Consider the following 57671-nt stretch of genomic DNA (forward strand, 5'->3'; position numbering starts at 1 on the left):
TACTATAAGACCACTTTTTTCAATGCCATCAAATATACTTTTTGTTATGTTGTTTGTATCAGGATGCCTTTTACAACTTTTATAGTATACCTTAAGTACTGCAATCAAAGATTCTGATAAGATAATTCCAGGATTTTGACATCTTGCTTCATAGGCTATTTTTTCTTCGTACAATGCATATCTATCGTGATATTTGCCAGAATTGTATGGGAGAATAGCTCTTCCATTTATATTAAATAATTTGAAATTTGATTTAGATATAGGTGAACCATCAATTATTACTTTAGCATATGTTTTATCCATTGTATTCTCCTCGATTGATTATTATATAATATTATAACATATAGAAATTACTAAGAAAATTTAATATGAATTTTTTGAAAATATACTTCTCATATATTGGGTTGTATTTTATAAGGACTAATACTAGAATAGTATATATTAAAAAGTTCATTATAAAATAATTGTTGAAATGGAGAATGTAAAAGTATGGGAAAAGATATAAAAATACTTGCAATTGAAAGTAGCTGTGATGAAACTTCTGCAGCAGTTGTTGTAAATGGAAGAGAAGTCCTTTCAAATATAATATCTTCTCAAATAGATGTACATACTAAATTTGGAGGAGTTGTTCCGGAAATAGCTTCAAGAAAACATATAGAAGCTATAGGTATTGTAGTTGATAAGGCTTTAAATGAAGCAAATGTTGATTTAAATGATATAGATGCAATAGGAGTTACATATGGACCAGGACTTGTAGGAGCACTTCTTGTAGGACTTCAATACGCAAAAGGCCTTGCATATGCTATAGATAAGCCTTTAATTGGAGTAAATCACATAGAGGGACACATAAGTGCAAATTTTATACAGTATAAAAATTTGAATCCACCATTTGTGTGTCTTGTAGTTTCTGGAGGACATACTTATCTTGTATATATGAAAGATCATGGAAGTTTTGAAGTAATGGGAAGTACAAGAGATGATGCTGCAGGTGAGGCTTATGATAAAGTTGCCAGGGCAATAGGTCTTGGATATCCAGGAGGGCCTAAGATAGATAAAATTGCAAGAGAAGGCAATGAGAATGCCATTAAATTTCCAAGGGCAAATTTTCATGACAATAAATCCCTTGATTTTTCCTTTAGTGGACTTAAGTCTTCCGTATTGAATTATTTAAATCAGAAGAAGATGAAAGATGAATCTATAAATAGGGCGGATGTAGCAGCCTCATTTCAGAAAGCTGTAATAAGTTTTTTAATTGATAATTCTTTGAAGGCATGTAAACTAAAAAATGTAGATAAAATAGCTGTAGCTGGTGGGGTAGCTGCAAATACATATTTAAGGGAAAATTTAATTTCTGAATGTAGTAAGAATGGAATAGATGTATTGTTTCCAGATTTTGTACTATGCACTGATAATGCAGCTATGATTGGAAGTGCTGCATATTTTGAATATAAAAAAGGAATATTTTCAGGAATGGATTTAAATGCTATACCAAATTTAAAACTTGGTGAAAGATAGTCTAATTAAAAAATTCATTTCATGTGATTTGTCATATGGATTGGATATGGATAAATTTATGAAAATAGGATGCATTAATAAATTTACAATATATATAATGATGATACTTTGTATAATAATTGCAAGTATAAAAAATTATATATTCAATTGAAATAATTTTAATGCTTATATATAATAATATTATGTCTAAAAAATTATGTCTAAAAATTGCTTGTAATTGTTTGATAAATTAATAATATTTATCGTTTTTTACATAAGGGGGTTGTTTTAATTTGATAAAAAAATTTAAGAGGGTTCTTGTGGCAAACAGAGGAGAAATTGCAATCAGAGTGTTTAGAGCTTGTAATGAGCTTGGCATAAGAACTGTAGCTATTTATTCCGATGAAGATAAAAGGTCACTATTTAGAACAAAGGCTGATGAGGCTTATTTAATAGGAAAAAATAAAGGACCAGTAGATGCATATTTAAATATTGATGAAATAATAAATATAGCTCTAAAAAAGGGAGTAGATGCAATACATCCTGGATATGGTTTCCTTTCAGAAAATCATGAATTTGCAAAGAAGTGTGAAGATGTAGGTATAGAATTTATAGGTCCTACAGCTGATATGATGCAAAAACTTGGGGATAAAATAACTTCTAAAATATTTGCAGAAAAAGCAGGAGTAAATACTATTCCTGGAGTAAAAAAACCTATAAAATCTGAAAGTGAAGCAATAAAGTATGCAAGATATTGTGGGTATCCAGTTATGATAAAGGCAGCTGATGGTGGCGGCGGAAGAGGAATGCGAATAATAGAAAAGGAAGAAGATCTTTTAGAAGCATATAGAAATGCAAGAAGTGAGTCTTTAAAAGCTTTTGGATCAGATGAAATGTTTATTGAAAAGTATATAGATAGTCCAAAACATATAGAAGTTCAGATACTTGGAGATAAATATGGAAATATAGTTCACCTACATGAAAGAGATTGTTCTATACAAAGAAGACACCAGAAAGTTATAGAGTTTACACCTGCTTTTGCACTTCCACAAAGTCTTAGAGATGATATATGTAATGATGCACTTAAAATAGCTAGATTAGTAAATTATAGAAGTGCAGGAACTTTAGAATTTTTAGTAGATAAACAAGGTAATCACTATTTTATAGAAATGAATCCTAGAATTCAAGTTGAACATACTATAACTGAGATGGTTACAGGAATAGATATAGTCCAGAGCCAGATACTTATAGCTGAAGGTTACAGTCTTGATTCAAAAGAAATAGGAATTAAATCTCAAGAGGAAATACAACCAAGAGGATATGCAATACAATGTAGAATTACAACAGAGGATCCAGCAAATAATTTCGCACCTGATACAGGAAGAATAGATAAATATATGACAGGTTCTGGTTTTGGTATAAGGCTTGATGGTGGAAATGGATTTACAGGAGCTATAATAAGTCCTTATTATGACAGTCTACTTGTAAAGACAATTTCATGGTCGAGAAGTTTTGAAGATGCTGTTAGAAAAGCTATAAGGTCAGTTAAAGAAACTGTTGTAGCAGGAGTAAAGACAAATGTAGATTTTCTTATAAATGTGTTGAATCATGAAGATTTTATAAAGGGAAAATGTGATACTAATTTTATAGCTAATAATCCTCAATTAGTTGATATATCACCTAAACAAGATATTGAATTGAAGATATTGAATTTTATAGGAGAAAAAGTTGTAAATGAAACTCATGGTGAAAAGGTTGATTTTGATGTTCCTGTAGTTCCTAAGGTGGAATTTGATGGTGAATTAAGAGGTACCAAGCAAATATTAGATGAAGAGGGACCAGAGGGATTAATAAAGTGGATTAAGTCGCAAAACAAGCTATTACTTACAGATACCACTATGAGAGATGCACATCAATCCCTTATGGCAACTAGAATGAGAACAAAAGATATGATAAAGATAGCCAGAGATGAATCTATAATAGCAAAAGATTTGTTTTCCATGGAAATGTGGGGCGGTGCAACTTTTGATGTAGCCTATAGATTTTTAAAAGAATCTCCTTGGAAAAGGCTTGAAGAACTTAGAAAGAGAGTTCCTAATATATTGTTCCAAATGCTTATAAGAGGTGCAAATGCAGTTGGATACAAAAATTATCCTGATAATGTAATAAGATCTTTCATAAAGGAATCCGCTCAGTCGGGAATTGATGTATTTAGAATATTTGATTCTTTAAATTGGCTTAAAGGAATGGAAGTTGCAATAGATGAGGTGTTAAACCAAGGTAAAATAGCTGAGGCATGTATGTGCTATACAGGTGATATACTTGACACAAATAGAGATAAGTACACTTTAGATTACTATGTTAAATTGGCAAAGGATATTGAAAAATCAGGAGCTCATATACTTGGAATAAAAGATATGTCAGCACTTTTGAAACCTTATGCAGCAGCAAAACTTATAAAAGCACTTAAAAACGAGATATCAATACCAATTCATCTTCATACTCATGATACAACTGGGAATGGAGTTGCTACAGTACTTATGGCAGCACATGCAGGAGTTGATATAGCAGATGTTGCATTTAGTAGTATGTCTGGACTTACAAGCCAACCATCACTTAATACTATAGTGGCATCACTTAAAAATACAGCAAGGGATACAGGTCTTGACCAAGATGGTCTTCAAAAAATTTCTGATTACTGGAGTGCTGTAAGACCTGTATATAGCAAGTTTGAATCTGGGCTTAAAACTGGTACTGCTGAAATATACAAATATGAAATACCTGGTGGACAGTATTCAAATTTGAAGCCACAAGTTGAGAGTTTTGGGATTGGGCATAGATTTGAAGATGTAAAAGATATGTATAGAAGAGTTAATATCATGTTAGGAGATATAGTAAAGGTAACACCTTCTTCTAAGATGGTTGGAGATATGGCTATATTTATGATTAAAAATGGACTTGATGAGAAGAATATATATGAAAAAGGGAAAAATTTGACTTTTCCAGATTCTGTAGTTGCGTATTTTAAGGGTATGATGGGGCAACCTATGGGAGGATTTCCTAAAAGATTACAAGAACTTGTATTAAAAGGTGAAAAGCCTCTTGACAAGAGACCAGGAGAATTTCTTCCAGATGTTGATTTCGATAAAATAAGAAAATATCTTATGGAAAAATATAAGAGAGATTTTTCAAATAAAGAAGTCATTAGTTATGCACTTTATCCTGATGTATATGAAGACTACTTAAAATATTTGAAAGAACATGGAGATTTCAGTTGTATGGGAAGTGATATATTTTTCCATGGACTGCGTGAAGGTGAAACCTGTGAAATTGATATAGCTGAAGGAAAGACGCTTATAATTCAACTTCTTGAAATAGGAAAAGTTGATTCACAAGGGTATAGGTATGTAGTATTTGAAGTGGACGGAAACAGAAGAGATGTAAGGATAAAAGATAGAGCAAGTTTAGAAAATGTACATTCTTATGATGATGATATTATTATGGCAGATAGTGAAAGTGAAAATGAAATAGGAGCTAGTATTCCTGGAAATATAGTTAAGATATTAGTAAATCCAGGAGATGAAATTAAGAAAGGCGAAAGTCTTTTAGTAATAGAAGCTATGAAAATGGAGACGAATATAACAGCTTCAAAAGATGGAATTATAGATGAAATATTTGTGAAAGAAAAACAACAGGTAAAACCAGGACAGCTTTTAATAAAGCTTAAATAATTATATTGTAGGATTTGGTATAATTTTAAAATATTGTATCAAATCCTATTTTTACTATAAAATTATAATAATTTTACTACAATAAATTTTTTAGTTGTGTTAGAATATTTATAATTTGAAATTTTGCAGGAGGTTTTCATAAAGTGGAAAATATAGGATTAGTCTTAGAAGGTGGAGGAATGAGAGGACTTTATACAACAGGAGTTCTGGATTTTTTTATGCATAAAAATCTATACTTTCCATATGTTATAGGAGTTTCTATGGGAGCTTGTAATGCGGCATCATATATTTCCAGACAAAAAGGAAGAACTAAAAGAGTAAATATAAATTATATTGATGATCCAAGATATTTGAGCATTAAAAACTGGATTAAAAAAAAGGGGATATTTGGTTCAGATTTTGTCTTTGATGAAATTCCAAATAAGATTGAGTTGTTTGATACGGAAACATTTAATAAAGCAAAGGAAAGATTTATAATAGTAACTACAGATTGTGATAGTGGAAAGCCTGTTTATTTTGAAAAAAGTGAGTGTCAAGATGAAATACTTGACGTAATTAAGGCATCTAGTAGTTTACCTTTTGTGTCACCTATTGTAAAGTATAAAGGAATTAATTTACTTGATGGGGGAATATCAGATCCAATACCAGTGAAAAAATCTATAGAAGATGGGAATAATAAAAATGTAATTGTACTTACTAGAAATAAAGGATATTTAAAAAAACCTTTAAAGATGAAATTCTTAGTAAAGAAAGTATATAGTTCTCATAAAGGTTTGATTGATTCAATGATAAATCGTTATAGAAAGTATAATGATACCATAAAATATATTGAAAAACTTGAAAGAGAGGGAAAGGCGTTTGTAATACGTCCTTTAGAAACTATGAAAGTTAAGAGGATAGAAAAAGATAAGAAAAAACTTAATGAACTTTATGAACAGGGCTATAGAGATGCGAAAAATTGTTATGAAAATCTTAAAAAATGGATTGAATCCAACTAAAAATATGAAGGGAGAATTTAAATGGATATAGGAGAAGTTTACAATGGTTTTAAATTTATTGAAAGTAAGAATATAGATGAATTAAAATCTGAAGCAATGATTTTTAAGCATGAAAAAAGTGGTGCAAGATTGTTTTTCTTGAAAAATGATGATGATAACAAAGTATTTGCTATAAGCTTCAGGACACCTCCTGAAAATAGCAAGGGTATACCACATATACTTGAACATTCTGTGCTATGCGGATCTAGGAAGTTTCCAGTAAAGGAACCATTTGTTGAACTTGTTAAAGGATCACTTAATACTTTCTTAAATGCATTTACATTTCCAGATAAAACTATGTATCCTGTTGCAAGTGTGAATGATAAAGATTTTGAAAATCTTATGGATGTATATTTAGATGCAGTATTTTATCCTAATATATATAAATATCCTGAAATCATGATGCAAGAAGGATGGCATTATGAAATGGAAAGAAAAGATAGTGAAATAAACTATAAAGGTGTTGTATACAATGAAATGAAAGGTGCATTTTCATCTCCAGAGTCTATATTATTTAGAAAAATTTCAGAATCGCTTTATCCTAGTACACAATATGCAGTAGAGTCTGGTGGAGATCCAGATGTTATTCCAACTCTTACAAATGATGAATTCTTAAATTTCCACAAGAAATACTATCATCCTTCAAATAGTTATATTTATCTGTATGGAAATATGGATATACAGGAAAAACTTAAATTTTTAGATGAAAAATATTTGAAAGAATTTGATGCTATAAATATAGATTCTACACTTAGAGAAGAGGCTCCATTTAAAAAACCAACTGAGATGAATATAAATTATCCTATATCAAATTCAGAAGATGATAAAGATAAAACATTCTTGAGTTTAAATTATGCTGTTTCAAAAGCTTCCGATTCAGAACTATATTTGGCCTTTGATATACTTGAGTATTTGCTTCTTGAAACTCCATCTTCTCCACTTAAGAAAGCACTTATAGATTCAAATATAGGAAAAGATGTTTTTGGATCTTTTGAAGGAAGTATGTTGCAACCTATGTTTAGCATAGTTGTTAAAAATTCAAACGAAAATGAAAAAGATAAGTTTAAGAAAGTAGTTAAAGATACACTGCAAAGTCTTGTTGATAACGGAATAGATAAAAAGCTTATAGAAGCTTGTATAAATATAAAGGAATTTGGACTTAGAGAAGCTGATTATGCAGGATATCCAAAAGGGCTCATTTACGGGATGAAGGTTATGGATGCTTGGCTTTATGATGCGAAACCATGGATTCATTTAAATTATGAAGAAAATCTTAAAAAGATAAAAACTGCTTTAAATGAAAATTATTTTGAAAGACTTATAAGTAAATATATATTGAATAATAACCATAGCTCACTTATTGTAGTAAAACCTGAAAAAGCACTTCAGGAGAAAAAAGATGAAATTACAAGAAATAAACTTTCTCATTTTAAAAATGAACTTTCAGATAAAGAGTTAGATAAAATAGTAAATGACACAATAAGTTTAAAACAAAGACAGCAGGCTGAGGATAAAAAGGAAGATTTAGAGAAAATACCTCTTCTTTCAATATCTGATATAAATAAAAAGTCAAAAAAATTGGATTTAGTTGAAAACAATGAGTATGGTGTAAAAACTTTATTGCATCCTGTATTCACAAATGGAGTTATTTATTTAGATTTATATTTCGACTCAAGTACTGTAAAAGAAGAGCTAATACCATATGTATCCCTTCTTTCAAATGTTTTAGGAAAGGTAAGTACTGATAATTATAATTACGAAGATTTGTCAAAGAATATAAACATATATACAGGAGGAATAAACTTTAGCGGTGAATCTATTTCTAAAAATGAAGATGCAGATGTGTTTTATCCTAAGTTTATAGTTAAGTCAAAAGTATTAAAAGAAAATGCAAAAAAACTTTCAAAATTAATAAACGAAATAGTAAATCACAGTAAATTCGATGAGTATAAGAGAATAAGGGAAATAATTCGTGAGATAAAATCTAGAATAGAAATGACTATGTTTGATATGGGTCATCTTGTAGTTGCAAATCGTGTTATGTCATATTTCTCGAATACAGGTAGATATGATGATATGTTAAATGGAGTTGAATTCTATAATTTCATATGTAAACTTGAAGAGAATTTTGAAAGTTGTAAAGAAGAGATAAGTAATTCTTTGAAGGAGGCTGCTTCTCTTATATTCAATAAAAATAATCTAATTGTTGGAACTACCTGTGAAAAAGAAGATTATCCTGAATTTAAAGGAATAATAAAAGAGATATGTTCTGAGTTGAATGATGAAGTTTTAGATCATAAAAAATATGATTTTAAATTGGAAGCCAAAAATGAAGGACTTATGACTTCTGGAAAAGTTCAATATGTAGCAAAAGCATATAATTTTAAAAAGCTTGGATATTCATATACTGGAAGTTTACAGGTACTGAAATCAATAGCAAATTACGATTATCTCTGGAATGAAGTTAGAGTTCAAGGCGGAGCTTATGGATGTTTCTCTGCATTTTCTAGAAATGGCAATATGTTTTTTACTTCATATAGGGATCCAAACTTAGATAAAACTATAAATATATATAATAAGGCAGGAGAATTTTTAGCAAATTTTAAAGCTGATGAAAGACAAATGAATAAATATATAATAGGTACAATATCTAATGTAGATCGTCCTCTTTCTCCTTCAGCTGAAGGTCATAAAGCTTTTAGAAGTTATATTGCTAACATAAGTTATGAAGACATTCAAAGAGAGAGAGATGAAATTTTAGGTACTACAGTTGATGATATAAAGAAATTTGCTCCACTTATTTCAGATGTAATGAAAGAAAACTATATTTGTGTACTTGGAAATGAACAGAAGATATTAAATAATAAAAATATATTTAATAGCACTGTAAACTTATTTAAATAAAATTAAGACTCCAGTTGGAGTCTTAACTTTATAATTTGAATTAGGCTAAGCTACTTTCATTTTTCTCATCATAATCTCCTGATTTTAGATCTTTGATCCAATGTCTTATACTTTCATAGAGTATAACTACAAGTATAAGCATAAGTATGAAAGAAAGTACTACAAGTAAGGTTTTACCATTTGGTATATAGTTTGAGAATATATTAGTAATTGATGCCATAAGGGTAACTACTGATATAAATGCCATAGGAATTACTGTTATTGGTATATACTTTTTCTTTCCCATTCGTATAAGCACTGATGTACCTATTGCAAAAGATATAGCTGCCAAACTTTGATTTGCTACACCAAATAGCGGCCAAATTGTGGATATGTTACCTGTATATAATAAGTATCCCCAGGAAAATGACATTATAAAACTGAAAAATATTATATTGAACCAAGAATCTCTTCTTTCAAAAGGTTTGTAAAATTTGCTTAATAAGTCCTGAAATAGATATCTACCTATTCTTGTTCCTGAATCTATTGTTGTAAGTATAAATAAAGCTTCAAACATTATACAGAAATGATACCAGTAGGACATAAGTCCTTTCATACCGGGAAGCTTATAAAATACATAGGACATACCAACTGCAAGAGATACTGATCCACCAGGTCTTCCTGCTAATTGTTCACCTGCAAGTTGTGATAACATTGGAAGTTCTTTTGGAATCATTCCTAGTTTTGCAAAAGCAGCTGGTGCTGAGTTTATGGCAAAGTAATCAGCAGTTGGAAGACATGTTGCGGCAATTAATGCCATTAAAGCTATGAAGGACTCTATTATCATTGATCCGTATCCTATAGGAAGTATATCCTTTTCATTTGCTATAAGTTTAGGTGTAGTGCCTGTACTAATTAATGCATGAAAACCTGAAAGTGCACCACAGGCTATAGTTATAAATACAAATGGTATAACTTTACCAGGAACGATAGGGCCACCTCCACTTACAAATTTAGTTATTGCAGGCATTTGAAGTGTTGGTCTTACAAATATTATTCCGATTACTAGAAGTCCTATTACACCAAGTTTCATATATGTGCTTAAATAATCTCTTGGGAGTAGAAGAAGCCATACAGGTAGTACTGATGCACAAAATCCGTAAATAGCAAGAATAAGTGACATTTGCTTTGCATTAAATGTAAGATATGGAGCAATAGCTGAATTTTGAATGTAAGGTCCTGCAATAACACCGACCAATATGAGAGCCATTCCTATGATTGTAGCTTCTGCTATTTTTCCAGGTCTTAAAAATTTTAGATATATACCTACTAAAATGGCTACAGGAATTGTAAAACCTACAGTGAAAGTTCCCCAAGGGCTATTATAGAGTGAATTTACAATAGGAAGTCCAAGACCTGCCATAGTTATTATTAATATGAATATTACTGAGATAGATGCAATAAATCCCATTCTCTCACCAAGATTTTTTCTTGCTATCTCAGCTATGGATTCTCCATTTTGTCTTACAGAAGCAAATAAGATTACCATATCGTGGACACCACCTGCTAAAACACCACCGATTAAAATCCAAAGTGCTCCTGGTAAGTAACCAAATTGTGCTGCTAAAACAGGACCAATAAGAGGACCTGCACCGGCAATTGCTGCGAAGTGATGACCTAAAAGTACCCACTTGTTAGTTGGTACATAGTCATGACCATCTTCTAACTTCTTTGATGGAACTTCACGAGTTTCATCAAGTACTAGAACTTTTGCTGCAATAAAAGCTCCATAAAACCTATAACCTAATACTAATACAAGTGCACCTATTATAACTAGGACTATAGAATTCATATAAAAACCTCCTTATTTTAATAATTTAATAGTATTTAGAATTCCATATGAAAACAATTTTATTAAACCGATTTCATATATTATATATTAATACTTTGAATTTTATTTTAATATTAAAAATCCATGAAGTGATAAAATTTGGAGGTGAGTTGTAAAAAATAAGGGTTGATTAACAAAATATTATATATAATGGTAATTATATATAACTTGACAATAATTATGAATTGGATAAAAATGAACTTATAAATTTAATATATTTTAGTGTGTTCAGGGAGTGTTTTACATGATATATATTCATCTTTTGGAGAGTATGTCTCTTATAGCTGTGGCAGCATATGTATACAGTCAAGTTAATATTTTTAAAAAATTAATAAAAAATGAACTAGAAAATTCAGATAAATTAATGCTTATAGTGTTTTTTGGATTATTAGGTATTTTAAGCAATTATACAGGAGTTGATGTAAGACCGTATAATATAAATAATAATAATATAGGTTTTTATGATGCAATAGCAAATACAAGACCAATAGCTGCCGTAGTAGCTGGATATATAGGAGGATCTTTTCTTGGAATTGGAGTTGGAGCTATAAGTGGACTTCATAGATATTTTCTAGGAGGATTTACTGCACTCCCATGTGCTTTAGCTACAATTTTTGAGGGCATTATAGGTGCTCTTACAAGAAAGTATTCAAATGATTCAGATTTTAATGTAAAACACATATTTATTGGTACAGTTGTAGCTGAGATAATTCAAATGGGAATAATACTTTTAATTTCAAGACCTTTTAGTATTGCATATAAACTTGTGAACATTATAGCTCTTCCGATGATACTAATAAATTCATTTGGTGCAGCAATTTTTGTAAATATAATAAAAAATGAAAGGGAATCATATAATATAATTGGAGCTATACAGGCACAAAAAGTGCTTAATATTGCACAAAAGACAGTTAATTATATGCGAAAAGGACTTAACGTTGAAACTGCAAAGAAGGTATCAAAGATAATATATGAAATGTCAGATATAGAAGGTGTATTTATTGGAGATAAACATAGGATACTTGCTTATTCAGGAAAGGAATTAAATAAAGATGAAGTTGATAAAAAATTAAGTGATTACTATGACAATCCTGGATATAGGATTATAGAAATTTCACATAAAAGAAAAAAATTAGTTTTTATTTTTATACCTTTTAATATAAGCAATTCTGATTTTGAAGGAATGCTTGGATTTGGAATAAAGTCAAAAAAACAATTAAATATTTATTTTAAGCAATTTATTGAGGAATTATGTAGTTTGCTATCAAATCAGATAGAACTTTATAAATTAAATAAGATGGCAGAAGAATTATCTACAGCTAAATTTCAGGTACTTAGAGCACAAATAAAACCACATTTTCTATTTAATACTTTAAATACTATTGCATCTCTTTGTAGAACAAATCCTTTAAAGGCCAGAGGACTTATAGTGGACTTATCAAATTATTTTAGACAGACTTTAAAAAATCAAGAAGATTTTTTACCTCTTAAATATGAAATCGAATTTATAAAGTCATATATTTCTATAGAAAAAGCTAGGTTTGGGAATAGATTGAAATTAGTCATAGATATACCTAAATCTTTAATGAATATCAATATGCCTGTATTCATACTTCAACCTATTGTTGAAAATGCTGTAAATCATGGAATACTTCCAAAAGCAGAAGGAGGTACTATTTTTTTAAAAGTTGATTTGTATAGAAATTATGAAAAGAGTAGAGATGAGCTTATTTTTTCAGTAGAAGATAATGGTGTTGGAATGGATAAAAAAATATTAAAAAATTTAATTAATAATTGTACAAGCATGGGACTTAAAAATGTCAATGAGCGATTAAAATTATTGTATGGTGAAAATTATAAAATAAATATAGAAACATTACCGAATAAGGGCACGAAAGTAAGTTTTTCTATACCTATAGAGGAAGGAGGACTATATTCTAAATGAATAATGATGGATTACATTGTATTATTGTTGAAGATGAGTTTCCAGCAGCAGAAGAATTGAAGTATATAATATCACGATATGAAGATATTATAGTTGACGGAATTGCGTCAAATGGTGAAGAGGGAATTAAATTTGTAAAATATAAAAGACCTGATGCTGTATTTTTAGATATAAATATGCCAATTAAAAATGGTATAGAACTTGCCAAGGAAATTAAGGAATTTGATGAATATATAGATATAATATTTGTAACAGCCTATGAAGAATATGCAGTAGAAGCATTTAAATTATATGCACTTGATTATGTACTAAAACCTTTTAATGAGAAGAGAATTGAGATTAGTGTAAAAAGATTAATTGAAAAGTGGAAGCAAAAATCAAAAGAAAGTGTGTTAGTTCCAGAAATGTTAAATGAAATAATAAATAAGATTGATAAAGAAAAGAAATTAATTAAGAAGATTCCTTGCGAAAAAAATGGTAGAATAGTATTGATAGACATAAAAGATATATTTTTTTGTTTTACAAAAAATGAGAAAACATATGTGAAGACATTACATGAAACCTACTCTATAGGGTATTCCCTTTATCAAATAGAGGAGAAGACCAATTTTTTTAGAACACATAGAAGTTATCTTGTAAATATGGACAATATAAAAGAAATATACTCATGGTTTAATGGAACTTATAAATTAGTAATGAATGATAAGGAAAATTCTGAAATTCCAATAAGCCGAAATAATGTAAAAAAGCTAAAAAAGTATCTTAAAATATAAATGGAGGATGAGTTTATGTCAATTGCAAATGTAAGTTTACAAGTATTACCTGTTGTTAAGGAGGAAGATTTGTACGAAGTTGTAGATAAAGTCATAGAATATATAGATTCCTGTGGAGTCAAATATGAAGTTGGGCCAATGGAAACTACTATGGAAGGAGAATTAGACGAACTTTTAAAAATAGTTTCTCATGCACAGAAGATATGTGTTGATAATGGAGCAAAAAGAGTTGCATCTGTAGTGAAAATTGACTATAAGCCTACTGGTATCACAATGGATGAAAAGGTGCATAAGTATAGAAATTAAATTTAATAACATGAAAAAATATCTGCATTTGAGTAAAGTAAAATGCAGATATTTCTATTTTTATATATAATTTTCCCACTCTTCATAGAGTCTATCTAGTTTTGATTTTATTTTAAGTAAATCTTTATTTACTTTTTCGCTTTTTTCAGGATCAGAGTATACTTCTTTCATACAAAGTTTTTTTTCAAGTTCAGAAGATTTGGTTTCAAGGTCTGATATCTTTTCTTCCATGTTTTTAAGTTTTAGTTCTTTTTCTCTTTTTGCCTTTTGCATTTTTCGTTTCTTTTTCTTTTCATTGGCAATTTGAGTTTTAGTTTTTCCTTTAGTTTGTTTTTTATTTATATCATCAAATCTTAAAGGATTTTTCTTTTTTTCTATATAATAATTATAATTGCCTAAATATTCCTTAACACCAGTTTCTTCAAGTTCGTATATTTTATCAACTACCTTATTTAGAAAGTATCTATCATGAGATATTAAAAGTACTGTTCCATCATAATTTAAAAGTGCCTTTTCAAGAGCTTCTCGTGACATAATATCGAGATGATTTGTAGGTTCATCAAGAAGTAAAAAATTTGATTTAGATAATATTAGTTTTAACAGATTTATACGACATTTTTCGCCACCACTTAAAGAAGAAATTGTTCTGAAAACATCATCACCTGTAAACAAAAAAGCGGCTAGCGCATTTCTTATTTCTGTAGTTGTAAGATCAGGAAAATCGTCCCACACTTCATCTAGGACCGTTTTATTTAGATTTAGATTTGACTGTTCCTGATCATAATAACCAATAAATACATTCATTCCAAGAGAGCAAATTCCATCATAATCTTTTAATTCATTCATTATAATTCTAAAAAGTGTAGTTTTCCCTCTTCCATTTTTCCCTATTAGGGCTATATTTTCACCTCTTTTTATGTCAAAAGTTACATTTGAAAATAATTTTTGACCGTTAAAACTTTTACTTAGATTTTCTAAATGAAGCACATCATTTCCACTTTTTACTTGAGGCTTAAAGCTAACATTTTTTAACCTAGGAGGTTTGTCTGGTGCATTTATTCTTTTGATTTTATCTAACATTTTTTGACGACTTTCTGCAGCTTTTATGCTTTTTTCCCTATTAAAAGATCTATATTTTTCTATTATTGCCTCTTGCCTTTTTATTTCAGCTTGTTGAATATTATAAGCTTTAAGTTGTGCTTCATAATCTTTTTCTTTTAATTTAATAAATTTAGTGTAGTTTCCTTTATACAAGTTTATGTGACCGTTTATAAGTTCCATAGTTATAGAAGTTACGGAATCTAGAAAATATCTGTCATGAGATATAAGTATTACTGTTCCCTTATAGTTTTTAAGGTAATCTTCAAGCCATTCTATGGCCTCTAGATCGAGATGATTTGTAGGCTCATCTAGTAGTAGTATATCTGGTTTTGTCAAAAGCAGTTTACACAATGCAACCCTTGTCTTTTGCCCTCCGCTTAAAACTTCTATTTTTTTATCAAAATCATCTTCAAAAAAACCAAGTCCTTTGAGTACTCTATTTATTTCTGCTTTGTAAGTGTATCCACCTCTATTTATGTATAATTCAGAATATGTTGTGTAGTCATTTATAAGTTTATTTTGATAATCTTCATTATTTTTATCATAGGGTTTATCCATTAAATTTTCCAATTTAGCTAGTTTGTTTTCTAAATCAGTTAGATCCTTAAAAACTAAGAGCATTTCATCATATATTGTATTTGATGATTCCAAGGACAGATGTTGTGCAAGATATCCTAAAGTTTTAGATTTATCTATAAATAGATCTCCACTATCATAATCTAATTTACCTGTGAGTATTTTAAATAAGGTTGATTTCCCTGCACCATTTGGACCTATTAGTCCTACTTTTTCTCCTTCGTTTATGTTAAATGTTACATTATTCAATATAGTATCTATTCCGTAACTTTTATGAATGTTTTTACAACTTAAAATTATCATAGTAAAGCACCATCCTTAACCTCTATATTTTACTATTTATATTGAGAGTTTTGTAGTGTTTTTTAATAAATTCTTATATCTACAGTAATAATTATTATAAAAATAGATAAAACTTGTAAAATTAGTGTAGTAGACTATTGACATTATATACCCATAAATAATACTATTAAATAGAAAGATATATTAAAATGATATAATTTTTTTATATATTAATGTATTACATAACAATTAATAGTGATTTAATATAAGAATAAGGGGTGCTTTATGGATAAGAAAAAAAATATATCGATGGCAGTTATAAAAAGACTTCCTAAATATCATAGATACTTGGGTGATCTTATGAGAAATGACATCGACAGAATATCTTCAAAGGAATTAAGTGAAACTATAGGATTTACAGCTTCTCAAATAAGACAAGATTTGAATTGTTTTGGAGATTTTGGACAGCAGGGATACGGATACAATGTAAATGAATTGTATAATCAGATAAGAAATATACTCGGCCTTAGCAAAAAGTATAAGACCGTAATAATAGGTGCTGGTAATATAGGTCAAGCAGTAGCAAATTATACTAGTTTTAGAAAATTAGGATTTGAATTGCAATGTATTTTTGATATAAACCCTAAACTAATAGGTATTAAAATTAGAGATATAGAAATAAAAGATATTGATTATTTAAATGGATATCTTCAACAAAATCACATAGATATAGGTATAATATGTGTACCAAGCAATAATGCACAAAAGGTATGTGATGTTTTAGTGGGAAATGGAGTAAAAGGTATATGGAATTTTGCACCTGTTGACTTAATAGTCCCAGAAAATGTAAAAGTTGAAAATGTTCATCTAAGTGATAGTCTGTTGACACTTACCTGCCTATTAAATGATAATAATAGATAAATTAAAAATATTAATTTAATTTATTATTTTTGTTGAAATGTACTCTTATGTAGTATATAATAATATCTGAAGTTATTACTTCGCTTGTTATTATAATTAAACTTGTTATATTATTAACAATAATTTGTTAAAAAATATAACAAGTATAGGTTGTCAGGGAGGTTAAGTATGGATTTAAAAAATGTTATATTTGAAAAAGAAGGGAAAATAGCCCTAATCACAATTAATAGGCCTAAAGCCTTAAATGCACTTAACACGGAAACTTTGACTGAAATCGATTGTGTAATCGATAAAATTGCTACTGATGAAGATATATTTGCAGTAATACTTACAGGTTCAGGAAAAGCTTTTGTCGCTGGAGCAGATATATCTGAAATGAAAGATCTAAATGCTGATCAAGGAAGGAAATTTGGAATTTTAGGTAATAAGGTATTTAGAAAACTTGAAAATTTAGAGAAACCTGTAATTGCAGCTGTAAATGGCTTTGCATTAGGTGGAGGCTGTGAAATATCTATGGCTTGTGATATAAGAATAGCTTCATCAAAGGCTAAGTTTGGACAACCAGAATCTGGTCTTGGAATTACTCCAGGATTTGGTGGAACTCAAAGACTTACTAGATTAGTTGGACTTGGAATGGCAAAAGAACTTATATATACTGCAAAAATTATAAAAGCAGATGAAGCTCTTAGAATAGGATTGGTAAATAAAGTAGTAGAGCCAGAAAAACTTATGGATGAAGCAAAAGCAATGGCTAATCAGATAATTGCCAATGCTCCAATAGCCGTTAGATTGTGTAAGGCAGCTATAAATAGAGGAATACAGACAGATATAGATACTGGTATTGCATATGAATCAGAAGTATTTGGACAGTGTTTTGCTACAGAAGATCAAAAAGAAGGAATGAGCGCATTTCTTGAAAAAAGGGAGAAATCCTTTAAAAATAAATAAAGTAACAATGAAAAACTATTTTAGGAGGTAAAATAAATGGATTTTACATTAACAAGAGAACAAGAATTTGTAAAACAGATGGTAAGAGAATTTACAGAAAATGAAGTTAAGCCTCTAGCTGCTGAGATAGATGAAACAGAAAGATTTCCAAAAGAAACAGTAGAGAAAATGGCTAAATACGGTATGATGGGAATACCTTTCCCTAAAAAATATGGTGGAGCAGGTGGAGATACTTTATCTTATATATTAGCTGTAGAAGAATTGGCTAAGGCTTGTGCTACTACATCAGTTATACTTTCAGCTCATACCTCACTTTGTGCATCACTTATTGAACAATTTGGTACAGAAGAGCAGAAACAAAAATATTTAGTACCACTTGCAAAAGGTGAAAAACTAGGAGCTTTTGGTTTGACTGAACCTAATGCAGGTACTGATGCTTCAGGACAGCAGAGCCAAGCTGTACTTGAAGGAGATCATTATGTACTTAATGGACAGAAGATTTTCATAACAAATGGAGGAGTAGCAGACATATTTGTAGTATTTGCTATGACAGATAGAAGCAAGGGAACACACGGAATATCTGCATTTATACTTGAAAAGGGAATGCCAGGATTTTCAATAGGAAAAGTTGAAAATAAAATGGGAATAAGAGCTTCATCAACTACAGAACTTATATTTGAAGATTGTATAGTTCCAAAGGAAAATTTAGTAGGAAGAGAAGGAAAAGGCTTTGGAATAGCAATGAAGACTCTTGATGGAGGAAGAATTGGAATAGCAGCTCAGGCACTTGGTATAGCAGAAGGTGCTTTGAATGAAGCTATTGAATATATGAAAGAAAGAAAACAGTTTGGAAGATCTCTTAATAAATTCCAAGGACTTGCGTGGGCAGTTGCTGATTTAGATACTAAAATAGAAGCAGCAAGATTCCTTGTATATAAAGCAGCTTTAAAGAAAGATGCACATCTACCTTATACAGTTGATGCTGCAAGAGCTAAGTTAATGGCTGCAGAGGTTGCTATGGAAACTACAACTAAGGTAGTACAGCTATTTGGAGGATATGGATATACAAAGGATTATCCAGTAGAGAGAATGATGAGAGATGCTAAGATAACTGAAATATATGAAGGAACTTCACAAGTACAAAAGATGGTTATTTCAGGAAATTTATTTAGATAGGAGGAGCACATAATGAATATTGTTGTTTGTTTAAAACAAGTACCAGATACAAATGAAGTTAAAATAAATCCGGAAACAGGAACATTAATAAGACAAGGAGTTCCATCAATAATAAATCCAGATGATAAAAATGCACTTGAGGAATCAATTTCTATTAGAGAAAAAGTTGGTGGTAAGGTTACAGTAATAAGTATGGGACCTCCACAGGCAGAAGTAGCACTTAGAGAAGCATTAGCTATGGGTGCTGATGAGGCAATACTTATATCAGATAGAGCTTTTGCTGGAGCAGATACTTGTGCTACTGCATATGCTCTTGCAGGAGCACTTAAAAAATTAGACTATGATATAATTTTTGCAGGAAGACAGGCAATAGATGGAGATACTGCACAAGTTGGACCGGAAATAGCAGAGTTTTTAGGAATACCTCAAGTAACTTATGTAGAAGAAGTTGATGTTGATGGAAATACATTGACAGTTAAGAAAGCATGGGAAGATGGATATGAAACAGTAAAGGTCAATACGCCTGTATTGCTGACTGCTATAAAAGAGTTAAATGAACCAAGATATATGCATATGAGCAATATATTTGAAATCTTCAATAAAGAAGTAAAGATATGGAGTGCTGATGATTTAGAAGTTGATAAAGCAAGACTTGGACTTAAAGGATCACCAACAAAAGTTAAGAGATCAACTACAAAGGAATCTAGAGGAGCAGGAGAAATAGTAAATAAACCAGTAAAAGAAGCAGTAGCATATGCAATTTCAAAAATGAAAGAAAAACATGTTATTTAAATTTAGGAGGGATTTAGAATGAATATAGCAGATTACAAAGGCGTATGGGTATTTGCTGAACAAAGAGATGGGGAGCTTCAAAAAGTAGCCCTTGAATTGCTAGGAAAAGGAAGAGAATTAGCAGATAAATTAAATACTGAGCTTACAGCTGTATTGCTTGGTAGTGATATAGATGATATTGCAAAAGAGCTATCAGAATATGGAGCAGACAAAGTAATATATGTTGATAGTCCTCTTTTGAAACATTATACTACAGATGGATATACTAAAGTGTTAGCTGAACTTGCAAGTGAAAGAAAACCTGAAGTAGTTTTACTGGGTGCTACATTTATAGGAAGAGATTTAGGACCAAGACTTGCAGCAAGACTTGTTACAGGACTTACAGCAGATTGTACAGGCCTTGATGTAGATAAAGATACAAGAAATTTAATGATGACAAGACCTGCTTTTGGTGGAAACTTAATGGCAACTATAGTATGTGGAGACCACAGACCACAAATGTCAACAGTAAGAGCTGGAGTTTTTGAGAAGCCTGAAAAAGGTAAAGTAAAAGAAGGAACAATAGAGAAGATAGAATCAAATATTCAAAAATCAGATATAAAAGTTGATGTACAAGATGTAGTAAAACTTGCTAAAACTGCAGTAGATATTGGAGAAGCAAAAGTAATTGTTTCTGGTGGAAGAGGTCTTGGAAGCAAGGAAGGATTTAAAGTACTTAAAGAGTTAGCTGACGTGCTTGATGGAACTGTAGGTGGTTCCCGTGCAGCAGTTGACAATGGCTGGATAGATAAGGCATATCAGGTTGGACAAACTGGTAAAACAGTAAGACCAGCACTTTATATAGCATGTGGAATATCTGGAGCAATACAACACTTAGCAGGTATGCAGGATAGTGGATATATAGTAGCTATAAATAAAGATGAAGATGCTCCAATAATGAAAGTAGCAGATCTTGCTATAGTAGGAGATTACACTAAAGTTGTGCCTGAACTTATAGCTCAAATTAAAGCTTTGAATTAGTATTAAATATTATTTAATTAGCTATATTGTTTATGTATAATATGCATAAATATATATAAATTTACATTTTCGAATTAATATATAATATTATAGGGAGGGAATTAGATATGAAAAAGGTATGCGTCCTTGGAGCAGGTACCATGGGATCTGGAATAGCTCAAGCTTTTGCAGCCAAAGGTTGTCAGGTAGTAATAAGAGATATAAAAGATGAATTTGTTGACAGAGGAATTTCAGGAATAAAAAAGGGTTTTGAAAAAAGAATAGCAAAGGGAAAAATTTCACAAGAAGATGCAGACGCTATACTAGCTAGAATAAAAGGAACAGTTGACCTTAAAGAGGCAGCTGATTGCGATCTAGTAGTAGAAGCAGCAGTTGAGAATATGAAGATTAAGAAAGAAATATTTGCAGATTTAGATAAGATATGCAAACCAGATACAATTCTTGCATCTAATACTTCTTCACTATCAATAACTGAAATAGCAACTGCTACAAATAGACCTGATAAAGTTATAGGAATGCACTTTTTTAATCCAGCACCTGTTATGAAATTAGTTGAATTAATAAGAGGCATGGCTACTTCTCAAGAAACTTTTGATGCAGTAAAGGAAATTGCAATTTCAATAGGAAAAGATCCTGTAGAAGTTGCAGAAGCTCCTGGATTTGTTGTAAATAGGATATTAATACCAATGATAAATGAAGCAGTAGGAATTTATGCAGAAGGAATAGCTTCAGCAGAAGATATAGATAAGGCTATGAAACTTGGTGCTAATCATCCAATGGGCCCACTTGCTTTAGGAGATCTTATTGGATTAGATGTATGTCTTGCAATTATGGATGTATTATATAAAGAAACAGGAGATTCAAAATACAGGGCACATCCACTGCTTAGAAAGTATGTAAGAGCAGGTTGGCTTGGAAGAAAGACTAAAAAAGGATTCTTTGATTATTCAAAATAATAATATAAAAAAAGAACTTTGGAATGATTTAATAGTTATTCCAAAGTTCTTTTTAGTTTACAAAAATACATATTCTCGAAAAAGTGCAAAAAATTTAACAATATGATATAATTATAAAGTATTATGTGTATTAAAATATGATTTTTATAAAATGAAAATTTACAAATTTTTATACGTCTTATAAATGGGGTGAATATAATGTATAAAATTGTAGAAAAAAAGGCTCTCGCACCAAATATATTCTCAATGGATATAGAAGCACCAATGGTGGCAAAATCATGTCTACCTGGACAGTTTGTCATAGTTAGAATTGATGAAAAAGGGGAGAGAATACCTCTTACAATTTGCGATTATGATGCTGATAAGGGAACAGTAAAAATAGTTTTTCAGACATTAGGAAAATCAACTAAAGAAATGGCTCAATATGAAGTGGGAGAATATTTTGAAGATTTTGTTGGCCCTTTAGGACAGCCTTCTGATTTGACTAAAGAAACTGAAGAAGAACTCAAAAATAAGAACATTATATTTGTAGCTGGTGGAGTGGGAACAGCTCCAGTTTATCCACAGGTAAAATGGTTAAATGCTCATGGAGTAAAGGCAGATGTTATTGTAGGATGTAAATCTAAAGATTATTTATTATTTGAAGATGAATTAAAGTCTGTTGCTGGCAATTTATATATAGCCACTGATGACGGAAGTTATGGATATAAAGGTTTTGTTACAGATAAACTTAAAGATCTTGTTGAAAGAGAAGGAAAAAAATATGATCATGCTGTTGTAATAGGACCTATGATAATGATGAAGTTTATGTCTAAACTTACAAAAGAATATGGAATAAAGACTACAGTCAGCCTAAATCCTATAATGGTTGATGGAACTGGAATGTGCGGTGCATGCAGAGTTACAGTAGGTGGAGAAGTAAAATTTGCCTGCGTAGATGGTCCTGAATTTGATGGACATTTAGTAAATTTCGATGAAGCTATAAGAAGACAGACTATGTATAAGACTGAAGAGGGGAGAGAAATTTTAAAAGCAGAAGAAGGAGATACTTTTCATAGAAAAGGCTGTGAATGTGGAGGGGATGAGTAATGAATATAGATAGAATGAAGAGAACACCTATAAAAGAACAAGATCCAAAGGTAAGAGCTACTAATTTTGATGAAGTATGTCTTGGATATACTAAAGAAGAAGCTATGAAAGAAGCATCTAGGTGTCTAAATTGTAAGAAACCTATGTGCGTTACTCAGTGTCCAGTTTCTATAAATATACCTAAATTTATTCAACATGTAAAAAATGGTAATTTTGAAGAAGCAGCAAAAGTAATAGCTGAATCAAGTGCACTTCCAGCAGTGTGTGGAAGAGTTTGTCCACAGGAAACTCAATGTGAGGGAAAATGTGTTCTTGGCATAAAAGGAGAAGCAATTGCAATAGGAAAACTTGAAAGGTTTGTGGCTGACTGGTCAAGAGAAAATAATATAGATCTTTCAAAAAGAGAACCAAGTAATGGTAAAAAAGTTGCAGTAATAGGAAGTGGACCATCAGGACTTACATGTGCTGGAGATTTAGCTAAACTTGGATATGATGTTACTATATTTGAAGCACTTCATAAAGCAGGCGGAGTATTAGTATATGGAATACCTGAATTCAGACTTCCTAAAGATACTGTAGTAAAACATGAAGTTGAAAATGTTAAAAAGTTGGGAGTTAAAATAAATACTGATGTAATAGTTGGAAGAACTATAACTATAGATCAACTTATTGATGAACAGGGATTTGATGCTGTATTCATAGGCTCAGGTGCTGGACTTCCAAGATTCATGGGTATACCTGGTGAAAATTTAAATGGTGTATTTTCAGCAAATGAATTCTTAACAAGAAGTAATCTTATGAAAGCATTTAGAGATGACTATGATACACCAATAAAGATTGGAAAGAAAGTTGCAGTTGTAGGTGGAGGAAATGTTGCAATGGATGCTGCTAGAACTGCACTTAGATTAGGAGCTGAAGTGCACATTGTGTACAGAAGATCAGAAGAAGAGATTCCAGCAAGAGCAGAGGAAGTTCATCATGCAAAAGAAGAAGGAATAAAATTTGACTTGCTCACTAATCCAGTTGCTGTGCTTGGTGATGAAAATGGATGGGTTAAAGGAATAAGATGTGTAAAAATGGAACTTGGAGAGCCAGATGATTCTGGAAGAAGAAGACCTGTTGCCATAGAAGGTTCAGAGTTTGACATGGACGTTGATACAGTTATAATGGCTCTTGGGACTTCTCCAAATCCTCTTATAGCTTCTACTACAAAAGGTTTAGCTATAAATAAACGTAAGTGTATAATTGCAGAAGAGGAAACAGGTAAAACATCAAGAGAAGCAATATATGCAGGTGGTGATGCTGTAACTGGTGCAGCTACTGTAATACTTGCAATGGGTGCAGGTAAAAAAGCTGCAGTTGCTATAGATAAATATTTGAAGGAGTCAAAATAATTGTTTCTCATAAAAGTTGTGCACATTGTGCACAACTTTTATTATTATAAATAATAAAGTATACTATTATAGTAAAATAAAAAATTATTATCTGAAAGGAGAAAAGAAAAATGGACTTTAGCTATGTAGAGAATATAGATAATGGTGTAGTTGTAAAAGATGTTAAAAACTTTGAATTAGCTCACATATTTGACTGTGGACAGTGTTTTAGGTGGAATAAGCAGGATAACGGAAATTATATAGGAGTAGCTTTTGGAAAAGTTATTGAAGTTGAAAAAAATGGCAGTGATTTAATTATTTATAATACAGATGAGGAAGATTTTAAAAATATATGGTTGGATTATTTTGATTTATATAGAGATTATAGTGAAATAAAAAAGGTTCTAAGTAAGGATGCTATATTGAAAAAGTCAATAGAATTTGGATATGGCATTAGGCTTCTTAGACAAGATCCATTTGAACTTATAATATCATTTATAATATCTTCTAATAACAGAATACCAATGATAAAACGTGCTATAGAAAATATAAGTGCTATGTGGGGAAATAGAATAGAATATAAGGGTAAGACATATTACAGTTTTCCTGATGTAAAAAGTTTAAGCAATGCTTCTATGGAAGAATTACAACAATGTGGTACAGGATTTAGGAATAGATACATAAAAGATACTGTTGAAAAGATATATACAATGGGTATGAAGAAAAGTGAACATTACGATGAACATTATGATATAAATTGGATTAAAAATCAAGATGATGAAAAATGCCATAAAGAGCTTCAGAAATTTATGGGAATAGGTCCCAAGGTAGCAGATTGCATAATGTTGTTTTCAATGCAAAAGTATTCAGCTTTTCCAGTAGATGTTTGGGTAAAAAGAGCAATGTCACATTTTTATTTAGCACCAGATGTTTCATTGAAGAAGATAAGGGAATTTGGCATAAATAAATTTCATAAATTCTCAGGATTTGCTCAACAATATTTATTTTATTATGCAAGAGAAAATAATATAAAATTTTAAGTTATATCTCATGTCTTTTGTGACATGAGAATGGATATAAACATTGAACTCAGCTGTTTAAAGGTAAATGAGAATTTATGTTTTTTACCCAAAGATTCATATCCTCAAAACCTCCACATATATTACAATTATTTATTAATTTACCTTTAAACTTATAATTATGTTTGCTAAATATAAAATTAATACTTGGACATATTGCTCTTGATAGACTATACAAGGTCATATATCCCATATCTTTGAGATCTGACTCTAAAGAATAAATTATATTAGACATAATACCTTTGCCTCTATAACTTGGATAAGTTGCACAATCAGATATTTTTGCATTTAAGTTTTCTTTATCTAAATTTGCTGAACATATACTAATTATTTTATTATTATAAACTGCAACTTTGTACAAGACATTTTTATTCATGATGCGTTTTAAATATTTTTCGTCAAAAATAGGTGATGGATAAGTAGAAAATACATAAGAGAACAATTTTACAATATCTTTTATATCATTTTCATTTGCTTGTCTTATAGTATATTTTAAATTATAAGGCTTTGATACAAATGTATTTTGCATACTTAAGCTCTTTTTAAGAATTAAATTTTCTTTAGCAGAATTGGTAGATACTTGTCTACTATTACTTATAAAAAAGGACATATAAAATGCATCTTTGCCTTTAAAAAAACCATTTATTATACCTTCTAATTTAAATCCAGCTTTAAGAAAATTTTCATATGATTTAACATTGCAATTACAAATTATTTTATCTAAATGTCTTTTAGATGCAAAATGTACTAATCTTCTTATATTTTGAGGGGATATATTTTCTATACTAACTATTTTCATACGATTATTAGTATAGTCTATATATACTTTTGCTCTATCCATTCTAGTATAATAATTTTCTGATTTGCATCTTATGGTATTCATGAATTTAATGACTCCTTTTCACTTTAATATTAAAAATAATAAGCCACAGAGAAGTTTCTGTAGCTTATTAAACTATATCATTAAAGGTAAATAAAAAATAATTTATCATTATTTTTAATATACCTAAACTTCCCTTCTACGCTTACGAGATTAGCTGACGGATTCGGGTTGAAAGAAGATAACCCTACTTGTCATAACAACAAGATTCACCCCATAATTGGTTCTCCCGTTCAAATTGATTCAGCGATATTTAATTTTTAGTTTTATGAATCATTATTACTATGTATGTAACAATATCACTATAACATATGTATGTCAATGTTCTGAATTATAGTAGTTTCTGTTTTTTATATAGATTTAATTATATTATAATCAAGGCATTATGTATATAGGATATTTATAAATTTTTATCATATTTTATTTAGCACATTTAATGCATTTAAATATATAAACAATGTTAAAAATTTATTTTACATGTCAAAAAAACTGTTATATTTTATACAGCAATCTGTTATAATTAAATTTGCTTAGATATAAATTATATTAAACTTATATTAGTCACTTTTTATATAAAAAAGATTTTTATTTTATATAACAGAAAGAAGATATTTTAATGATAAATTTTGAAACACCTATAAAAAATTAAAACATATTGTATTTAAATAACTGGCTGAGATTGTAACAGATAATAAATTAACAAAAGGGAGTTTCATAAAATAAGTTATATTGGTATAAATGAACTGATATAGGACAACATAAATAAATAGGTAGTATATTTTAGTAATTTATATTGGATGCTTAAAAATGAACATAAATTTGCTATATAAAAGGATACTTTGCTTTTTAAAGAAATATAAAGTTTATATATTTTGGGGTATTATATTAATTCTTTTTATTATATTTTCCTATGAGTATTATTATAAATATACATATATTATAAGGAATCCAAGAAAAATAAAATCTATTATTATATCCTATGGTAGATATAGTATATTTGTATTTTTTATGCTTCAAATGTTTCAAGTTATTGTATTTTTCATACCTGGAGAATTGATTCAAGTTGCAGGAGGATATATATATGGTCCTTTCATTGGATCTATTTTATCAGTTATTGGAATAACTACTGGTAGTATAATTGCCTATGTGGTGTCCAAAATTTTTGGAAATCCTCTTGTAAATAAAATGCTTTCAAAGAAAAAGTTAAAGTTTTTTAGAAAGATTTTAAATTTAGGAAGCATAAATTTTGTAGTATTTTTATTGTACTTGATTCCTGGAATACCGAAAGATATTTTAGCGTACATATGTGGTATATCAAAAATAAGTTTAAAAGATTTTATAATTTATTCTACTCTTGGAAGATTACCAGGAATATTCATTTCATCATATTTCGGATCTAAAGTGTATTCTGAAGATAAATTTATACTCATATTTATATTTATTTTTATGGTATTATTGTTTGTAATTGGAGTTTTTAGAGGAGAAAAAATTGTATTGAAATTTATAAAAAATAAATTTCATAATTAATATTTTTATTTTAAATTTAATACATATTTTGAACTTTTTATTAAAACGCTGAAATTTATAGAAATTAAGAGAAATATTTATTTAATAAGAGTATATTAAATTATTTAGCTTTTAAATACTGTATACAATTAAAATTTGAATTTGAAAATACAAACGGTATTTATTATTATAATAACTGTATTAGCACTCAATATTAATGAGTGCTAACAACAAATGCTAAAAATTATTTTAAATAAATTAAAAATATTTTTAAGGAGGGGTTTTGATGAACATTAGACCACTTGGAGATAGAGTTGTTATAAAGAAGATCGAGGCTGAAGAAACTACAAAAAGTGGAATAGTTCTACCAGATGCTGCTAAAGAAAAACCACAAGAGGCTGAAGTTGTAGCAGTTGGAGTAGGTGGATTTGTAGATGGAAAAGAAGTTAAAATGGAAGTTAAAGTAGGAGATAGAGTATTATTCTCTAAATATGCAGGAAATGAAGTTAAAATTGATGGAGAGGAATACACAATTTTAAGACAAGACGATATTTTAGCTATAATTGAAAAATAAAATCAGTATTTATAAATACAATTTAAAAGTTGTGAGGAGGGTTTTTTATGGCAAAGAGCATTTTATTCGGAGAAGAAGCCAGAAAGGCTATGCAAGAAGGCGTAAATAAATTAGCAAATACAGTAAAAGTTACACTTGGACCAAAAGGAAGAAATGTAGTACTTGGTAAGAAATTTGGATCACCACTTATAACTAATGATGGTGTTACTATAGCAAAGGAAATAGAATTGGAAGATCCATATGAAAATATGGGAGCTCAACTTGTAAAGGAAGTTTCTACAAAGACAAATGATGTAGCAGGAGATGGAACTACAACAGCTACATTACTTGCTCAGGCAATAATAAGAGAAGGATTGAAAAATGTTGCAGCAGGAGCTAATCCAATACTTTTAAGACAGGGTATTAAAATTGCTGTAGATAGAGCAGTTGAAGAAATAAAGAAGATTTCTAAAAAAGTAAATGGAAAAGAAGATATTGCTAGAATTGCATCCATATCAGCTTCTGATGAAGAGATAGGTAAATTAATAGCAGATGCTATGGAAAAAGTAGGAAATGAAGGAGTTATAACTGTTGAAGAATCTAAATCAATGGGAACTGAATTGGATGTAGTTGAAGGTATGCAGTTTGACAGAGGATATTTAAGCCCATATATGGTTACAGATTCTGATAAAATGGAATCCGTATTAGAAGATCCATATATATTGTTAACTGATAAGAAGATATCTAACATACAAGAAATACTTCCACTTTTAGAGCAGATAGTAAAACAAGGAAAGAAGTTACTTATAATTGCTGATGACGTAGAAGGAGAAGCACTTGCAACTCTAGTTGTTAACAAATTAAGAGGAACATTTACTTGTGTTGCAGTAAAAGCCCCAGGATTTGGTGACAGAAGAAAAGAAATGCTTCAGGATATAGCAATACTTACAGGAGCTCATGTAATATCAGAAGAACTCGGAAGAAATATAAAAGATGTTAGTATAGATGATCTTGGAACTGCTGAAAGTGTTAAAATATCAAAAGAAAATACTACAATTGTAAATGGTAAAGGTGATAAATCAGCAATTGCTGATAGAGTAAATCAGATTAGAAAACAAGTAGATGAAACTACATCAGAATTTGATAAAGAAAAATTACAGGAAAGACTTGCAAAACTTGCAGGAGGAGTAGCTGTAATAAAAGTTGGTGCAGCAACTGAAACTGAATTAAAAGAAAGAAAGATGAGAATAGAAGATGCTCTAGCAGCTACAAAAGCAGCTGTTGAAGAAGGATTAGTTCCAGGTGGTGGAACAGCTTACTTAAATGTAGTATCTAAGATTCAAGATTTAACATCAGATGTACCAGATATCAAAGTTGGTATTGATATAATAAAGAAGTCACTTGAAGAACCAATAAGACAAATAGCAACTAATGCAGGACTTGAAGGTTCAGTAATTATAGAAAAGGTTAAGAAGAGTGAACCTGGTGTTGGTTTTGATGCTTTGAGAAATAAATATGTAAATATGGTAGAACAAGGTATAATAGATCCAACTAAGGTTACAAGATCAGCTCTTCAAAATGCAGCATCAGTAGCATCTACATTCTTAACTACTGAATCCGCAGTAGCAGATATTCCAGAAAAGAATACACCAGCTCCAGGAGCAGGAGCACCAGGAATGGGCGGCGGAATGGAAGGAATGTATTAATAGATAAATATGTTTAATTTTTATAGCTTCATATCTTAAAGGTATGGAGCTATATTTTATTTTAATATATTTTATTGACAAAGAGGCCAAAATTGAATAAAATAGTGTAAATAGTTAATAAGTTAGATAGAAATACATCAAAATTTATAAAAAATGAATATAAATCTTTTATTCAGCTCATATATCCCCTGAATATGGCAGGAAGTATCTACCGAAAACCATAAATTTTCGACTATGAGTGGAATTCTTATGATATAATCATATTAATTTCACATCATAATGAACTTAATATGATTTTTTTATTTTAGGTAAAATACTTTAATTTATTTGATATTTGAAGCTGAAGGATTGATAAATATATATTAATTCATAGGAGTGATTTTAAAGTGGCGAAAATTTTAAAAAAAGCGTATACTTTTGACGATGTTCTTTTAGTACCTAACAAATCTGAGGTTTTGCCTAGAGAAGTTTCATTAAAAACTAATTTAACTAAAAAAATAAAATTAAATATACCAATTATGAGTGCAAGTATGGATACTGTTACTGATTCTAAAATGGCTATAGCAATTGCAAGAGAAGGCGGAATTGGAATAATACATAAAAACATGACAATAGAAAAACAGGCAATAGAAGTGGACAGGGTAAAAAGACAAGAAAATGGAGTAATATCAGATCCTTTTTATCTCTCACCAGACAACACTATAAAAGAAGCACTTTCTCTTATGAGCAAGTATAGAATATCAGGAGTTCCTATAACTGTTGAAGGAAAACTTGTAGGGATAATGACAAATAGAGATATAGTATTTGAAGATAATTATGATAAGAAAATTTCAGAAGTTATGACTAAAGAAAAATTGATAACTGCACCTGAAGATACAACTATTGAACAGGCTAAGGAAATATTAAAAAAATATAAGATAGAAAAGTTACCTCTAGTTGATTCAGAGAATAATTTAAGAGGATTAATAACTTTAAAAGATATAGAAAAAGTAAAGAAATTTCCAAATAGTGCAAAAGATAGTAAAGGAAGATTGTTGTGTGGAGCAGCTGTAGGAGTAACCAAAGATATGATGGAGAGAGTTTCAGAGTTAGTTAATGCAGGAGTAGACGTAATTACTGTGGATACAGCACATGGACATTCACGAGGAGTAATAGATGCCGTTAAAACTATAAAGGAAAAATATCCTGATATGCAAATAATTGCAGGAAATATTGCAACAGCAGAAGCAGCTAGAGATTTGATATTGGCAGGAGCAGATGCTGTAAAAGTTGGAATAGGCCCTGGATCTATATGTACAACTAGAGTTGTATCTGGAGTAGGAGTACCTCAGCTTACAGCAATTATGGACTGTGTAGAAGAAGCAAATAAATATGGAATTCCTGTTATAGCTGATGGAGGATTAAAGTATTCAGGTGATATAGTAAAAGCATTGGCAGCAGGAGCTAAAGTTGCTATGATGGGATCTATGCTTGCAGGATGCGAAGAAGCACCTGGTGAAACTGAAATATATAGAGGTAGAACTTATAAAGTTTATCGTGGAATGGGATCACTTGCTGCTATGGCAGATGGAAGTAAAGATAGATATTTCCAAGAGGGAAATAAAAAATTGGTTCCAGAAGGTGTTGAAGGAAGAGTACCTTATAAAGGATATGTTGCAGATACTATATTCCAGCTAGTTGGAGGAATACGTTCTGGAATGGGATATCTTGGAGCAGCTACTTTAAATGATCTATATGAAAAAGCAACTTTTGTAGTTCAATCTTCAGCTGGATTAAGAGAAAGTCATCCACATGATATATCAATGACTAAAGAAGCACCAAATTACAGTATAAATCAGTAAAATTTATACAAATATTAATAGTTAAACTCAATTTATGTTTTAAATTGAGTAGGAGGAGAGTTATGGAAAGAGAAACGATTATTGTAGTTGATTTTGGTGGTCAATACAATCAGCTCATAGCTAGAAGAGTAAGAGAAAACAATGTATATTGTGAAATAGTACCATACACTTGGTCAATAGATAAGATAAAGGAGAAAAATCCTAAAGGTATAATATTTACTGGAGGACCTAAAAGCGTATATGCAGAAAATGCACCTAAAATAAGTTTGGATGTATTTAAGCTTGGAGTGCCTATACTTGGAATATGTTATGGACATCAATTTATATGCAATAGCTTAGGTGGAAAAGTTCAAAGTGCTGATATAAGAGAGTATGGAAAAACTGATATTGAACTTAATACTACAAGTGATTTATTTTATGGAATAGATAAGGATGAAATTTCATGGATGAGTCATACAGATTTTGTATCACATGCACCTGAAGGATTTAAAATAATAGCTACTACTTCTAAATGTCCAGTAGCAGCAGTTGAAAATAAAAAGGACAAAATATATGGAGTACAATTTCATCCTGAAGTTGAACACACACCTTTTGGAAAGAAAATGATTAACAATTTCCTATTTAGAGTTTGTAATTTAAAGGGAGATTGGTCAATGTCTTCTTTTGCAGAAGAAAAGATTCAACATATAAGACAAATTGTTAAAGATAAAAAAGTAATATGTGCTATGTCTGGAGGAGTAGATTCTTCTGTAGCAGCAGTTTTAGTTCATAAAGCAGTTGGAAAACAACTTACATGTATATTTGTAGACCATGGACTTCTTAGAAAAGATGAAGGAGATCAGGTTGAAAATGTATTTAAGAATCAATTTGACATGAATCTTATAAGAGTAGATGCAAAAGATAGATTTTTAGGCAAGCTTAAAGGCGTTTCTGATCCAGAAAAGAAGAGAAAGATAATTGGAGAAGAATTTATAAGAGTATTTGAAGAGGAAGCTAAAAAACTTGGAGATATAGGATTCCTCGTTCAAGGAACTATATATCCAGATGTAGTTGAAAGTGGACTTGGAACTTCAGCAGTTATAAAAAGTCATCATAATGTAGGTGGACTTCCTGAAGATATGGATTTTAAACTTATAGAACCTCTTAGAGAATTATTTAAAGATGAAGTTAGAGCTGTAGGTGAAGAACTTGGTATACCACACAAATTAGTTTGGAGACAGCCTTTCCCAGGACCTGGCCTTGCTATAAGAGTATTAGGAGAAATTACAGAGGAAAAACTTAAGATAACAAGAGAAGCAGATGCTATATTTAGAGAAGAAATTGCAAATGCAGATTTAGATGAATCTATATGGCAGTATTTTGCGTGTTTACCTAACATACGTTCAGTTGGAGTTATGGGAGATGAAAGGACATATTGTTATACAGTTGCCCTTAGAGCGGTTACATCTTCAGATGCTATGACTTCAGATTGGGCTAGGATACCTTATAATGTTTTAGACAAAGTATCAAGAAGGATAGTTAACGAAGTTAAAGGCGTAAATAGAATTGTATATGATATAACGAGCAAGCCCCCAGCAACTATTGAGTGGGAGTAAAAATGAAAACTCAAAGTCTTTATTTAAGAGGCTTTGAGTTTTCCTTTTTTACTATAATATAATCTAAATCCAGTTATAGAAGCACCTATTAAACACAGCAAAGCAGCATATATATATACATATTTCATTCCATACATAAATACATAGTCTTTGCCTTTTATATAGTCAATTACTCTATATCCTATTTTATCACTCATTTTATTATATAAAATAAGAGTTGAAACAGATGTTCCTACAACAAAACCAAGATTTCTAACAAGGGCATTTACACTTCCTGCAATTCCTAACTTACTTTGTTCTACAGTAGACATAATCAATGAATTATTAGGTGATTGAAACATTCCATTTCCTATAGTCATAATTATTATGTAAATTACTATTAAAACTAGTGATGATGAAATATTTAATGTGGATATAAGGAATAATCCAACACTTGTTAAAGTGAGTCCAATTAAAGTCAGTATTTCCGAACCAATTTTATCTGACATGTGACCACTTATAGGAGCTACTACTGATAGTACAATAGGGGATACCATCATATAAAATCCGGTAGATGCAGGAGAAAGTTTGATAGCATCTTCAAAATAAAATGGCAATATTATATTAGAGGCACTTATTGCCACAAAAGAAATAAATCCACATATTATACTTATAGAAAATAAACTATTTTTAAATATGCTAAATTCTAAAAGTGGAGATTCCAATTTATTTTCCACAATAACAAATAGTATAAAAGTTATAAATGAAATTATAAATGCATAAATTATAAATGGATTATTGTATCCTGTACTTTGTCCTTGAACAAGTGCACCAAACATTAATATTATAGATACCATAAATAGTAGTGATCCTTTAGGATCGAGTTTTTCACTAGATGATTTATTTGATTTAGGAAATGTTTTTACACACATTATAAATACAATTATTCCTACAGGAACATTTAAGAAAAATATGTATTTCCAACTTGCAATTGAAATAATAAATCCTCCAAGTGGGGGACCTGTCATACCTCCTAATGCAACAAAGGTTCCAACTATGCCAAGTGCACTACCTCTTTCATTTGGTGGAAATACTTGAGTTATTATTCCTTGATTAGTTGCCATTGTAGCAGCAGCACCAACAGCTTGTATACATCTTGCTGCTATTAAAAATAGCAGTGAATTTGTAAGTCCACATAGAAATGACCCTAAAGTAAATAAAATTACTCCAAGTCTGAATATCTTAGTTTTACCTTTTATATCACCAAGTCTTCCAAATATTAAAATAGTTGCTAGAATTGTTATTAAAAATCCAGTAACAACCCATTCTATACTTGCCATAGGGACATGTAGTTTAATAGACATATCAGGAAGAGCCACGTTTACGATACTTCCATCTAGTGTGGACATAAATGTAGCTGATACTACGGTAAATAAAATTATCCACCTGTTTTTATTATATGTTTTATTTTTAACACTACTCAAAATTTTCACCTTCTAAATTATGATATATGATATATTGTTTTATATTAGTCATATATTTTTAGTAGATTTATATAGATAATATTAAAAATATAACATAAAGTGATTCACAATACAACTATATAATAACAACTCCACTGAAAAATTCAATGGAGTTGTCTTTAGTACTTTTATTATTTAAAATAATTTTGTCCAAGGAGATCTACTGTTAATAGAGCATCATATAATTGATCAGGAGTAACATCTCCAACTAAGTTATGAATTGATTCACCTGGAACGCAAGCTTTTTCTGTTGCTATATGAACTCTTTCTTTATCAGTTACACCAATTTCTTTTAAAGTAATAGGAAGTCCTACGCTATAGCAGAAATCCATAACCTGTTTAATTTCTTCTCTTGGTGCGTTCTCTAAAATAAGTTGAGCTATAGTTCCGTATGCAACTAAAGGTCCATGCATTGTGTTTTCACATTCTTTTAAAGCAGTAAATCCGTTATATACAGAATGGGCAACTGCAAGACCACCATTGTCTGCACCTACACCACTTAGATATACATTGGCTTCAATAATAGATTCTAGAGCAGGTGTTATTAAATGTTTTTCACAGGAAAGCTTTGCTTGATAACCGCATTTTAATAGAGTTTTATAGCATAATTCACAAAGTGCCATAGCAGATAATGCAATACCACCGTTTTCTAGACTTGGTGAATCAGTTCTAACGCAAGCTCTTGCTTCAAAATATGTTCCTAAAGCATCTCCCATACCGGCTACAAGAAATTTCACAGGGGCATTTGCAATTATTTCGCTATCTACTATTACAGCTTCTGGATTTCTTGGATAAAATAAGTAACTATCAAAAGTACCATCATCTTTATAAATAACTGAAAGACCAGTACAAGGAGCATCTGTAGCAGTTACTGTAGGTACAATAGTAACAGGACATTTTTCATAGTAAGCAGTTGCTTTTGCTGTGTCAATGGCAGATCCTCCACCTACACCTACAACTACTTCAATTTTCTCATCTCTTACAATCTTTCTCATTTTTTCAATTTCACTTTTGGAACTTATTCCACCAAAAATTTCAAAATGAAGTTTACAGTCAGTATTTTCAAAACTCTTTTCAATTTTTGCATGACAATTTTTGTATCCGCTTCTACTACAAATAAACAGATAAGAAGATCCTAAATCTTTTGTTTCTTCATAAAAATTTGATAATGAATCTCTGCCTTGAATATACTTTAATGGAGCTCTTAATAATTTTAATACAGCCATGAATAAAACATCCTTCCTACAATATTATTAAATAAAATACATTATTTTATTTTCAAGTAAATAGTATCATTTTTATATTAAAGTAGCAATAGAACTAGTTTGCCCTTTAGTTAAAAATATAAAACTATTTTACTTATAAAAGATTTTAAATAAATAAATTTTATTTATTTAAAAAAGCTGCAATTTAGTTGATTTGTATAATTAAATAGTCTAAAATTTTAATTAAAGCTAATAATATAAATATTGGAGGCATGACAATGACAAAAAAAGGTATAACTTTAGATTTAAGTAAAACAGAACCATATCTTGAAAAGAGTGAAATTGAAAATTTAAAACCATTTGTTTCAACAGCACACAAGATGTTGAATGATAAAAGTGGAGCAGGAAATGATTTCTTAGGCTGGGTTGACCTTCCTGTTAATTATGATAAAGAAGAATTTAATAGAATAAAGAGCTGTGCAAAAAAAATAAGATCAGACTCTGATGTATTAGTTGTTATAGGAATTGGAGGATCATACCTTGGAGCAAGAGCTGCAATAGAGATGCTTACTCACACTTTTTATAATAGTGTTTCAAAAGATAAGAAAAATGGTCCAGATATATTTTATGTTGGAAATAATATAAGTTCTACATATATGGCTGACTTACTTGAAACTGTTGAAGGAAAAGATATTTCTGTAAATGTAATTTCAAAATCAGGAACTACAACAGAACCAGCTATTGCATTTAGAATATTTAAAGAGCTTCTAGAGAAAAAATATGGAAAAGATGAAGCTAAAAAGAGAATATACGCAACTACTGATAAAAGTAAGGGAGCGCTTAAGTCATTAGCTGATGCAGAAGGATATGAAACTTTTGTAATTCCTGATGATGTAGGAGGAAGATATTCTGTTTTAACACCTGTTGGACTCTTACCAATAGCAGTAGCAGGAATAGATATAGATGAGATGATGCAAGGTGCTCAAGATGCAAGAGAAGCATATAGCGTTGATGATTTGGATAATAACGATGCATATAAGTATGCAGCTGCTAGAAATGCACTTTATAGAAAGGGAAAGACCACAGAAATGATGGTTAACTTTGAACCATGTCTTCACTATTTTGGAGAGTGGTGGAAACAACTATATGGTGAAAGTGAAGGAAAAGACAATAAGGGATTGTTCCCAGCAGCTGGAGATTTTTCAACAGATCTTCACTCAATGGGACAGTATATTCAACAGGGAATGAGAATATTATTTGAAACTTTCATAAATGTAGAAAATCCAAGAAAAGAAGTTGTTATAGAAAAGGATGAAAAAAATCTTGATGGACTTAACTTCTTAGCTGGGAAATCAATGGATTTTGTAAATCATCAGGCTTTTAGAGGAACAGTACTTGCACATAATGACGGAGGTGTTCCAGCTATAATTTTAAATATACCAGAATTAACTGCTTATTACTTTGGATATACTGTGTATTTCTTTGAGAAAGCTTGTGCTATAAGTGGATATATTACTGGTATCAATCCTTTCAACCAACCAGGAGTTGAGGCATACAAGAAAAATATGTTTGCTCTTCTTGGAAAACCAGGATATGAGGATAAGAAGGAAGAATTAGAAGAAAGACTTAAATAGTTTTATTACTTTCCCACTTCATTATGTGTGCTCTAGTGAAGTGGGTTTTATAGTTTTTAAGTGAATTTAATAATTATCAATGGGGGATTAATTTTATGAAAAAGACTTTTTTAAAATATTTAATATTCTATGGAATCCTATTTTTCTTGGTGAATTTTTTTAATGCATCAAATATTGGTTTTCTTAAGATAGTTGAAATAGTTTTAATATCTATTTTGTGCGGTGGAGTGCTTTCAATAATTACTGTTTTACTAAAGATAAATTTTGTAAAAGAAAATAAAAATAAGTTAAGGAATAGTCATAAAAAATTTTAAGTGGGAGATATAATTTCAATATGAAAATATTAGTAGATGCAGATGCCTGTCCAGGAAGAGATATAATAGAAGATGTAGTAGCTTGCAATAAAATTAAGGTTATAATGTATTGTGATATAAATCATGTGCTAAAGAGTAATTATAGTGATGTAAGATATGTAGATAGCGGTTTCCAAAGTGTTGATATGATACTTGTAAATGATGTAGAGCCTTGGGATATAGTTGTAACTCAAGATTATGGAGTTGCAGCTATTGCACTTGGTAAGAAGGCATATGCAATAAGTCCTAAGGGTCATATATACAATAATGAAAATATAGATAGGCTTCTTTTTGAAAGACATATATCTTCAAAGGTGAGACGTAGTGGAGGAAAGACAGTAAACCCGAAAAAGAGAACTAAACAAGATGATAGTAGACTCAGAAATAATTTAATTAAATTAATAAATATTAAAAAAAGTCTATGACATAATATGGAATTATAGTATAATTTAAAGTGACTAATATGCATATTTTTACATTTAGCATATACTCATAGAGTTTAGGGTGTAAATTATGTACTGATTCGGGGGATGATATATATGAATGAATTGGCTATAAGTTGCAATCTTGATGATTCACAGAAGGAAAAGTCAAAGGTTACTATAAATGTAGAAAATGGATTTGATGAGAATTTATTATATAAATATATGGTAGGATTCAATGGAATATGGAAAGTTATCAAAGATTTTACTTGTGATAAAAGTGTTGAATGGGTTCCAAAACAAGATGGCAAATATATAGTTATGGTTCAAGCAAAGAAAAAAGATGGAAATAAGAGTTTTGACTATATATCAAGAATGAATTACATAGTAGGGGATGTCCAAGAAAAGTTAATAAATAGTATTATTTTAGATAAAGATAAATATACTTTGGGAGATAAGATAAAGGTTTTTGTTGATACAAACAAATATCCTCTTATGTTTAGGTATTGGATAAAAGTTGAAAATCACTGGAGTCTTGTAAAGGACTATTCTACAGAAAATACATTTACATATACAGTGAGATCAGAAAGCAATGGAGAAATATTAGTTGAATGCAAAGATATTTCTTCTAAAAGTGATTTTGATGATTTCAAAAAGGTAGTATTTCTCGTGTCACCAATAAAAAAAGTGGAAATAGTGGATTTTAAGTGCCTAAATAAAGAACTAATTTCAGAATCTGAGATAAGCTTTAAGGTTCTATCTAAATACGATGAAGGAAGAACTATACTTTATAAATTTTTTAAAATAAATTCAAATGGAGAAGTTAAGTGCATTCAAAATTATTCTACTAGAAAGACTGTAAGTTATGTTGAAAAGAAAGAAGGAGATTATAAACTCCTGTGCTTTGCAAAGGATATGTATTCTACAAATAAATTTGATGATAGGGCAATTTTGAATTTTACTGTGAAAAAGTATGAGGAAATAGTAATAAAGAGTTTTACAACAGATGTAAATTCACCACAACTTACTGACACAGATATAACTATATCTGCACAGGTTTCAGGTGGAAAAAATCTTCTATATAGATATGTAATTGAAGGAAACCAAAATATTGATTCTGGTTATATAAGATCATCAACTTATATATGGAAAAGTAGTTTACCTGGGAAATACAAGATAATGCTATTTGTAAAGGATAAATCCTGTGATAAAGATTATGAAGCATGTGATTATATGAATTTTACTATAGATGAAAAGAGTAGTGAACCGATAAATATACAGGATTTGGTATTAGATGCAAGTGGCAAAATATTAAAAGGACAAACTATAAGGGCAGTTGTCTATGCATCTGGAGGAAATGATATTAAATATGGATTTTCAATAAAAAAATCTGGAAAGATAGTGAAAAATGTAGATTATAGTTATAATAATTGGATTGAATTTATACCCGGGGAAAAAGGTGAGTATGAAATTGAAGCACTAGTTAGAGATAGTTACTCCAAAAGGAAATATGATTGCCATCTAATCAAAAATATTCAGGTGTTTAATTATATACCAGCCAATATTGATTATATACTATATCCAATTAGGGAGTACTATATAGTAGGAGAGGAAATATCCATATCTATAATAACTCAAGATACTAAAAATGTAATAGTAAAGTATATTATGAGCATAAATGGACATGTGGTAGAGGAAACTGATTTTATAGAAGAAAAAAGTTATGTAATAGTTCCTAAATGCAGCGGCAAATATACTCTTGAAGTTATGGTAAAGAATATTAAAAGTGATGCAGAATTTGATTCAAAGAAACGTTTGAACATACAGATAAGAGATACTATACCAATTACTGAAACAAAATTGGTATGTGAAAAAAATAAGTTTGTGTCAAATGAGCCAATTACATTTTATGCTAATAATAAAGGTGGAAAAAATGTACTATATGAATTTTATCTTATGGAAAAGGGAAATTGGATATTAGTTCAAAATTATAGTAGAAAAAATAGCTATACTTTTATACCATTTACAAAAGACGAATACAAGATAATGGTATTGTGTAAGGATCAGTATAGCAAAGATGCTTATGAAGATTATGATATATTTGAATTTAAAGTAATATAAAGTTTATACATTTAATGACGATAATTATAAAATACTAAACATAATTGAAATAATATTTTGAATTTGCAGGTAGGTGAAAAATATGAGTATAGAAGATGTATCTGATATAAATAATGACTATGCAAAGAAAATGTTAGAATTTCAAATGATGACTCAAATTTTGAAAACTTCACTTGGTGATTCTGACTCTTTTCAGATTGTTATGGAAAGTATTACTAAGGCAATGGCAGACAGTAATGGAAACATAGATTTGTCAAAGTTTAATATAGATGATGAAGATTTAAGTAAACTTGGATATGGTGCTGGAGAAAGGCTTAATAAAATTTATTCTGGAATAAAAAATGATATAAAAAGTGGTAATTTAACTATAGATGAAGCTGTAGATAATGCTTCTAGAAAATATGGAGTGGATAGAAATCTTATAATGTCTGTTATAAAACAAGAATCAGGTTTTAATCCAAAGGCTACATCATCTGCAGGTGCAGAAGGACTCATGCAACTTATGCCCTCTACTGCAGCTGAACTTGGAGTGAATGATCCATATGATATTGGAGAAAATGTAGATGGTGGTACAAAATACTTAAGAGAGCTACTTGATATGTACGGAAATTCAAAAGAATTGGCACTTGCAGCTTACAATGCAGGTTATGGAACACTACAATCAAGAGGAGTTAATAGTGTATCTGGAATTTCAAAATTGCCATATGAAACGCGAGATTATGTTAAAAAAGTAATAGGTTATTATAATAATAGTAAAACAGTCTGAATTTAATAGACTGTTTTATTTATATGAGGTAGTATTGTATATTAGGAGATAAAATTGAAGGAGGAAATATAGTTATGGAAAGACTGGATAAGATTCTGGCAAATCTAGGATATGGAACGAGAAAAGAAGTTAAAAATATTGTAAAAAGTGGACGAATAAAAATAAACGGATGTTTAGTAAAGGACAGTTCAATAAAAGTTAATCCGGATATAGATAAAATAGAATTAGATGATGAACAAATCCATTATAAAAAATACATATATATATTGATGAATAAGCCAAGTGGTGTTGTATCAGCTACTTATGACAGTTATGATGAAACTGTAATAGATTTGCTTGAACCTGAACATAGAGCATTTAATCCATTTCCTGTAGGAAGACTTGATAAAGATACAGTTGGATTGATTATAATAACCAATGATGGTGAAATCAATCATAGATTGATTTCACCAAAATGGCATATTGACAAGGTTTATTATGCTGAAATAGATAAAAAAGTTGATGAAAAGGATATAGAAGCTTTTAAAAAGGGTATAATCTTAGATGATGGATACAAATGTATGCCAGCAAATTTAGAAATTATAAATTCTGATAAGGATGGTTCTATGGTTAATGTAACTGTACAGGAAGGAAAGTTTCATCAAGTTAAAAGAATGTTTGAATCTTTAGGAAAAAATGTAGTATATCTAAAGAGAATAAAAGTGGGACCTATAGAGTTAGATGATGATTTAGATGAAGGAAGTTATAGGGAATTGTCCGAATTTGAATTGAAAAGTGTTAAACATAGCGTGAACATGAATTAGTTTCAAGCATATTAATATAAAGTTAACAAATATATTTTTATAAACAACTTGATAATTTTATATTATTTTACTATAATAATAGTGCAAGGGTAAATATAAAGGAATAAATAGCCCCCTTTTTATTTATGAGCAAACAGCCTATGCCCCAATAGGCTGTTTTTTAATTATTTTTATATTTATTCATCAAAATTTAAAATATGTGAGTAAAATGCAATATTACATTCAATATAAAATATATATGAAATATATAATGCGTATAGATATATTATATGGATAATTTATATTTATGATTTATTATTAAGAATTTTATGGATTAACGCATTAATACATGATAGAATTAAAGTGATATAACTTAAAAGAATATAAGGGGTTGAACTTATGGAAGAGTATAAATCCAAATTACAAAGTAAAGATATGGATTTTTTATGTGAAGCAGTACTTTCTCTTAAAACAAAAGAAGAATGTTATAGATTCTTTGAGGATATATGTACAATAAACGAAATAAAATCTTTAGAGCAAAGATTGCAAGTTGCAAGGATGCTTAAAAACAAAAAGACATATGTGGATATAGCTTCAGAAACAGGAGCAAGTACTGCAACTATAAGTAGAGTAAATAGATGCTTAAATTATGGAAGTGACGGTTATAAAATAGTTTTAGAGAGATTAAAATATAAATAGAGATTTATAATTAAATGTGCTTTTAATTAGCACATTTTTCTGTTTTCCTGATTAAACTATATTTAAAATGATATAATATAGAACATAAAGAAAGTATCACTCTAATTAATTTAAGGGATAAGCAGGGAGAGGAGATTTTATGGATTTAAAAAATCTTTTAAATAAGGAACAGTATGAGGCAGTAAATACTATAGAAGGGCCACTTTTAATATTGGCAGGGGCAGGTTCTGGAAAGACAAGAGTCCTTACATATCGAATAGCACATATGATTAAGGATTTAAATATATATCCATCAAAGATTCTTGCAATAACTTTTACAAATAAAGCTGCAGATGAAATGAGAGATAGATTGAGAAAACTTGTAGGAAATGAAGTTGAAAATATGTGGATATCTACTTTTCATTCCAGCTGTGTAAGAATACTTAGAAGAGAAATAGATAAACTTGGATATAATAAGAATTTTGCTATATATGATAGCTATGATCAAAAAGTTCTAATAAAGCAGTGTATGGAAGAACTACAAATAGATGAAAAGACTATAAGTGCAAGGGAGATAATAAGCAAGATAAGTTCCCAAAAAGATAGTCTTGTGTCCCCTAAAAAGTATAAAAGTCAACACGAAAAAGATTTTAGATTAAATAAAATTGCAGATGTATATATTTTATATCAGAAAAAGCTTAAAAATAATAATGCACTTGATTTTGATGATTTAATATACAAAACAGTTCAGCTTTTTAAGGAACATGAGGACGTGCTTGAATTCTACCAGAGAAAATTTAAGTACATAATGGTAGATGAATATCAAGATACAAGTAAGTCACAATATGAATTTATAACTCTCCTTTCAAAAGAACATAAAAATATATGTGTAGTTGGTGATGATGATCAATGTATTTATGAGTGGAGAGGTGCAGATATAAGAAATATTCTAGATTTTGAAAAAGATTATCCAAATGCAAAAGTTATAAAACTTGAGCAAAACTATCGTTCTAAGGGAAATATTTTAAAAGCTGCTAACGATGTAATAAGTAACAATTCTGAAAGAAAGAGAAAAGTGCTTAGAACAAAGAATGACAGTGGAAGTAAGATAAAAGTGTATAGAGCATATTCGGATTTAGATGAGGGAATATATGTTGCAAATCAAATAAAAACGCTCTATCGTGAGGAAAATAAAAAATATAGTGATTTTGCAATACTTTACAGGACAAATGCACAATCTAGGGTATTTGAAGATATATTTATGAGATATAATATACCTTATAGAATAGTTGGTGGTCTTAAATTTTATGATAGAAAAGAAATAAAAGATATAATATCATATTTAAAATTTATAAATAATCCTCTTGACGATATAAGTCTTAAAAGAATAATAAATGAGCCGAAGAGAAGTATAGGAGCTAGTACTGTAAATAAAGTGCAAGAATTTGCATCTTCAATGGACGAGTGCATGTATAGCGTATTACTTGATATAGAAGATGTAATAAATTTGCCAAAGAGAAGTGTATCATCTATAAAAAAGTTTGTAAGTCTTATAAATAGTTTTATAAAAAGTAGAGATGAAATACCAGTATCTAGTCTTATAAAAGAGATACTTGATACAACTGGATATTTGAATAAACTTAAATCATCTAAGGATCCAGATTGTATAAGTAGAATAGAGAATTTAAAAGAACTTGTATCTGCAGCTGTTGAGTTTGAAGCATCATCAGAAGACAAGTCTTTGTCTGCATTTCTTGAAAAAGTAACTCTTGTGTCTGATATAGATAATTTTGATGAAGATTCAGATAGTGTAGTTATAATGACGGTTCATAGTGCAAAGGGACTTGAATTTCCAGTGGTATTTATGGTAGGAATGGAGAATGGAATATTCCCAGGTAATCAATCTATTGACAATCCTGAGGAAATGGAAGAATCAAGAAGATTATGTTATGTTGGAATTACTAGAGCTAAGGAAAAATTGTATATGACTTCTGCAGAAAGTAGAAGAGTATTTGGTAGAACTGTAAATTATGGTGAGTCTAGTTTTATACATGAAATATCCGATAGCTTAAAAGAATATGAGAATGCTCAAAATCAGAGTTCTAAGTCTAGAAAATTTATAGATAAATCAAATCAGTGGACTTCTTCTAAAAGTGGTATAAAAAATTCTTTAGTTGATTCTAATAAATTTAAAGATTTACCAAAAAGTGAGTCTATAAAAAAAGAAAATACCAATAAGCTTAAAATTGAAGATATAAAATCAGGTATGAAAGTAAAACATAATAAATTTGGAATAGGTACTATAGTAGGTGTAAATAAAAGCGGAGATGATATAAAACTGACAATAGCCTTTGACAAAAGAGGAATAAAAAATCTTATGTATGGAGTGGCACAGCTTGAAGCAGTATGATAGTGGATATAATATGAGGTGGTAACTGTGATTGATAGTAATGATAAATTGAAAAAAATTGAAGATATTGTAAATAAACTTAATAAATATTCCTATGAGTATTATGTACTAGATGATCCAAGTGTATCTGATAAGGAATATGACAAAATGTATGATGAACTCTTAAGACTTGAAAAAGATACAGGAATAGTTCTTGAAAATTCTCCTACACAGAGAGTAGGAGATGTTGTACTTCCTAAGTTTGAAAAGTATGTGCATAAAAATAAATTGTGGAGTATGAATAAGGCTCAAACTATAGAAGAAATACATGAATGGCATAGGAGAAATGTTAAAGTTGTAAATGAATATAATTTAACACATAATGATAAACTACCTAAATTAAAATATGTTTTAACTAAAAAATTTGATGGACTTACTATAAATTGTACTTATGATGAGTCAGGTAATATGATAAAAGCTGCTACAAGGGGTACTGGTGAGGTAGGAGAAGATGTTACAAATCAAGTTAAGACTATAATGTCAATTCCACTTAAAATAAAAAACAACAGTGTAATAGAAGTTCATGGAGAGGCTATAATGACTAAAAAAGCTTTTGAAGAGTATAATAAAAAAGCAGAAGTACCTCTTAAAAATTTGAGAAATGGAGCAGCTGGTGCACTTAGAAATTTAAATGTTAAGGAAACTGCAAGAAGAAAGTTATCTGCATTTTTTTATGATGTTGGATATAATGAAGGAAAACCATTTAAAAATTATATTGAAATGATGAATTTCATAAGAGAAATGGGATTTCCACAGGATGATTATATAAAAGAATGTAGTACTATAGGGGAAATTAAAAATGAACTTTTATATATAAAAAGTATAAGAGATGACCTCCAATATGACATAGATGGAGTAGTAATTGTAGTAGATGACATTAAAACAAGAGAAGTACTTGGATATACAGTTAAATTCCCAAGATGGTCAATAGCTTATAAATTTGAAGCTGAGGAAACTACTACAAAGCTTTTAGATGTTGAATGGAATGTTGGAAGGAGTGGTAGAGTTACTCCTACTGCAATACTTGAACCTGTTGAGCTTGCAGGGGCTACAATAAGAAGAGCTACACTAAATAATATAGATGATATAAGAAGAAAAGGGATTAAAAAAGGATGCAGGGTGTTTCTAAGAAGATCAAATGATGTTATACCTGAAATAACTGCTGTAGTTCAAGACAGTAGTTATGACAGCTATGAAATTGAGGTTCCTAAATTTTGTCCCTATTGTAATTCTGAACTTGTAAAAGATGGAGTACATTACTTTTGTGAAAATACACTTTCATGTAAACCACAACTTGTAAAAAGCATTGTTCATTTTGGAAGTAGAGAAGCAATGAATATTGAAGGATTTAGCGAAAAAACTGCAGTTCAGCTCTTTGAAAAGTTAAATATTAAATCAATACCAGATCTTTTTAGGCTGACTAAGGAACAATTGATGAAACTTGATAAATTTGGAGATAAAAAATCTCAAAATTTGATAGATTCTATAGAAAAAAGCAAAAATTGTGATTTAGCATCATTTATATATGCACTTGGTATACCAAATGTAGGTAAAAAAACTGCAATAGATCTTTCAAATAAATTCATGAGTTTAGATGCTTTGAGAAAGGCAACTTATGATGAACTTATAAATATTCCTGATATTGGAGATAAAGTTTCAAATTCCATAGTAGAATTTTTTCATCAGGATAATATAATAGTAAATATAGAGGAATTGTTAAAGCTTGGGGTAAGACCATATTTTAAAGAAAGTAAAATTGAAGAAAGTATATTTAATGGAAAAACTGTAGTAGTAACAGGAACGCTTAAAAATTATACAAGGGCAACTATAAAACAAAAATTACAAAATTTAGGAGCTAGAGTATCAGAAAGTGTAAGTAAGAAAACAGATTATGTTATAGCAGGTGAGTCGGCAGGTTCAAAATATGACAAAGCTGTAAAACTTGGAATTAGGATATTAAATGAAAGTGAATTTGAGAAATTATTATAGTTTGTATTTAAAGTGAAATTTTTTATATTTACAAACTATTTAAAAAGGTTTATCATAAAAATTGATTTGGTGTTTTAAATTAATTTTTTACCTTAATTATCGGAGGATAAAAATGAAGAATACATTAAGTTTATTAGGATGGATATGTGTTATATTTACAACAGTTGCACTAGTATTAACGCTTCTTACTACATATCAGTTTGTGTATATAAAGTATTTTAGTAACTATTATACACTTCAATTGAGTATGGTTGTAACTATGATAATATGGTCTATAAACATGGCGGTGCTTAGAAAAAATTTCAAGAATATACTATATCCTTTAACTTGTGTATTAATAGCAGGTATCACCATATTTTTTATGTATATGAAAGTTTATTAAGTTTTTGGGGACAGTCTTTTGAGTGTTCCCTTTTGTTTTATATAAAAAGTTAACTAAAAAGGAGGAATTTAAGATGTCAATTTCACTTGAAGATGTTAAATGTACAGCTAAACTTGCAAGGTTAAAATTTAGCGAAATTGAACAAAATAGACTTGTAGAAGATTTAAGTGAGATTATGGATTATGTAAGTAAATTAGATGAATTGGATGTGGAAGAAGAAGAGCCAGTTGTAAATCCATATTATATTGAAAATAAATACAGAGAAGATATTGTGGAAGATTCATTAGATATATCAGAGGTTATGAAAAATTCACCTGAAAGTATTAACAATTATATAATAGTACCACAAGTTATTGATGATTGATCTATTGAGCATTTAATAAAATATTGAGAAAGAGGTATAGTATGAGTTTTACTGCATGTAAATTGAAAAGTATGATATTAAATAAGGAAATAAAAGTAGAAGAGTGTGTAAGAATTTATTTGGATAGAATACACAAGCTTGATCCAAAGTTAGATGCCTATTTATATGTAGCAGAAGATGAAGCAATAAAAACTGCAAAAAAGCTAGATTTAAAATTGGCATCAAATGAGAAACTTGGAAAATTATTTGGAATTCCAGTGGCCATTAAAGACAATATAAGCGTTTCAGGAATGCAGAATACCTGTGCATCTAAAATGCTTGAAGGATATATAGCACCTTATGATGCAACTGCAGTAGAAAGAATAAAAAGAGAAGATGGAATAATAATTGGAAAGCTAAATATGGATGAATTTGCTATGGGATCTTCTACAGAAACTAGTTGTTTTAAAATAACTAAAAATCCTTGGGATCTTGAAAGAATATCTGGAGGATCTTCTGGAGGACCAGCAGCCTCTGTTGCATCACTTGAAAGTCCTCTTTCTCTTGGAACAGATACTGGTGGATCTATAAGGCAGCCTGCCTCTGTTTGTGGAATAGTAGGGCTTAAACCAACCTATGGTAGGGTATCTCGATATGGATTAACAGCTTTTGGATCTACCCTTGATCAGATAGGACCAATGTCTAAGAATGTTGAAGACTGTGCGCTCCTGACCCAATGTATTGCAGGAGTTGATGATAAGGACTTTACAACTGCAGATATAAAAGTACCTGATTATAGCAAAAGTTTGTCTAATGATATAAGAGGTAAGAAAATAGGAATACCAATTGAGTGTTTTGAGGATACAATAGATCCAAAGGTTAGAAAATGTATTGAAGAGGCTATACAAGTTTTCATAGAAAATGGTGCAGAGGTAAAGTGCTGTTCAATGCCTATATCAAAATATTCCCTTGCCGCTTATTATATAATAGGTTGTGCTGAGGCATCATCGAATTTTGCTAGATTTGATGGTATAAGATATGGACACAGAGCAAATAATTATAAAGATTCAATGGATATATATTTTAAATCTAGAAGTGAAGGCTTTGGATATGAAGTAAAAAAGAGAATAATGATTGGAACTTATGTACTTTCTAGTGAAAATTATGAGAAATATTATAAAAAAGCACTTAAAGTGAGAAGCTTAATAAAGAAGGAATTCTTGAGTATAATGAGTGAGTTTGATGCTATAATATGTCCAACATCTCCTACAACAGCATTTAAAATAGGTGAAAAGAAAGATCCTATATCAATGTATAAGTCTGATATTTATGCTGTACCTGCAAATATAGCAGGGGTTCCAGCTATATCTATTCCATGTGGAATTGTAGATGGACTTCCAGTTGGAATGCAGCTTATGAGTAACTATTTTAGAGAAGATTTGTTATTTAATTTGGCATATAGCTTTGAACAGTCCACAAATTGGCATAAGTTGAAACCTTCTATGCTGAATTCAATTGAAAAGGAAGGTGAATCTATTTGAAATTTGAAATGGTTGTAGGGTTAGAGGTACATGTTGAACTTTCAACTAATACAAAAATATATTGTGGATGTAGTACAAAATTTGGAGATGCTCCAAATAGCCATGTATGTCCAATATGTCTTGGACTTCCTGGTTCTCTTCCAAGATTAAATAAAAAGGTAGTAGAGTATGCTATAATGGCAGGAATTGCATTTAATTGTACTATATCAAGGAAGAGTAGAATGGATAGAAAAAATTACTTTTATCCTGACTGCCCTAAAAATTATCAAATAACTCAAGATAAGTTTCCACTTTGTAGAAACGGATTTATGGAGATAGAATTAGGAGATGGAACACATAAAAGAATAGGAATAAATAGAATACATATTGAAGAAGATGCAGCAAAACTTATACATAGAAAATCAGGGACCTTTATTGATTACAATAGAGCTGGTGTACCTCTTATTGAAATAGTATCCGAGGCAGATATTAGAAGCTCTGAAGAAGCTGTATTATATCTAAAAAAATTAAGAGAGATAGTTTATTCAATAGGCATTTCTGACTGTAAAATGGAAGAAGGATCTCTAAGATGTGATGCTAATATATCTGTAAAACAAAAAGGAAGTACAAAACTTGGAATTAGAACTGAAATAAAAAATATAAACTCATTTAAAGCACTTAAAAAAGCACTTGAATATGAATATAAAAGACAAATTTCTGTAATAGAAAATCATGGAGAAATAAATCAAGAAACTAGAAGGTGGAATGATTCTAAGCTAAGAACTGAAGTTATAAGAGAAAAAGAGTATTCAAAAGATTATAGGTATTTTCCTGATGGAGATTTGGTAACCATTAATATAACAGATGAGTATATAGAAGAAATTAAAAAGAAAATTCCAGAGATGTCCTATGAAAGGGAAAAGAGATTTATAAAGGAATACAATCTTTCAAAACATGAGGCCCATATACTTAGTTTGGATATTTGTGTTTCCAATTTTTTTGAAGATACTGTTAGAATTTCTAACAGGCCTCAAGTTGTTGCAAATTGGATAGTAGAATATATATTTAAATTGCTAAGTAAAAATTCAATGAATATAGATGATATAAAATTTGGAAGTGAAGATTTAGCAGAATTAATAGAACTTGTTGTTTCTGAAACGATATCAAATGATATTGGAAGAAAGATACTAAAAGAAATGTTTTTAACAGGAGAAAGTCCAAGTAAAATAGCAAGAAAGAAAAAACTTCTTCAAAATAACAATGAGGATGAAATAAATAAAATTGTAAAACTTGTTATAAATGAAAATCAAAAGGCTGTAGAAGACTATAAAAATGGTAAAAAGAGAGCTGTTAAATTTATTATAGGTCTTGTTATGAAAAAAATGGAAGGAAAGGCAAATCCACATATTGTGAGCAAATTGGTTAAGAGAGAACTAGAAAAAGTTAAATAATAGAAAAAATAAAAAGACTGCCTTTAGTCTTTTTATTCTTTCTCATTATAGCTATCCATTACATTTTCAAGGGTAGTAATATCTTTTTTTGCAATGCTATGTAAATGTTCTTTTATCTGCTCTAATAAATAATTTTTATATTTTATTTGGGACAATGTTTGTTTGGCGATTATAAATCCCCATATGAGTATGAACACTATTGTGCACATGGTAATTATAGCTAGAATTTCTATGGCAAGTAACATTTTTACGATCCTCCACAAATATAAAATTAATTATTTATATTATATCATAAGTATATCATAAGATAGAAATTCGAGTTATTTGTTTAACTTTTTTATATATGTCAATAATTAAAATATAAATATTTATAACTAAAATAGGGAGAAGTCTATGAGAAAATTTATTTATGTGGCAATTCTAGCTAGTGTAATAATTGTTATTATGAGTTGCACATCTGTAGAAAAAAGGGTTAAGCAAGCTGCAACTACAAATTATGAGAATTCAATAGTTTATAATATAAATAATTTTCCAAAGGATCTTGTTATGGCCGATTCATATGATTTGAGAGAAAAAGATTTGCTTTCAAATTTATTTGATGGTCTTGTTTCCATTGATGAAGATGGAAATATAGTTCCTGATTTAGCAGAAAAGTGGAGTGTAAACAAAGATAAAACACAATATACATTTACTATAAGAAAAAACGCAAAATGGAGCGATGGCAAAGATATAACTGCTAAAGACTTTGTGGATTTCTTTTCAAATATACTTAATAAAAATTTAAATAATGTGTATGCAGATCAACTTAACTGTATATTTGGCATAGATAAATACAGAAATAATAATGGGAGTTTTGAAAATGTAGCTATAAAGGCATTAAATCAAAGGACTTTACAGATAAGGTTGAATTATTCTTGTGATTATTTCTTAAATATAATGGCAGAACCTGTTTATTCTCTGAGAAAAATAGATGATGATCTATTGAATTGGAGAAGAAAATATAAAAATATACCTTATTCAGGAAGTTTTGTAATAGATAATATATCAGACAATGGGGACATTGAACTAAATAAGAACAAAAATTATTGGAACAAAGATAATGTTAAAAATAATAATGTAATCATAAAGGAATTTGGAAGTAGTGAAGGTGCACTTGCTGCATTTGAAAATAACACTATAAATGTATTTACTAATCCACCTATAAATGAGATAAAAAATATAGAGAATATATCCATTGTTCCAACTTATGGAGAAGAAGCACTTATATTCAATAGAAAAAAAGGTGACATATTGGATAACAATTATTTTAGAAAGGCAATTTCTATGTCAATTGACAAGAAAAATATAGTTCAGAATATATTGCAAAATAGAGTTGATGCAGCTTCTATGTATATACCTTACAGTGGTACTGTAGAGTACAAGGACCTATTCCCTAAGGAGGAAGAGGCAAAAGAATTTATGGAAAAGTCAAAGTATGAATACAATGGTATACCACTCAAAATTATATATATAAATACTGTGGAAAATAAAAAGATATGTGATTCAATTGCAAAAAATATAGAAGATACTTTTAATATAGATGTAAAGGCTATTGGCTATACTGAGAATGAATTTGAAGAGAAAATTAAGTCAGATGATTATGATATAGCAGAATTAAATTACATGGGGAATTATTACCATGCAATTGAACTTTTGGGTATGTTTCAGTCAAATTCTAAGTTGAATTTTGGAGGATATAGCAATAGGGAATTTGACACTAAAATACTTGAAGCAACTTTTGAAAAAGATAGTAGTGAAAGATTGAAGGAACTAAAAGATGCACAGGATATATTGATTAATGATACAGCAGTAATTCCACTTTACTATAACAATACTATTCTCTGCAGTAAAAGTTACGTTAAAGGAGTATATGTAAATAAACTTGGAAATGTAAAATTAGATAAGGCCTATTTAACAAAATAAGCCTTATAGTAAATTAAAAATCAATATTTAATATATCAAGTGAGAGAAAAAATATAAACATGTTTTTATAAGTATCAAAAGAAATTTTTGGAGATTTAAAACTTTCTTTTTTACGATTATAATTAACGTATTTTGCAAATACTGGTGCTAATTCACAGCTCTCAGGCAGCGGAATTGAAGATATTCTAAAATTCTTTTCTTCTATGAGATCATCGGATTTTAAGGAGAAATTTCTATATCTTTCTACATTGTTTAAACTTGGAGCTTCTGGCCAGCTTAAAATTAATCCTGAATCTATTAGCTGGTTGTTAAATACATCTAAAGCTATTATTTTACTCCCATTTTTCTCCTTGTTTATATCAGAGTCTATTAGACAACATGTTAAGTATAAAATTATCTCAAGACATGAAAATTCTACATTCTTTTCAGAAGTATTTTTAATAAAAATTCCCTTTTCAGAATCATATAAATCTATAATTTTTTTATATATGAAATCTGCGTTTTCTTTAGCCTTTATTAAATTTGTATACTTGTAAATAAGCATATAGTTAATATAATTTAGGCAATCATTTTCTAAACTATTTTTTTTGCTTATAGCTATTGGATATTCATCTCCATAGAATTTTTCAAATATTAATTCAGAAATATCTAGCATTAAATTTTTGCATTTTTCATTTTTAGAGTATTTGTAAAATATATTTAATGCAAAACATAGCTTTGTAAGTTCTGAAAATGATTGATCATAAAGTTCATCTTTTAATTCAACAAGCATATCAAGTATGTCCATAGAAAAATTTTTAAATTGCTCTACATCATTTTCATCATCTAGTAATAGACTGCATTTGTAGTATGCTGCCATTAAAAAAGCTTGAGTTGAAAAATTAAATTTTCTATTCTTCTCCGTAAATTTTAATTTATCTGAATAGGAGCTATTTTCATGCTTCTTATCTACAAAAACTCCTTGGTTTGATCTAAAATTGAATGCATAGAATTCAAGTTGTTTTTTAGCAAGATAACTATATAATTTAGCAAGATTGTATTTGTTTCTATCTATATCTTTGAAAGAATTGTAGTAGTCATGGAGATCTAGAAGGCATAGAGTCATAAAGGCATTGCTGTCTATGTTTATTTCTTTTTTAAATTTTTCCTCATTCCAGCATAACTTATCATTTATGTTTATAAGATTTGGGTTAGCCTTTCTATATATACATAAAAGTGGAGAAAGGTTTTTAAATGTGGTAATATCAAAATTAGGTATATTTTTTGATTTAAGGTCTTTAATTTGTAAAGATACACCGCATTTTGAATAGAGAACTATTTGTTTAATAGATTCCTTTGACAAATAAAATAATTGTGATTTTATATTGTCTGGATTTATTTTGTTAATTTTTAAAAATGGGCCTATATATTTCAAAATATTACACCTACCATAAATTAATCCTTATATTAATAATATGAAATAAAGTTTAAAATAGTGACTATTTATTATAAAAAGAGAGGAAGAAATTTTATGAAAGTTGGAAAATTGGACTGGGATGATTTAAAAAAACTAATAGAAAAAAATAGAAGTGTTCTTAGAGATGATATTAGGATAAGAAGCGGTATTGGAGAGGATTGTAGCGTAATTAACTTTGGAAGGAAAGAGTGCGTTGTATCAACGGATCCTATAACTGGAGCAGATAAAAATGGAGGTAAACTGGCGGTACATATAAATTGTAATGATATAGCTTCCTGTGGAGTAGAACCAGTGGGTATTTTAGTTACTATTTTGGCACCTGAAGGTTCTACTTTAGATGATATAAACAATGTAATGCAGCAAATAGATTCAGAGGCAAAAAAACTTAATATAGAGATACTTGGAGGACATACTGAGGTAACTAAAGCTGTAAATAAGATGGTGATTTCTTGTACTGCAATAGGTAAAGGGGAAAGAGGAGTTGCTGTATCTACTTCCGGTGCAAAAGAAGGTGATGATATAATAGTTACAAAATACTTATGTATGGAAGGCACAAGTATAATAGCAAATGATTATGAATCGAAACTTAGAAATATACTTTCAGAAAAAGAAATAGAAGAAGCTAAATCTTATATAAATAATATAAGTGTTGTTAAAGAAGGTATGATATGTGGGAAATTTGGAGTTAATTCAATGCATGATATAACAGAAGGAGGTATGCTTGGAGGTATTTGGGAAGTTTCTAAAGCAAGTAATGTTGGATTTAAAATATACATGGATAAAATGCCTATAAGTGATATTACTAAGAAGATATGCGAGGCTTATGATATAGATCCATTAAGATTGATTTCCTCTGGAAGTATGCTTATAACCTGTAGTGAAGGTAAAGATTTAGTAGAATTATTAGAATATAATGGAATAAAATCATCCATAGTAGGGAGTATAACCCGAAAATATGGTATACTAATAAAACATGGGATGGAGATTAAAGTTGAGCCACCTAAAAGAGATGAGTTATTTGTACTTAAAGAAAAACTTGACAAAAATTAATATCAAATGATGTTATAATGTTTGTGTGTGTAGATTATTATAATTTGTGTATTTATAAAAATTTGGATAATATTGTTTTGGAGGTTAATATGCGAGTTGATGGCAGAAAAGATGATCAAATACGACCAATAAAAATATATAGACATTACACTAAGTATGCAGAGGGATCTGTACTCATAGAAACAGGAGATACTAAAGTTATATGTACTGCATCTATAGAAGATAGAGTTCCTCCGTTTTTAAAAGGAAAAAATGAAGGATGGATTACTTGTGAATATAATATGCTTCCAAGAGCTACGCAAGTTAGGAAGATAAGAGATATATCAAGGGGAAAAATTGATGGAAGAACTATGGAGATACAAAGACTTATAGGTAGAGCACTTAGATCAGTAGTAGATCTAAAGGCTATGGGTGAAAAAACTATATGGATTGATTGTGATGTAATACAGGCAGATGGTGGTACAAGAACTGCATCTATATCAGGTGCATTTGTAGCTTTAGTAGATGCAGTAAATAAACTGCATAAACATAGCCCTTTTAAGGTATATCCTATTAGAGACTTTGTAAGTGCTGTAAGTGTGGGGATAGTTAATGATGTAAGGCTTTTGGATTTGTGCTATGTGGAAGATTCTAGAGCTCAAGTTGATATGAATATAGTTATGACAGATACGGGTAAATTTGTAGAAGTACAGGGAACTGGTGAACAGAATCCATTTTCAAGAGAAGATTTAAATGTGCTTCTTGCAATGGCAGAAAAGGGAATAAAGAATATGATTCGTGCACAAAAGGAAAGTTTAAAGATGGATTCACTTTGGATTGGAACAGGAGGTCAATAATAGTGAAAGTGATAATTGCAAGTAATAATGAAAATAAAATAAGGGAAATAAAAGACATATTTTTAGGCTATCCTGTGAATGTAATTTCAATGAAAGAAGCTGGGATTAATATTGAAATTGTGGAAGATGGTAGCACATTTATGGAGAATGCATATAAAAAGGCTAAACAGGTACATGATATAACTGGAGATATAGTTCTTGCTGATGATTCAGGACTTATGGTTAAGGGGTTAAATGGTGCTCCTGGCATATATTCAGCAAGATTTTGTGGGGAGCATGGAAATGATAAGAAAAATAATGAAAAACTATTAAAAATGCTTGAAGGAAAAAGTGAAGAGGATAGAAAGGCTAAATTTGTATGTGCAATGGTTCTAATATTTAATGATAGTAAAGTTATTAAAGTGAAAGGTGAGGTAGATGGAGTTATAGCTCATGAGGAACTTGGGAAAAACAATTTTGGATATGATCCATTATTCTATGTTCCAAAATACAATATGACCTTTGCTCAGATGCCTGCTAAGTTAAAAAATTCTATAAGCCATAGAGCACAAGCTCTGGAAGCTTTGAAAGAAAAATTTGATACTTTTATGAAGAAGGTGTGAAATTGAAAATAGGGGTAATAAGTGATACACATAGATATATTAGAGTAATTGGAAAAATTATGAATTTATTTAGGGATGTTGATTTAATAATCCATTTAGGAGATAATGTACAGGATGTGCATGCTATAGAAAAATTATATAAAGGTAGGATTATAAATGTTAGAGGAAATTGTGATTTTGCAGTTAATACACCTAGTGAAAGAATAGAAACTATAGAAAATAAAAAATTTTTTATAACTCATGGACATAAATATGATGTAAAATACAATATAAGTAGGCTTAAAACTAGAGCTGAGGAATTAAATGCAGATGTTGTATTGTTTGGACATACACATATTTCTGGTATAACTTATGAAGATGGCACATGGTATATTAACCCTGGTAGTCCGGTATTATCAAGGAATGGATCTAATAGCGTGGCATTAATAAATATTGAAAATGATGGTATAAATGCGTCTATTATAGAACTCTAGATAAAAAAAGTAAAAAAAATTTAAAAAAAACTATTGACGAATTCTATTATATCGTGTAGAATATTCTATGTCGTTGAGTGTTTGAGAGTTTTCAAATACGAAATAAAATATAACAGATATAAGTTATCTAAATGTGAAAGATTTATTGATTTCGGGGTGTGGCGCAGATGGGAGCGCGCGTGGTTTGGGACCATGAGGTCGCAGGTTCAAGCCCTGTCACCCCGACCATAAAGTCTTGCAT

The 57671-nt window shown here is 29.7% G+C and carries 47 protein-coding genes, 1 tRNA gene and 2 riboswitches (1 of these 50 cut by a window edge); of the genes, 40 read left to right on the plus strand and 8 right to left on the minus strand.

The genetic code is table 11. The features are described from left to right. A protein-coding gene (locus H2684_RS05770; protein WP_182088459.1) for a RusA family crossover junction endodeoxyribonuclease crosses the window boundary here: on the minus strand, positions 1-303 show its start. It extends 339 nt beyond the left edge of the window; the window shows 303 of its 642 coding nt (coding positions 1-303); the start codon lies at positions 301-303; its stop codon lies beyond the left edge, outside the window. 186 nt (positions 304-489) lie between these two features. On the opposite strand from H2684_RS05770, the gene tsaD reads away from it, so the two are divergent. From tsaD to H2684_RS05790, 4 genes are all read left to right on the plus strand, one after another. Beyond that, positions 490-1515 carry a tRNA (adenosine(37)-N6)-threonylcarbamoyltransferase complex transferase subunit TsaD gene (gene tsaD, locus H2684_RS05775; protein ID WP_182088460.1) on the plus strand — a complete coding sequence of 342 codons (1026 nt, stop codon included), beginning with the start codon at positions 490-492 and terminating at the stop codon, positions 1513-1515. Between the two features lie 275 nt (positions 1516-1790). Continuing rightward, complete coding sequence (locus H2684_RS05780) at positions 1791-5225, plus strand: pyruvate carboxylase (protein WP_182088514.1); 3435 nt, start codon at positions 1791-1793, stop codon at positions 5223-5225. A gap of 143 nt (positions 5226-5368) precedes the next feature. Then, positions 5369-6223 (plus strand): patatin family protein, encoded by an 855-nt coding sequence (locus tag H2684_RS05785; protein ID WP_182088461.1) that lies wholly within the window; start codon positions 5369-5371, stop codon positions 6221-6223. Positions 6224-6244: 21 nt separating this feature from the next. After that, positions 6245-9166 carry an insulinase family protein gene (locus H2684_RS05790; RefSeq protein ID WP_182088462.1) on the plus strand — a complete coding sequence of 974 codons (2922 nt, stop codon included), beginning with the start codon at positions 6245-6247 and terminating at the stop codon, positions 9164-9166. A 40-nt stretch (positions 9167-9206) separates the two neighbouring features. On the opposite strand, the gene H2684_RS05795 is transcribed toward H2684_RS05790, so the two are convergent. Continuing rightward, on the minus strand, positions 9207-10997 hold the full coding sequence (locus H2684_RS05795; RefSeq protein WP_182088463.1) for a carbon starvation protein A: 1791 nt from the start codon (positions 10995-10997) through the stop codon (positions 9207-9209). Between the two features lie 283 nt (positions 10998-11280). Here H2684_RS05795 and H2684_RS05800 point away from each other — a divergent pair, with 283 nt between their 5' ends. From H2684_RS05800 to H2684_RS05810, 3 genes are read left to right on the plus strand one after another with little or no spacing between them, the layout of a single operon-like run. Further along, positions 11281-12981, plus strand: coding sequence for a LytS/YhcK type 5TM receptor domain-containing protein (locus H2684_RS05800; protein ID WP_182088464.1), 1701 nt, complete (start codon positions 11281-11283; stop codon positions 12979-12981). Further along, positions 12978-13754 carry a LytTR family DNA-binding domain-containing protein gene (locus H2684_RS05805; protein WP_182088465.1) on the plus strand — a complete coding sequence of 259 codons (777 nt, stop codon included), beginning with the start codon at positions 12978-12980 and terminating at the stop codon, positions 13752-13754. Before H2684_RS05800 ends, H2684_RS05805 begins: the two co-directional genes overlap by 4 nt. Positions 13755-13769: 15 nt before the next feature. Beyond that, positions 13770-14060 (plus strand): thiamine-binding protein, encoded by a 291-nt coding sequence (locus H2684_RS05810; protein ID WP_182088466.1) that lies wholly within the window; start codon positions 13770-13772, stop codon positions 14058-14060. Positions 14061-14120: 60 nt separating this feature from the next. Here the strand turns inward: H2684_RS05810 and H2684_RS05815 are convergent, their stop codons facing one another. Continuing rightward, a complete protein-coding gene (locus tag H2684_RS05815) occupies positions 14121-16040 on the minus strand; it encodes an ABC-F family ATP-binding cassette domain-containing protein (RefSeq protein ID WP_182088467.1) in 1920 nt (639 codons plus the stop codon). A gap of 264 nt (positions 16041-16304) precedes the next feature. Here H2684_RS05815 and H2684_RS05820 point away from each other — a divergent pair, with 264 nt between their 5' ends. The 9 genes from H2684_RS05820 (at position 16305) to H2684_RS05860 (ending at position 25334) form a co-directional block, all read left to right on the plus strand. Beyond that, on the plus strand, positions 16305-16940 hold the full coding sequence (locus H2684_RS05820) for a redox-sensing transcriptional repressor Rex (RefSeq protein WP_182088468.1): 636 nt from the start codon (positions 16305-16307) through the stop codon (positions 16938-16940). Positions 16941-17108: 168 nt separating this feature from the next. Then, complete coding sequence (locus H2684_RS05825; protein WP_182088469.1) at positions 17109-17888, plus strand: short-chain-enoyl-CoA hydratase; 780 nt, start codon at positions 17109-17111, stop codon at positions 17886-17888. Positions 17889-17924: 36 nt separating this feature from the next. Beyond that, positions 17925-19064, plus strand: a complete 1140-nt coding sequence (locus H2684_RS05830; protein WP_182088470.1) for an acyl-CoA dehydrogenase — start codon at positions 17925-17927, stop codon at positions 19062-19064. A gap of 12 nt (positions 19065-19076) precedes the next feature. Next, positions 19077-19856, plus strand: a complete 780-nt coding sequence (locus H2684_RS05835) for an electron transfer flavoprotein subunit beta/FixA family protein (protein WP_182088471.1) — start codon at positions 19077-19079, stop codon at positions 19854-19856. Positions 19857-19874: 18 nt separating this feature from the next. Continuing rightward, on the plus strand, positions 19875-20876 hold the full coding sequence (locus H2684_RS05840; protein ID WP_182088472.1) for an electron transfer flavoprotein subunit alpha/FixB family protein: 1002 nt from the start codon (positions 19875-19877) through the stop codon (positions 20874-20876). A gap of 107 nt (positions 20877-20983) precedes the next feature. Beyond that, on the plus strand, positions 20984-21832 hold the full coding sequence (locus tag H2684_RS05845; RefSeq protein WP_182088473.1) for a 3-hydroxybutyryl-CoA dehydrogenase: 849 nt from the start codon (positions 20984-20986) through the stop codon (positions 21830-21832). Between the two features lie 198 nt (positions 21833-22030). Next, on the plus strand, positions 22031-22921 hold the full coding sequence (locus H2684_RS05850) for a sulfide/dihydroorotate dehydrogenase-like FAD/NAD-binding protein (protein ID WP_182088474.1): 891 nt from the start codon (positions 22031-22033) through the stop codon (positions 22919-22921). 5 nt (positions 22922-22926) lie between these two features. Further along, entirely contained in the window at positions 22927-24315 is a 1389-nt protein-coding gene (gene gltA, locus H2684_RS05855) for an NADPH-dependent glutamate synthase (protein ID WP_182088515.1), read from the plus strand. Positions 24316-24425: 110 nt separating this feature from the next. Beyond that, on the plus strand, positions 24426-25334 hold the full coding sequence (locus tag H2684_RS05860; RefSeq protein WP_182088475.1) for a DNA-3-methyladenine glycosylase 2 family protein: 909 nt from the start codon (positions 24426-24428) through the stop codon (positions 25332-25334). A 49-nt stretch (positions 25335-25383) separates the two neighbouring features. On the opposite strand, the gene ablB is transcribed toward H2684_RS05860, so the two are convergent. Then, on the minus strand, positions 25384-26256 hold the full coding sequence (ablB, locus tag H2684_RS05865; RefSeq protein WP_182088476.1) for a putative beta-lysine N-acetyltransferase: 873 nt from the start codon (positions 26254-26256) through the stop codon (positions 25384-25386). Between the two features lie 124 nt (positions 26257-26380). After that, a riboswitch (cyclic di-AMP (ydaO/yuaA leader) is annotated at positions 26381-26512 on the minus strand. 758 nt (positions 26513-27270) lie between these two features. On the opposite strand from ablB, the gene H2684_RS05870 reads away from it, so the two are divergent. From H2684_RS05870 to guaA, 5 genes are all read left to right on the plus strand, one after another. Then, complete coding sequence (locus H2684_RS05870; RefSeq protein WP_243159290.1) at positions 27271-27780, plus strand: VTT domain-containing protein; 510 nt, start codon at positions 27271-27273, stop codon at positions 27778-27780. Between the two features lie 265 nt (positions 27781-28045). After that, positions 28046-28333: a co-chaperone GroES gene (gene groES, locus H2684_RS05875; RefSeq protein ID WP_182088478.1), complete on the plus strand. Its 288-nt coding sequence runs from the start codon at positions 28046-28048 to the stop codon at positions 28331-28333. A gap of 47 nt (positions 28334-28380) precedes the next feature. Continuing rightward, positions 28381-30018 carry a chaperonin GroEL gene (gene groL, locus H2684_RS05880; RefSeq protein ID WP_182088479.1) on the plus strand — a complete coding sequence of 546 codons (1638 nt, stop codon included), beginning with the start codon at positions 28381-28383 and terminating at the stop codon, positions 30016-30018. Between the two features lie 157 nt (positions 30019-30175). Then, a riboswitch (purine riboswitch) is annotated at positions 30176-30273 on the plus strand. Between the two features lie 131 nt (positions 30274-30404). Next, positions 30405-31859 (plus strand): IMP dehydrogenase, encoded by a 1455-nt coding sequence (gene guaB / locus H2684_RS05885; RefSeq protein WP_182088480.1) that lies wholly within the window; start codon positions 30405-30407, stop codon positions 31857-31859. A gap of 62 nt (positions 31860-31921) precedes the next feature. Next, a complete protein-coding gene (gene guaA / locus H2684_RS05890) occupies positions 31922-33454 on the plus strand; it encodes a glutamine-hydrolyzing GMP synthase (RefSeq protein WP_182088481.1) in 1533 nt (510 codons plus the stop codon). Between the two features lie 23 nt (positions 33455-33477). Here guaA and H2684_RS05895 read toward each other — a convergent pair whose 3' ends face one another. Next, complete coding sequence (locus H2684_RS05895) at positions 33478-34917, minus strand: MFS transporter (RefSeq protein WP_182088482.1); 1440 nt, start codon at positions 34915-34917, stop codon at positions 33478-33480. A gap of 170 nt (positions 34918-35087) precedes the next feature. Then, positions 35088-36182 carry a glycerol dehydrogenase gene (locus H2684_RS05900; protein ID WP_182088483.1) on the minus strand — a complete coding sequence of 365 codons (1095 nt, stop codon included), beginning with the start codon at positions 36180-36182 and terminating at the stop codon, positions 35088-35090. Between the two features lie 257 nt (positions 36183-36439). Between H2684_RS05900 and H2684_RS05905 the strand changes: the two genes are divergently transcribed. The 13 genes from H2684_RS05905 to gatB all read left to right on the plus strand — a co-directional run bounded on the left by H2684_RS05905 (position 36440) and on the right by gatB (position 51051). After that, entirely contained in the window at positions 36440-37795 is a 1356-nt protein-coding gene (locus tag H2684_RS05905) for a glucose-6-phosphate isomerase (protein ID WP_182088484.1), read from the plus strand. Positions 37796-37890: 95 nt separating this feature from the next. Continuing rightward, entirely contained in the window at positions 37891-38109 is a 219-nt protein-coding gene (locus H2684_RS05910) for a hypothetical protein (RefSeq protein WP_182088485.1), read from the plus strand. A 20-nt stretch (positions 38110-38129) separates the two neighbouring features. Further along, positions 38130-38573, plus strand: coding sequence for a YaiI/YqxD family protein (locus H2684_RS05915; protein WP_182088486.1), 444 nt, complete (start codon positions 38130-38132; stop codon positions 38571-38573). A 114-nt stretch (positions 38574-38687) separates the two neighbouring features. Beyond that, entirely contained in the window at positions 38688-40691 is a 2004-nt protein-coding gene (locus H2684_RS05920) for a triple tyrosine motif-containing protein (RefSeq protein ID WP_182088487.1), read from the plus strand. An 82-nt stretch (positions 40692-40773) separates the two neighbouring features. Beyond that, positions 40774-41457 carry a lytic transglycosylase domain-containing protein gene (locus tag H2684_RS05925; RefSeq protein ID WP_182088488.1) on the plus strand — a complete coding sequence of 228 codons (684 nt, stop codon included), beginning with the start codon at positions 40774-40776 and terminating at the stop codon, positions 41455-41457. A 74-nt stretch (positions 41458-41531) separates the two neighbouring features. After that, positions 41532-42260: a pseudouridine synthase gene (locus tag H2684_RS05930; RefSeq protein ID WP_182088489.1), complete on the plus strand. Its 729-nt coding sequence runs from the start codon at positions 41532-41534 to the stop codon at positions 42258-42260. 378 nt (positions 42261-42638) lie between these two features. Further along, positions 42639-42938, plus strand: coding sequence for a YerC/YecD family TrpR-related protein (locus H2684_RS05935; RefSeq protein ID WP_182088490.1), 300 nt, complete (start codon positions 42639-42641; stop codon positions 42936-42938). Between the two features lie 139 nt (positions 42939-43077). Continuing rightward, positions 43078-45327, plus strand: a complete 2250-nt coding sequence (pcrA, locus tag H2684_RS05940) for a DNA helicase PcrA (protein ID WP_182088491.1) — start codon at positions 43078-43080, stop codon at positions 45325-45327. Between the two features lie 27 nt (positions 45328-45354). Continuing rightward, positions 45355-47355: an NAD-dependent DNA ligase LigA gene (gene ligA, locus H2684_RS05945; protein ID WP_347707523.1), complete on the plus strand. Its 2001-nt coding sequence runs from the start codon at positions 45355-45357 to the stop codon at positions 47353-47355. 112 nt (positions 47356-47467) lie between these two features. Continuing rightward, positions 47468-47737: a hypothetical protein gene (locus H2684_RS05950; RefSeq protein ID WP_182088492.1), complete on the plus strand. Its 270-nt coding sequence runs from the start codon at positions 47468-47470 to the stop codon at positions 47735-47737. 73 nt (positions 47738-47810) lie between these two features. Beyond that, positions 47811-48101 (plus strand): Asp-tRNA(Asn)/Glu-tRNA(Gln) amidotransferase subunit GatC, encoded by a 291-nt coding sequence (gatC, locus tag H2684_RS05955; protein WP_182088493.1) that lies wholly within the window; start codon positions 47811-47813, stop codon positions 48099-48101. Positions 48102-48142: 41 nt separating this feature from the next. Next, entirely contained in the window at positions 48143-49621 is a 1479-nt protein-coding gene (gene gatA, locus H2684_RS05960; RefSeq protein WP_182088494.1) for an Asp-tRNA(Asn)/Glu-tRNA(Gln) amidotransferase subunit GatA, read from the plus strand. Beyond that, positions 49618-51051 carry an Asp-tRNA(Asn)/Glu-tRNA(Gln) amidotransferase subunit GatB gene (gene gatB / locus H2684_RS05965; RefSeq protein ID WP_182088495.1) on the plus strand — a complete coding sequence of 478 codons (1434 nt, stop codon included), beginning with the start codon at positions 49618-49620 and terminating at the stop codon, positions 51049-51051. Before gatA ends, gatB begins: the two co-directional genes overlap by 4 nt. A gap of 32 nt (positions 51052-51083) precedes the next feature. On the opposite strand, the gene H2684_RS05970 is transcribed toward gatB, so the two are convergent. Then, positions 51084-51296 (minus strand): hypothetical protein, encoded by a 213-nt coding sequence (locus H2684_RS05970; RefSeq protein ID WP_182088496.1) that lies wholly within the window; start codon positions 51294-51296, stop codon positions 51084-51086. Between the two features lie 148 nt (positions 51297-51444). On the opposite strand from H2684_RS05970, the gene H2684_RS05975 reads away from it, so the two are divergent. After that, on the plus strand, positions 51445-53013 hold the full coding sequence (locus tag H2684_RS05975; RefSeq protein WP_182088497.1) for a peptide ABC transporter substrate-binding protein: 1569 nt from the start codon (positions 51445-51447) through the stop codon (positions 53011-53013). A gap of 13 nt (positions 53014-53026) precedes the next feature. On the opposite strand, the gene H2684_RS05980 is transcribed toward H2684_RS05975, so the two are convergent. After that, the gene (locus tag H2684_RS05980; RefSeq protein WP_182088498.1) at positions 53027-54427 is read right to left on the minus strand and encodes a hypothetical protein; all 1401 of its coding nucleotides are present in this window, start codon (positions 54425-54427) and stop codon (positions 53027-53029) included. Between the two features lie 96 nt (positions 54428-54523). On the opposite strand from H2684_RS05980, the gene H2684_RS05985 reads away from it, so the two are divergent. The 5 genes from H2684_RS05985 (at position 54524) to H2684_RS06005 (ending at position 57658) form a co-directional block, all read left to right on the plus strand. Then, positions 54524-55519, plus strand: coding sequence for an AIR synthase family protein (locus H2684_RS05985; RefSeq protein ID WP_182088499.1), 996 nt, complete (start codon positions 54524-54526; stop codon positions 55517-55519). An 89-nt stretch (positions 55520-55608) separates the two neighbouring features. After that, positions 55609-56355, plus strand: a complete 747-nt coding sequence (rph, locus tag H2684_RS05990) for a ribonuclease PH (protein ID WP_182088500.1) — start codon at positions 55609-55611, stop codon at positions 56353-56355. Then, entirely contained in the window at positions 56352-56957 is a 606-nt protein-coding gene (locus H2684_RS05995) for an XTP/dITP diphosphatase (RefSeq protein ID WP_347707527.1), read from the plus strand. Before rph ends, H2684_RS05995 begins: the two co-directional genes overlap by 4 nt. A gap of 2 nt (positions 56958-56959) precedes the next feature. Continuing rightward, positions 56960-57430, plus strand: coding sequence for a metallophosphoesterase (locus tag H2684_RS06000; protein WP_182088501.1), 471 nt, complete (start codon positions 56960-56962; stop codon positions 57428-57430). A gap of 152 nt (positions 57431-57582) precedes the next feature. Next, positions 57583-57658, plus strand: a tRNA-Pro gene (locus H2684_RS06005). The last annotated feature ends 13 nt before the right edge of the window (positions 57659-57671 follow it).

This window comes from Clostridium sp. cel8, assembly GCF_014050525.1.
In the GTDB taxonomy this organism is placed as follows: Bacteria; Bacillota; Clostridia; order Clostridiales; family Clostridiaceae; genus Clostridium_B.

What these genes read in the sequence shown, in the direction of transcription:
- pcrA (WP_182088491.1), top strand. Translation starts at nt 43,078, where the DNA reads ATGGATTTAAAAAATCTTTTAAATAAGGAACAGTATGAGGCAGTAAAT.
- H2684_RS05860 (WP_182088475.1), top strand. Translation starts at nt 24,426, where the DNA reads ATGGACTTTAGCTATGTAGAGAATATAGATAATGGTGTAGTTGTAAAA.
- gatA (WP_182088494.1), top strand. Translation starts at nt 48,143, where the DNA reads ATGAGTTTTACTGCATGTAAATTGAAAAGTATGATATTAAATAAGGAA.
- H2684_RS05915 (WP_182088486.1), top strand. Translation starts at nt 38,130, where the DNA reads ATGAAAATATTAGTAGATGCAGATGCCTGTCCAGGAAGAGATATAATA.
- H2684_RS05950 (WP_182088492.1), top strand. Translation starts at nt 47,468, where the DNA reads ATGAAGAATACATTAAGTTTATTAGGATGGATATGTGTTATATTTACA.
- H2684_RS05970 (WP_182088496.1), bottom strand. Translation starts at nt 51,296, where the DNA reads ATGTTACTTGCCATAGAAATTCTAGCTATAATTACCATGTGCACAATA.
- H2684_RS05795 (WP_182088463.1), bottom strand. Translation starts at nt 10,997, where the DNA reads ATGAATTCTATAGTCCTAGTTATAATAGGTGCACTTGTATTAGTATTA.
- H2684_RS05835 (WP_182088471.1), top strand. Translation starts at nt 19,077, where the DNA reads ATGAATATTGTTGTTTGTTTAAAACAAGTACCAGATACAAATGAAGTT.
- groL (WP_182088479.1), top strand. Translation starts at nt 28,381, where the DNA reads ATGGCAAAGAGCATTTTATTCGGAGAAGAAGCCAGAAAGGCTATGCAA.
- H2684_RS05870 (WP_243159290.1), top strand. Translation starts at nt 27,271, where the DNA reads ATGTTTCAAGTTATTGTATTTTTCATACCTGGAGAATTGATTCAAGTT.
- H2684_RS05805 (WP_182088465.1), top strand. Translation starts at nt 12,978, where the DNA reads ATGAATAATGATGGATTACATTGTATTATTGTTGAAGATGAGTTTCCA.
- H2684_RS05790 (WP_182088462.1), top strand. Translation starts at nt 6,245, where the DNA reads ATGGATATAGGAGAAGTTTACAATGGTTTTAAATTTATTGAAAGTAAG.
- H2684_RS05920 (WP_182088487.1), top strand. Translation starts at nt 38,688, where the DNA reads ATGAATGAATTGGCTATAAGTTGCAATCTTGATGATTCACAGAAGGAA.
- H2684_RS05800 (WP_182088464.1), top strand. Translation starts at nt 11,281, where the DNA reads ATGATATATATTCATCTTTTGGAGAGTATGTCTCTTATAGCTGTGGCA.
- gatC (WP_182088493.1), top strand. Translation starts at nt 47,811, where the DNA reads ATGTCAATTTCACTTGAAGATGTTAAATGTACAGCTAAACTTGCAAGG.
- H2684_RS05930 (WP_182088489.1), top strand. Translation starts at nt 41,532, where the DNA reads ATGGAAAGACTGGATAAGATTCTGGCAAATCTAGGATATGGAACGAGA.
- H2684_RS05815 (WP_182088467.1), bottom strand. Translation starts at nt 16,040, where the DNA reads ATGATAATTTTAAGTTGTAAAAACATTCATAAAAGTTACGGAATAGAT.
- H2684_RS05810 (WP_182088466.1), top strand. Translation starts at nt 13,770, where the DNA reads ATGTCAATTGCAAATGTAAGTTTACAAGTATTACCTGTTGTTAAGGAG.
- ablB (WP_182088476.1), bottom strand. Translation starts at nt 26,256, where the DNA reads ATGAATACCATAAGATGCAAATCAGAAAATTATTATACTAGAATGGAT.
- H2684_RS05905 (WP_182088484.1), top strand. Translation starts at nt 36,440, where the DNA reads ATGACAAAAAAAGGTATAACTTTAGATTTAAGTAAAACAGAACCATAT.
- guaA (WP_182088481.1), top strand. Translation starts at nt 31,922, where the DNA reads ATGGAAAGAGAAACGATTATTGTAGTTGATTTTGGTGGTCAATACAAT.
- H2684_RS05850 (WP_182088474.1), top strand. Translation starts at nt 22,031, where the DNA reads ATGTATAAAATTGTAGAAAAAAAGGCTCTCGCACCAAATATATTCTCA.
- H2684_RS05840 (WP_182088472.1), top strand. Translation starts at nt 19,875, where the DNA reads ATGAATATAGCAGATTACAAAGGCGTATGGGTATTTGCTGAACAAAGA.
- H2684_RS05925 (WP_182088488.1), top strand. Translation starts at nt 40,774, where the DNA reads ATGAGTATAGAAGATGTATCTGATATAAATAATGACTATGCAAAGAAA.
- H2684_RS05825 (WP_182088469.1), top strand. Translation starts at nt 17,109, where the DNA reads ATGGATTTAAAAAATGTTATATTTGAAAAAGAAGGGAAAATAGCCCTA.
- groES (WP_182088478.1), top strand. Translation starts at nt 28,046, where the DNA reads ATGAACATTAGACCACTTGGAGATAGAGTTGTTATAAAGAAGATCGAG.
- H2684_RS05845 (WP_182088473.1), top strand. Translation starts at nt 20,984, where the DNA reads ATGAAAAAGGTATGCGTCCTTGGAGCAGGTACCATGGGATCTGGAATA.
- H2684_RS05900 (WP_182088483.1), bottom strand. Translation starts at nt 36,182, where the DNA reads ATGGCTGTATTAAAATTATTAAGAGCTCCATTAAAGTATATTCAAGGC.
- H2684_RS05985 (WP_182088499.1), top strand. Translation starts at nt 54,524, where the DNA reads ATGAAAGTTGGAAAATTGGACTGGGATGATTTAAAAAAACTAATAGAA.
- H2684_RS05975 (WP_182088497.1), top strand. Translation starts at nt 51,445, where the DNA reads ATGAGAAAATTTATTTATGTGGCAATTCTAGCTAGTGTAATAATTGTT.
- tsaD (WP_182088460.1), top strand. Translation starts at nt 490, where the DNA reads ATGGGAAAAGATATAAAAATACTTGCAATTGAAAGTAGCTGTGATGAA.
- H2684_RS05910 (WP_182088485.1), top strand. Translation starts at nt 37,891, where the DNA reads ATGAAAAAGACTTTTTTAAAATATTTAATATTCTATGGAATCCTATTT.
- H2684_RS05830 (WP_182088470.1), top strand. Translation starts at nt 17,925, where the DNA reads ATGGATTTTACATTAACAAGAGAACAAGAATTTGTAAAACAGATGGTA.
- H2684_RS05935 (WP_182088490.1), top strand. Translation starts at nt 42,639, where the DNA reads ATGGAAGAGTATAAATCCAAATTACAAAGTAAAGATATGGATTTTTTA.
- rph (WP_182088500.1), top strand. Translation starts at nt 55,609, where the DNA reads ATGCGAGTTGATGGCAGAAAAGATGATCAAATACGACCAATAAAAATA.
- H2684_RS05820 (WP_182088468.1), top strand. Translation starts at nt 16,305, where the DNA reads ATGGATAAGAAAAAAAATATATCGATGGCAGTTATAAAAAGACTTCCT.